Below are 54295 nucleotides of genomic sequence, written 5' to 3'. Positions count from 1 at the left end.
GGCGTCTTCACGGGGGGCAGGTCGGCGCACAACCGTCTCCAACTCCACAACGCCGCGAGCGCGGCGGGAAGGAACGGCCAGGTCCACGCCCACGTCACCGCGAGAACTCCACTGTGGGGTATCGCGAGGACGAGGGCGAGAGTCGCCAACTGGGCGATCGTCCGCCCGATCTTGTCGACCGTGACGCTGGGACGCATCCGCCCGAGCCCGCGCGTCGCCGCCAGCAGTGCCTCGACCGCGACCGCGCACGGCAGGAACACCGCGAGGACCCGCAGCGCCGAGGCGTAGGCGTCGCCGCCCTCGTCCTGCCAGTCGCCCAGCGTCGGAGCCGCCACCCACAGGGCGAAGGCGGCGACGGACGCGGCGATCATCGCGGGGACGAGCGCGACCCGCAGCACCTCGCCCAACGCGCCGGGACGCCCGGAGCGTTTCGTCAGCGCGACCCAGTACACGAGACCGGTCGGGGTGCCGAGCCTCGCCAGCGCCAGAGCGAGCAGGAACGCCGACGTCGCGGCGAAGAACTGGCCCGCCGCGTGTGGTCCGAGACCGGCCGCGACGAGCCAGGTGACGACGACGCCGCCGGCTCCCGAGAACGCCGCGCCCCCCAGGTTGAGGGCACCACCGCGCGCCGTTCGGCGCAGGATGTTCGCGGATCGTTCGACCGTCAAGTCCGCCATGAGGGCTCCGCGCCGAGCCAGCGCTCAAGCCGCGCGTCGTGTGGAGCGTAGTGGTCGGACAGTTCACGATCGAGGGCGTCGTCCCGATGCGGCGGCCGTGGCCTCGCGTTGTGCCGGGCGAAGGCGATGTCGCCGAGTTGCGGCAGGCCGAGAAACCGCAGGACCCGGTCGAAGACCACCTCCGGTTCGGTGAAGAACCGACCGCTGTCGATGACCATGATCCGGTCGGCGCCGACGGCGGCGGACACCCGGTCCAGGTGGTCGGCGTAGTGCCCGCGGTCGAGGTAGGCGTGGTGCTGGTGGCTGAACGAGTAGTACTCCGGCTCGGCGATCAGCCGGTCGTTCTCCCCGGCGAGCCGCTCCGGTTCGGCGGCGAGCGCGTCGGAGAAGTCCGCTATGGACTCGAAACCGCGAGCGCGCTCGTGCGCGTGTTGGGAGCGGGCGCGTTCGACGGGGTCCCGCACGAGCACCAGCAGTCGGGCGTCCGGGAGGTCGCGGGCGATGCGTTCGGCGGCGAGCGGGTGGTACAGGTAGTACGGGCTCGACTCGAACGCCAAGGGTGTCACCCCGGAGTGCTCGGCGATGCGGTCCGCCGTGCTCCGCGCCGCGAAGTGCGCCCGGTACCAGGCCAGGCCCCGGTGGTAGTCCGTGTCGAAGAAGTGTATTCCTTTGTGGAATATCGGCTTCAGGATCGCCGGGTGTTGGGCCAGCGCCCGATACATCGACGTCGTGCCGCAGCGCTGCCCCCCGGAGACGAGGAAACCCGGCAGCACACGACGGTTCGACGTCAGACGGCCGAACGTGCGCGTCCCCGCGTGGACGACGCGTTTGAGCGGGACCGGAACGTCCCTCGAACGAAGCTTCACGGCGCGGGCTCCCCTTCCACGACGATGTGATCCAGCAATGTGGGCAACAGCCAGCGCCCCAACGCGCCCAGCGCCGCACCCGCCTCGGCCTGCCCGTCGGCGAGGTAACGGGTCGCCAGGTCGACGAGGTACAGCAGCGTCGTCAACCGCGCCCGCTGCGGATCGATGCCGAACGTCGACAACACCGCGGGGGCGCGCGTCAGCAGCGACGCGACGGCGATCGCCGGGTCGATCCGGCGCGTCACGATGTCGTCCTGGAGCGCGTAGTGCAGCGGGTCGAAACCGACCGGCACGTCGGTGGCGAACCGTTCCAGATCCCACAGCAGCAACCTCGTCGGCAGCATCGCCATGTTCCACGGCGCCCAGTCGCCGTGCCACGATCCGAAGGTCAGGTAGTGCCGCCCGTTCCGATCGAGGAGGCTCCGGCCCGCGTGGACGAGCGCGCGACCGTCCTCACTGTCGCCCAGCGCGTCCAGCCGCCGCCGCAGTCGACGCGCGTAGCGGCTGTCGGCGAGGCCCGTCGTCGTCGTTCCCGTGCAATGCGCCAACTCGCGCATCGCCGCGTGAAGGCGGTCCCGGTCCAGCCCGGCGGGGCGCTCCCAGCCGGGTAGCGCCTGCTGGACCAGCAGTTCGTGCCCGCGCCAGCGCCCGGTGTGGATCACCCCGGGCACCTCCACCCTGGACAGTCCTAGGCCGGCGAGTGTGCGCAACGCCCGCGACTCGTCGCGGACGAGGCCGCGAGTCAGGTCGTTGACACCGATCTTGACGAAGCCGACCGAACTCGCGGACTCGGTCAACAGCTGCAGGATCGGCTTGCGATTCGCCCGCGCCGGACCGATGTGGATGCAGAGGTGGACGGGATGCCCCATCACCTCGGTCAGATGCCGCGCTATGTCGACGTCGCTCGAAGGCAGCGCCAGGCGGTCGCGCAGCAACAGCCGGTCCGTCCGGGTGACGAGGGCCGCGACGGCCGCGTCCCGTTTCAGCCGGGCGGATCGGGCGGCGGGCCGGGCGTACTGCCGCAGCGCCGCCGCCGCGACCCGGCGCGAACTCTCCGGTACCAGCACCCGCGCGTGACGCAGGTTCGGTACCGCGATGAAACGCCGAGCCGTGTCGCCGTCCCCCGAGGGAAACAGCATGGACGTCACCTCGGCGAGGTAGTCCGCACGGCGGGTCGTCTCATCGCCCGTGGCGATTCGCGCTGTCACGGTGCCATCCCCTCCACGGCACCGTCACGTTCGTTTCTCCACAGGAGGACATAGCAGAGCATCGTCAACACCAACGGTGGCAACAGCGCGTTGTAGTAGAACATCGACGTCAACGACAAGACCATCACAACCCAACCAACGATTCCGACCGGTGAATGGTCGCGGCGAAACCTCCACAGGACCGCGAGGAAAAAGCCGAGATAGCACGCCACCCCGGCGAGCCCGTGCGCGAAGACGACCTGCCACAGCTGGCCGTTGCCGCCCAGCGTCCGACTGCCGCAGTTGGGGCACGCCTCGGTCGGCCCGATCGCGATCGAGTCCGCCGAACCGACCGTGTTGCGGGTGGAGCCGAAGCCGAGCACCGGTGAGTGCGGGACCGCCGCGAGCGCCTGCTCCGTGGAGTAGCCGCGACCGTCGTCGGAATGCCCGTTGTCGATGCGCGCGGAGACGACGTCCCCCAGCGGCGTCACCGCGATCGCCAGCAACGCGACGAGGCCGGCGCCGACGAGGACTCCGATCATCCACAGTCGGCCGACGATGAACATTCGGACGGCGACGACGACGGCTATGACACCGAGGTTCAGCCACAGGCCGCGATTCATCGAGTGCACGATCGGGACGACCGCGATCGCCAGCAGCGCGACGGCGGCGACCCTGTGCCGCGTCGACGTGCGGAAACAGAACGCTGCGACGGCGATCCAGCCCGCGCAGATCGCCATGATGTTGCCCCACGTGTTGGTGTACCCCCATGGAGCGGCGGGACGGGGCGTCTCGTAACCGAGGAAGTCCATCACCTGGGAGGCCTGCGGATGCACGAGCGACTTCACGAAGCCGTTCGAGCGGATCCCGTGCGGCAGAACCGCCTCCACGGGGGACGTGAACTCGAAGGTGCCCGCGAAGGTCCCCAGCAGGCCACCGACGACCGTCACCAGGCCCAGGTACGACAGCAGGCCGATGAGGCGTCGACGTGGGAACTCCCGTTCGGACAGGTTGACCGCGTACAACGCGATGATCGTGACGCTGATATAGCCGCCGAACCGATACAGCGCGCCCGGCAGTCGACCGAGCCAGCCGCCGGCGACGGTTCCGGGCGGGTTCACGTCGAGCATGAGCAGGCTCGCGGCCACCACCAGGCAGAAGCACAGCCAGATCCCGAACGCCGGTGGCAGTTCGACGTGCCGCCGCCGCGTCAGCGAGATCGCCATCGGCACGGCCAGCATGGGGAAGATCAGTGCCTGAAGACCCAGAACCCACCATAGTGGATATAGGGCGAGCAGCCACACCAGCAGGCTCCCGGGACCCCGCCACAAGCCGGGCGTCGGCTGGTCGACGGCGCGGTCGACCACTCCCAGCCGCCCGGAAGAGGGCGCGACCACGGTCAGGGCGTGTCCTGGAGCCCACTTGCGTGGCAGGTCCGAGACACGCCCCGGTTCAGCGCTCATCGCGCCGGTCGCCGATGGCCTCGAGCGGATCGTCGTCCTCGACCACCGGGATCATGTCGGTCGGTCGGTCGTCCCCGGTCGGCATGCCCCCACCACTACCGCCGCCTCGGCGCCGCGGGGTCGGTGGCCGCCCGCGCCGAACACGTTCGTCCCGCACCGTCGTGACCGTGCGCCGCGACGACTCCGACGTGATGCCGCGCCTGGTCGGAGCCTCCGGCTCGTCGGTCGGGGCCGGCATGCGCGGCAGCGCGACCGCGCCGAGCAGTGGGGCGTCGATGCGGTGCATCGCCTGGACGGCCTCGGCGACGTCCTCCACCTTGTCCTTGCCGCATTCCACGGCGATGAGCACCGCGTCCGCGTCGGCGGCGAGCAGCTGAGCGTCCGCCGACACCGTCATCGGCGGGGCGTCCACCACTACATAAGAGGCCCGGTCGCGCAGTTGTGAGTAGACCTTCGCGATCGTGTCCCGGGAGGGACCCGTCGCGGTGCCACAGCCTCCGGGCCCGACGACGTCGAGCAGCGGGTGCCGTGCCGCCCGGTGCGTGGCCCGCGCCAGGTCCGAGCGGTCGGCAAACACATCGGACAGTCCCGGAACGGCCGGTGCGTCGAGCAGCGACGTGACCGTGAACGGCCCACTCGGATGCGCCGCCACCGCGACCGACGGACTGCCCGCCCGGGCGAGCGCCGCCGCCAGGTTGGCCGCGCACACGCTCGACGCCGACCCGGACGACACCCCGGCGACGACGATGACGCGGTGCGGGGCCGGGCCGAGCGCCGCGACGACCTCGTTGCGGAGCCGCCCGAAGACCCGCCCGCCCGGGGAGAACGCCGCGAAGACGTCATTCGTCTTGATCTCGATGTCACGATGGACCACCGCGATGACGTCCACATCGCAGCGTCGCGACACGTCCGAGGCATGCCACACGCGCGCCGCGAACCGCTGCCGGACACTCGCCACGGAGACGCCGGCGAGCGCCCCCAGCAAGGTTCCGCCGGCGACCGCGACGAGCGGCTTCGGAGAGCTCGCCGACTGCGGCAGGCGCGGTTCGCTGATGACGCGGCCCGCGCTCACGGCGGACGAGGCCGACGTCAGTTGCGCCTTCAACGACGTCCACTCGGTGATCTCGCTGTCGACCGCTCCCCGGCTGTTCTTGACGACGACGTAGTCGAAGTCGGATTCATCGAGTTTGGACAGCTCCTGGGTGAGCCTGCCGCGCTCCGCCTCCAACCCGGCGAGTTCGCCGTCGACGACGTCCATCTGCTCGGCGAGGCGGTTCTTGGCCGTTTCCACGCGGTTGACCAGGTACGCGTCGGCGAAGGCCTCGGCGCCGTCGCGGGCGCCGGCGGGGCTGTCGGCGGTGAAGGCGATCGTCAGGATCGACGTGTTCGGGGGCACCGACACCTCGACCTCTCCGGCGAGCGTCGCCGCGTCACGGGACTTGACGCCGAGGGTCTTCGCGGCGAGCTTGGCGACGGCCGTCGACGTCACCAGTTGGGCCTCAGTGTCCAGATTGATCTCGGTCTTGGAGCGGGACTGCGCGACGACCGAGGTCTCCGCTCCGGTCGGGGCGACGAGGACTTGGGTCTGCGACTGGTACTCGCGCGGTGCCAGTCCCGTGTAGATGCCGCCGACCGCCATCCCGGCGACGGTGGCGCCGATGAGCAGCAGGCGGTGACGTGTGGCCATGTCGAGGTAGTCGCTGAGGGTACGGCTGGGGGATGCAGGGGCTGTCAACGGTCCGCGAACCTTTCGCATCGGAAGGTAGTCGTCTAAGGAAACGAGCCGCGCAACTGATGGACACGGGCAAGCGTCAGACCCCGCCCACAAGGGTGGTGAGAATACGCGACATGTTCATCGATCTATACATTCTGTCGCGAAGACGACACGCTCCTATGGGTTATTAGTGCACCATGGAGGCGGATGAAACCTAGGGGGCGACATGCGGCGGATGCGAAGTAGGAATACGTTCCTCGCCTGGACGGCGACGGTCGTGAGTGTCTTTCTGGCGATGACGATCGGCTCGACGTACGGGCTGATCACCGCGTCCGGCGCTGATCTCGACTCCGAGGAGGCGGCCGGGGGAGTGTTCACTTCGGACGCGGACGGCTACACGCTGTCCGGAAGGTCCGATCTAAACATTCCAGACACGACACGGCTCCTCGTCGGCGCCGGGCCCGAGGGAGTCTCGGTCGCCTACGTCCAATTCGACATGGGAGTCGCGCACAGTGCCGAGGGCGCGACGGTGACCGTCGCCATCGCGAAGACCCGAGTCGAGGACCTCGTCGAGATCGCGCAGGTGTCGAGCGAGTGGGCGGAGACCTCACTGACGGCGGAGTCGGCGCCCCTGTTCGGGCCGGTCCTGGACTCGCAACAGGTCACCGGCGACACCGGCACGGTCACCTTCGACGTGTCCGCCGCGGACCTCACGGGACCGTCCGCCGCGTTCGCCCTGACAACACCGTCCACCGAGGGCCAGATCCACCTCGTCGCCCGGGAATCGCGGGAATCCGTTCCGGCTCTTCGAGTCCCGGCCGCGACGATTCCCTCGGCGGCGCCGTCGCCATCTGTGGTGACGCCGTCGCAGTCCTCTGTGGCGTCGCAGCCGTCGGACGTCCCGACCGCGGTGCCGCCCCCTCCGTCCACCGCGCCGTCGACCGTGCCGCCCTCGTCCGGCGTGTCGCAACCGTCGGACGCGCCCTCGTCCGCCCAACCGCAGACGGCACCCGACCCGGCGTCCGTACCCGGCGCGACGCGGCCGACACCGCTGCCGCCCCCGGGCGTCGGCGAGTTCGGCGCCCCGACGACCGAGCCCGGCGTGCACGTTCCGACGCCGCGCGTCCCCAGCCCGGTGGGCCCGCAGGACCCGCCCGGGCCGCACTACCCGATCGGGCCGCCTCCCGCGCCGAGCGACTGCGCCGTCGGGGACGATCTCGTCCCGACGTGCGGGGCGCTCCAGGGCATCGCCCCCGCCGGTAAGACCCCGGTGTCCAAGACGGCGGCGCTGCTCGATTACGAGACCAAGGTGGACAAACGACAGCACGTGTACCACTCGTACCACCGTGGGACGTCCAAGATGTTCCCGACGGACGACGAGATCGAGGTCGCCCGTGATCCGCTCGGCAAGCGGCTGCTGTTCATCAACTGGAAGCCACAGAACGTGACCTGGGCGGAGATCGCCGCGGGCGACGCGGAGACTGACGCCTATCTCGATCGGCTCGCTCAGCACATCAAGAGTCGCTTCAACGAGCCGTTCTTTTTCACCGTCCATCATGAACCCGAGAACGACGTGCGCGAGTCGCCCGGCTCGGGTTACACCGCCGACGACTACGCGGCGATGTTCCGCCACGTCGTCGAGCGGCTGCGCGGAGGCGGCGCGGATCAACTGGTGTCCGTCATCGTCTACATGGCCTATCTGAAGTGGACGACGCAGCCCTGGCACGAGAGGCTGTATCCCGGCGACGACGTGGTCGACTGGGTCGCCTGGGACAGCTACGGCTACTCCGATCCCGGCTACGGCCACGGCGACTTCGCCGAACTCGTCAACCGGACCGCCGACAGCAAGCCCGATTGGCCGGGCACGTACCGGTGGGCCGCGCGAACGTTCCCGAACAAGCCGCTCATGATCGGCGAGTGGGGCGTCTGGTACTCGCGTGATAACGCCGGTCATCAGGCCGAGGTCTTCGAGTCCGCGGGCGCTCAAATGGGGCATTTCCCGCGACTCAAGGCGGTGCTGTACTTCGAGTCGCCGAACGCCGAGGGGCGAAGCTCGCAAGTGGATTCGACGCCGCACGGCCTGGTGGCGTTCCAGCGCTGGTGTGATTCTCGGCAGTTCGACGTCGCCCTGTGAGGCGACTGCCGTCGCGGCCGACGCGGGGGACCGCGTCGGCCGCGACACGTCTCCGGAGCGGACACAATGAACAATTCGCGCATCGTGTGCCACGACGGGAACGACGCGTTCGCGTCGTCGTCCGCCACGGTTCCGGGCGACGCCCTGCCACGCCACAGTGTACTGTCGGTCGCGGAAGCCCGATGAACTACCCCGAAAGTCGATAGTGGATGTGTCGCCGGGGTCCAATGTGATGAACGCCAGAACGCCCGAACGCGCCGTGTTCGGGCGTTCGGGCGTTCGTGGGGACCTCCGCCACCGGCGAGCCCCAGCCCGCCAGAGGCAGAACACCCGGCCGAGCCGAGCCGAACCGAGCCGACGCCGGAGCGGGGCCGGAACCGAACCGGGCCCGAACCGGGCCCGAACCAGGTCCCGGAGTCGGAGCCGAACCAGGTCCCGGAGTCGGAGCCGAACCAGGTTCCGGCGCCGAATCAGGTCCCGGACGGAACCCTCGCCCCTGGCCCGCCTTCCCTGGCCCTCTCGCCGCCCCGTCCGTCTACTCCGCTTGGTTGGTTAAACGCTCCGCTTGGTTGGGCAAATGTTCGAAACAGGCGTGTTTTCGCAATTTGCCCAACCAAGCGGGACTTTTGCCCAACCAAGCGGAGATGGTGGTGGGTGGGCTCAGCCGAGGCGTTCGATCACCATCGCCATGCCCTGGCCGCCGCCGACGCACATCGTCTCCAGGCCGTACCGTCCGCCGGTGCGCTGGAGTCCGTGCAGCAGTGTGCCCGTGATGCGGGCGCCCGTCATGCCGAACGGGTGGCCGACCGCGATCGCGCCACCATGGACGTTCAACTTCTCGATCGGCACGCCGAGGTCCTGATAGGAGGGAATCACCTGGGCGGCGAAGGCCTCGTTGATCTCCACGAGATCCATGTCGTCGATCGTCAGCTCCGCGCGAGCCAACGCCTGGCGGGACGCCTCGACCGGGCCGATGCCCATGATCTCCGGCGAGATCGCGCTGACCCCGGTCGACACGATCCGGGCGAGCGGCGTGATGCCGAGCTCGGCGGCCTTCGTGTCGCTCATGATGACGACCGCCGCGGCGCCGTCGTTGAGGGGACAGCAGTTCCCCGCGGTGACGCGGCCGTCCGGCCGGAACACCGGCTTCAGCCCGGAGACTCCCTCGTAGGTCACGCCCGCGCGCGGACCGTCGTCAGTGGAGACGACCGTTCCGTCGGGGAGGGTGACCGGCGTGATCTCCTCGGCCCAGAATCCGGCCGCGATCGCCTGCTCCGCGAGATTCTGCGAGCGCACGCCGAAGTCGTCCATCTCGCGCCGCGTCACGTTCCGCAGAAGCGCCAGGTTCTCGGCGGTCTGCCCCATGGCCAGGTACACATCGGGCAGTTCGCCGCCGTCGCGCGGGTCCGTCCAGTCGATCGTGCCCGACTGGGCGCGTTCCTCGGACCGCGCCAACGCGCCCGCGAAAGCGGGGTTCTGCCAACTACCGCCGACGAGCGCGGCGGCCTCGGGCGGAAGCGCGTCGGAGTTGCCTCGCGCGTAGCGCGACACCGCCTCGACGCCGGCGGAGATGAACACGTCGCCTTCGCCGGCCTTGATCGCGTGCATCGCCATCCGGGTCGTCTGCAACGACGAGGCGCAGTACCGGGTGAGCGTCGCGGCGGGCAGGTGGTCGTAGCCCAACAGGACGGCGACGACGCGCGCCATGTTGAAGCCGGCCTCACCGCCGGGGAGCCCGCAACCGAGATACAGGTCGTCGATGAGGGTCGGGTCGAGGTCGGGGACCTTGTCGAGAGCGGAGCGGATAGCGGTGACAGCGAGGTCGTCGGGCCGCAGATCCTTGAGGGAACCCTTGAAAGCGCGACCGATCGGGGTGCGAGCGGTGGCGACGATGACTGCTTCAGGCATGACGGCAGCATACTCGCCGGTAACACAACGGGAGGTGTGGTGGCGACAGCGCCGGGTGACCCACTGGCGGATCGCTCTCCGCCCATGCCCACTCGGACTTCTTCCCGTGCGTCATCGGCGGGACCCGCGAACCGGACTGCGGAGCCGCGCCGACGCCCGCGGGGGCCACGACTCGTCGGGATCGCGACGGTCGCGACGCCAGGCGGAACCCGCCGACGCGGTCCGGCGGCACGCTCAGCGCGGTCGAGGCCCCGAAACCGCGCCGGAGACGGTACCCCCACCCGTTCCCCCGAAACACGACGTCGTCGCGGGACTTCCGCCGACGTGTGGTCGACGTCTTGAGCTCTCGCCTCGCTCGATCTCGGGTCGTGGGGCAACCTCTATGCTCTTCCGCATGCGTTATGTCAATTCAGTTATCGACCTGATCGGTGACACCCCGTTGGTGAAGCTGAACGCGGTCACCGAGGGCATCGAGGCCCTCGTGTTGGCCAAGGTCGAATATGTCAACCCCGGTGGCAGCGTCAAGGACCGCATCGCCACCCGCATGATCGAGGACGCGGAGAAGGCGGGCCTGCTCAAGCCGGGGGGCACCATCGTCGAACCGACGTCCGGCAACACCGGCGTCGGCCTGGCGATGGCCGCGCAGCAGAAGGGCTACCACTGCGTCTTCGTGTGCCCTGACAAGGTGTCTGAGGACAAACGCAACGTGCTCAAGGCCTATGGGGCCCGCGTCGAGGTCTGCCCGACCGCCGTCGCACCCGAGGACCCGCGCTCGTACTACAGCGTCTCGGACCGGTTGACCCGTGAGATTCCCGGAGCCTGGAAGCCCGACCAGTACTCCAACCCTGCCAACCCCCGCTCGCACTACGAGACCACCGGCCCCGAGATCTGGTCTCAGACCAAGGGCCGCATCACCCACTTCGTCGCGGGCGTCGGCACCGGCGGCACCATCTCCGGCACCGGACGGTACCTGAAGGACCAGGGCCCCGTTCGCGTCATCGGCGCCGACCCGGAAGGTTCCGTCTACTCGGGCGGGACGGGGCGGCCGTACCTGGTGGAAGGCGTCGGCGAGGACTTCTGGCCCTCCAACTACGACAAGACCGTGTGCGATGAGATCGTCGAGGTCACCGACGCCGACTCCTTCGCCATGACGCGTCGTCTCGCCCGCGAGGAGGGCCTCCTCGTCGGAGGATCCTGCGGCATGGCCGTCGTCGCCGCGCTGGACGTCGCCCGTCGCGCCAACCCCGACGACGTCATCGTCGTCCTGCTTCCGGACGGCGGACGCGGTTACCTGTCGAAGATCTTCAACGACGACTGGCTCACCGAGTACGGCTTCCTCTCCGCCGGAAACGTCGACACCACCGTCGCGGACGTTCTGTCCCGTAAGGACAGTTCGCTTCCGGAGCTCGTTCACGTGCACCCCAACGACACCGTGCGCGACGCCATCGGCATCCTGCGCGAGTTCGGCGTCTCCCAGATGCCGGTCCTCAAGGCCGAGCCGCCCGTCGTCACCGGTGAGATCGCCGGTGCCGTCGCCGAACGCGACCTGCTCGACGCCCTGTTCACCGGCGCCGCCGCGCTCCACGACCCGGTGGAGCGGCACATCGGTACGCCGCTGCCGATGATCGGTGGTGGGGAGCCCGTGTCCCGCGCGGTCGATCTGCTGGCGAAGGACGACGCGGCCGTCGTCCTCGTCGAAGGCAAGCCTCGCGGCATCGTGACCCGTCAGGATCTCCTGACCTACTTGCAGAGCCGCTGACCCGCGTCGTNNNNGGNGCCGACCTCGTTCGGCGCCNACGGCACCTCGGCAGTCAGCCCACCCTCGTCAGCCAATCACCCTCGCCGATCTCGGCGAGCGCCGCGATGAGCCGAGCGCGTTCCTCGGCCGTTCCGTCGGCGCCCAGCGCGTGGTGCAGGCCGAAGAACAACAGGGTCGCCGCCGCCTCGCGGTCGCGTGGTTCGATTCCCGGGCCGGGCATCGCCGCCGCCACTGGGCGGCGGGGCAGGAGGCTTCGTACCCGTGCGGCGAGCCCGCCTCGCGCGGCGCGACGCGCGAGTATCGCCTTGCGCATCAACAGTCGGGCGTCGTCGTGGACGCCGGCGATGGCCGCCGAGCGCGCGACCGTCAGCACCACGGCCTGCGACCGATGGCACCGGCGCGGGCTGTCCCACCACAGTGAGCGCAGCACCGGGTAGTCGCCGGTGTCGTGCGGTAGCGCCGTGAACTCCAGCCACACCGCGTCCACGTCCCACAGTCCGGATCGCAGCGATCCATCCAATATGGAGACGGCGCCTGGTCGATCGCCCCCGGACATGGCGTCGCGCGCCCGCCTCAGACTGTCGTCAGCACTCGTGTGCCGAGCCGAAGCGGACGCGCGGACCATGCGGACTCCATTCTGATGAGCCGGAACCCCCGACTCGGACCGCCCAGCGTCGTTCCCCCGCGCTGGGACGGCCCTTGCTCATGCCCTTGGCGATCCGTGGGTCGACGCCGCGTCACAGCATCGCCATGCCGTGTTCGGCAATGGGATTGAGGTGACGCGCGTACCAGCGGACCGGCCGTCATCATATGCCATGGCGGTGATCCGCGGTTGCCCTAGCGTCCGATGAGGACTTCCTCTCGGTCGGCCTGGGCGACGCGCTCGTTCGGCTCGCCGCCCGTCGGGCGCGTCGCGATCAATGTGGTGTTGGTGCGGCGGTGCCGCCCGACGTACTTGGCCATGCCATCCTCCCTGATGTCCGGTCGATGTGGTCGACTCTAGCCACGGGGTACGACACTTTCGCCGCGTCGTGGATTCCCCGCTCAGCCCCATCGTGGGGCACGTCACGTCCGCTGATTATGGAGGGTCACGGACTCGTGATTCTCCGTCTGGCGACCTCACCGTCGGACGTTGGTCGACATGCTCGACTGTAGATCCGGGGGTTCCGGCGGGCAACTCGATTTACGTCGTGGGTCGGTGCTTGTCGAAGTTGCCGAGGAAGATCGCGTCCGGTTCCGTCGGGTCGGGGAACGGCCCCGGCTCGACGTCGCACTCGTAGTTGAACAGCAGGAAGCACTCCTTCGCCTCGGTGATGCCGAGCTCCTTCGCGGCCGCGAGCGCCGCGTCCAACCAGCTGTTCCGGTACGAACCCTGGAGGATCTCCTCGATCGGCTTCATGCCGTGCCCGCCGACCTCGGCGTAGTCATGGTCGAACCATCCGATGACGGTGTTGTCCTCGTCGTAGGAGGTGTTCAACCAGATGGCGACACGTCCGGGCGTCTCCTCGATCAGTCCTGATCTGTACATGTCCGTCCTCTCACGGTGGGAATGGTTGCGAGGCAACGGAAGCAGCCCCTGTTCGCCTCGCGAAAGAACTGTAGACGTGCGGTGCGACAGCCCTGTGTCCGGAATTCCCGCCCGGGCGGGACGCCGGGCCCATGTGCCCGGGACGCCGGGACGGTCAATATTCAGATGGAACCGTCACCCGCCGCTTCTGGCCCCGCCTAAAGTGGCGACGAACGTGGGAAGTCCCATACCGACTTCCCCATGGACACCTCGGAAGGAGGGACGACATGTCGAAGATCCTCAAGCTCCAGAAGCTGGCCGCGCAGCCCACGCACGTCGAGCCGGCGCTCAGCATCAGCTCCTGCGACTCGCACAGCTGCTAATGCACTGAAAGCGGCGGGGACGGTTCCACCTCCGCTCCGAGACGTTCGTGAAGGACCTGCCGTGTATTCCTGGGAAACGCTGTACATCTACTGCCAACAGGGTTCACGGTGGTTCGAACCGTTGGCTCGGTACCTGCCCACCTCCGAGCACCTCTCGGCCTTCCGCGATCTCGCCCCTTCCAACTGGACGGTATGGCGTCGTGGGCTCTGGTTCATCGCCGACCCACCGGGCAAGTCGATGCCGAAACAGGGCTGGAAGATCCACGTCAGCGCCCAGACCGCCGACAGCGTCGACGTTCTCCGGCTCGCGATGCCCAGGCTGCTTGCCGCGGGCGTCCCGTTCAAGTTCCTGCTCGACCCGCGTTCCGTCGCCCTCACCAGTGGAAAGCTGTGGCCACGCGGTTCCAGCGGTAAGTTCATCACCGTCTATCCACCGGATGAGAAGTCCTTCGTCGCCGTCGCGACCGATCTCGCGGCGACTCTCGGGGACTACAGCGGCCCGTACATTCTCTCTGATCGGCGGGTCCCGAACTCCCGCAACGTCTTCTACCGGTACGGCGGCTTTACCGGAATTCGCCGCGTCCGCTCCGACGGCGCCGCCGACCTCATGATCGCCGCGCCCGACGGTGAACTCGTCGTCGACGTACGTCAGCCGTACTGGTCGGCTCCCCCCTGGGTCCAGCAGGACCCGTTCGGTCGACCCGCGCAGGAGGACATCGACGAGGACGACGAAGGCGACGGCACCCTCGACGGACGGTTCACCGTCACCGAGGCGATCCAGTTCTCCAACCGAGGCGGTGTCTACCTCGCCGACGACTCCCGTACCGGCCGTGACGTGATCTTGAAAGAGGTACGACCGCACATCGGACTCGGCGAACTCCGGTACACACAGGACTATGTTCAGGTCTTGACGAAGGAACACCGACTACTCGCGGCCCTCGCCGACTCGCCGCACTTCGTCAACCCCGTCGCGCTGTTCGACGAATGGGAGCACACGTTCCTCGCCGAAGAACGCGTCAACGGTCCCCAGCTCAGTCAGCTGTCCATCGAGGGCAACCCCGTCTATACGCGCGATCTCACGGCCGCCGCGCTCGCCGAGTACCACGGGCGGATGCGCGGTTACTTCACGGATCTCGCCCACGCCGTCGGTGACGCCCACGATCGAGGCATCGTCCTCGGCGACCTGTCCTGGACGAACGTGCTCGTCGACGAGGACCGGGACCGGATCACAATCATCGACTTGGAGGCCGCTCGCGAGGTCGACGTCGACCCGCCGATGCGGATGCACACCAAGGGCATCTCGAGTCCCCGCTACATCCGCACTGGCGACGCCGAGCCCCGCGATGACCTGTACTCCATCGGGTCCATGCTGTTCGGCTCGATCATGCTCGCCAACACCTTCCTCGGGTACCGTCCCGGCGCGCTGCCACGCTTTCTCGATGCGCTGCGCGCCGACCTCGGACTGCCGAACGGCCTCGTCTCGCTCATTCGCGACCTCACCGACGACCCCGACGGCCATGGCCAGCCGACACCGGCGGAGATCGCCCAGCGGCTCACCGATCTGTCCATCGACGATCCGAACGCGTGGCCCACCCCGATTCCGCTGGCACGGCCCGCCGCCGACATCCTGACCGGCGACCGTCTCGACGCCGTGCGCGCCGCAGCCGTCGACGCTCGCGGCGGAATCGTCCGGTATCTGCAGGGCACCGCCACTCCGGACCGTGACGACCGGCTCTTCCCCGGGGACGTCGCCACCTTCGAAACGAACCCGCACCACGTCGCCCATGGCGCCGCCGGTGTACTGCACGCGCTGACGCTCCTTCCCGGTGACATGCCCAGGGCACTCGACTCGTGGCTGCTGAAGTCGACCATCACCGATGCCACCCACCCGGCCGGCCTCTATTTCGGTCAGACCGGTATCGCTTGGGTGCTCGATGAACTCGGCCACAGCGGCTACGCCGCGAGCCTCACTCGGCAGGCCGCCGCACACCCGTCGCGCGACCGCAGCCCCGGAATCCTGCGCGGCGCGGCCGGCGTCGGCCTCGGCTGCCTGCGCATGTGGCACACCACGGGAGACGACGCCCACCTCCGCGACGCGATCGACATCGGACGTTCCATCTCCGAGTCCGCCGTTCGTGACGAGAACGGAGCACATTGGACCGACACGGACCCCTTCGGTGAGACTCACGTGCCCCTTGGGTACGGCAACGGCCCCGCCGGCGTCGCGCTGTTCCTGCTGTACCTGCACCTGGCCACTGGCGACCCTGAGGCGTTGACCCTCGGCAGGGCCGCGCTCGACTTCGAACTCGCCAACGCGGTTGAGCACTCCGACTCGCTGACCACGTTCCGCGCCGACCTCGACGAGGAGCGATCCCCGAAGCTGCGGGCCTATTTCGACGAGGGCACCGCCGGCCTTCTGACCACATTGGTGCGATACATCGTCGTCACCGAGGATCCCGTTCTGGAGAAGTGGGTCGACCGGCTGCTGCCGGACGTCAGCCGCAAGTACGCCGTGATGCCGCAGCTGTTCCACGGCCTCGCGGGCCTCGGCAACGCGCTGCTCGACGTCGCCGAACTCCTCGGACGCCAGGACGCGCTCGCCGAGGCGTGGCGGACCGCCGAAGGCGTTCTGCTGTACCGCATCGACGCGCCCGAAGGCGTCGCCTTCCCCGGCGAACAGTCCCTTCGGGAATCGGCCGATCTCGCGTCGGGCGCCGCCGGAGTCGGGCTCTTCCTCGACCGGTTGATCCGCCTCGACGCGGGTGAACGCCCCGGCAACCACAACTTCGTCGTGGACGAACTGCTGCCCGGCGCGGGTGGCGACTCGTCGCTCGATGGCGGTACCCGGGACTCGGGCGGGGCCGAGGCGTGACCGCGCGCGAGGCGACCGACCACACCGAAGCATCCACTCAGGACGACGGGTCGGTGAAGGCCGCCCCGTCGAAGGGCCGATCCCGCTTCGCCGCGCTGTCCACGAACCGCGACTTCCGCCTCCTGTGGCTCGGTCAGGCGAGCTCCGAGTTCGGCGGCTCGTTGACGACCCTGTCGGTCCCGTTGCTGGCCGTGGCCCTGTCCGGGTCACCCGTCGCGGCGGGCCTGCTCGGCTCCGTCGGCTTCGTCGCGATGTGGCTGGCGCAACTGCCCGCCGGATACCTCGCCGACCTGGCGGATCGCCGCCTCGTCATGCTGTGGGCGGACGCGATCCGGCTCGTCCTCATGGGGCTCTTCGCGGTCCTACTGGTCCTCGACGCGGGCGCGCTGTGGCAGCTGCTCGTGCTCACCGTCGTCGGCAGCGGTCTCGGCGTCGTCTTCAACGCCGCCCAGTCCCAGGCGATGCGCATCATCGTCGCGCGTGACCAGATCCCCGAAGCCGTGAGCATCACGCAGGCCCGGGGCTTCGCGATCTCGATGGCGGGGCCGCCGACCGGCGGCGTGCTGTTCGCGATCGGCAGGGCCATCCCGTTCGTCGCCGACACGATCTCTTACGGCGTGTCGATGCTGTTCGTGTGGCGGATTCGAACCCCGCTACGGCCCGAACAGCGGCCGGAGGCGCGTCGGCTGCTTCCCGACCTCGGTCGGGGCTGGTCGGAACTGGCCGGCAACGCCTTCCTGCGAGGAAAGACCATCTACGCGGCCGTCACCAATCTCGCGGTGTCGGCCCTCTTGTACACGGTGATCATCGGCTACGCCGAGGACAGCATCGTCCTCGGCGTAGCGCTGAGCGCGGCCGCGGGCGCCGGCCTGCTCGGATCGCTCGTGGCCCCACTCATCATGCGGCGCTTCCCATTGCGAGCCCTGCTCGTCGGTGTCGCGGTGCTGCGCGGGACGACGGTCGCGCTCGCCGCGTGGACCGGCAACGAGATCCTGTTCGCGGCGACGCTCGCCGTCGTCATGCTCGCGGGGCCGGTCGTGAACGCCGCCTTGGCGACCGCGACCGTCCTCTATGTCGACGCGGAGGTGATGGGTCGGGCGTCGAGCTCGTCGGCCTTCGTCAGTAGCGTGCTTCAACCGGTGGCGCCACTGCTCGCAGGTCTGATGCTGCACGCGTGGTCGCCGACTCTCGCGCAGTGGACGCTTGCGGGAGGCTTCGCGCTGGTGGCGGTGTGCGCGTTGGCGCTACCCGGTCTAGGCCTACGGCTGGACGTTGAGGAGACGTGACCGTGTCGCCGAGCCCCGAACGTCGGGCCAGGTCGATCGCGTCGGCACGCCCCGCGACGCGCAGTTTCACGAGGATGTTCGACATGTGATTGCGGACCGTCTTCGCGGCGACGTGCAGCCGCCGCGCGATATCCATATTCGCCAATCCGTTGGCGGCGAGACCGAGCACCTCGTGCTCTCGTTCAGTGAGTGCCGGGAAGACTGAACGCGTGCCGCGGTCGGCGAGCCGGGAACACACGGTGCGGCTGACACCCGCGCCGAACACCATCGATCCACACGCGACGGACCTGATGGCCGACAGGATCTCCTGGGGTGGTGATGATTTCGGCAGGTACCCGTAGGTCGTCCGGGGAAGGGTCGGGAACGCCGCGAGCTCGTCTCCCGTGTCGGCCATGAGCAGCAGTCGGACTCCGGCGGCGTGCTCGGCGAGGCTCCGGACCAGGTCGACGCCGCGACCGGACGAGGGGGCGAAGTCGACGACCACGACGTCGGGCAGGTGGGCGTCGATGTGGTTGACCGCGTCCGCGAGATCGTGTCCTGATGCCGCCACCCGCATGTCGTCGGCTCCGGTGAGCAGCCAGGCGAAGCCGGCGTTGAACATCGGATGACCATTGAGGACGACCGTGTGCTCGTTCTCGGCGGGGAATGTGGAATTCACCAAGAAGTCCCTTCGGTTGCGGATATGTGAACGCGCTTCACGATGAGCGCGGTCGTCCTCGCGGCGGTCTCGCCCGATCCTCGCTCCGCGACCAGTCCATCACGCTGCGGCAATGGGCCCAAACCGCACTCAATTGTCCGAAATGGCGCATTAGTCGCCATTGGGGCGGGATCGACGACGACTCGACACAGACCGGTTCAACTAGACGCGGGGCACAACTGGCGCGCCGATGAGAAGGTGCTTCGCGTGTCGCAGGTCGGCGGCGTTCGGCAGCCCGGGGCGCGCCGCAGTGGAGTTACTCGTACCGTTGCGGGGCAGGCGAAGCCCCTCGGCGTCCCGCGCTCCCGGCCGTGTCGACGGGGGTGGGATGCGGGTGCGTCCGGCGTGGACAGCTCGCCCTCGTCCTATTTCTGAAGTCGCGACCGCGTCACGATCGGCTCGATGCGCCGTCTCCCCGTATGGGTATCGGCACCGCTCGCGTTCCAATGGCGCACACCCAGGCAGCGTGGTCGAGAGTAGGAGGAGTCTCAAGCTCGGCCCACTACGAGGAATCACTTGACCCCTGACCACGTTCGTCCTGGTCATGGTGGTGCCGTACTCCCGGTCGCCGCGCCGACGCCGCGACGTCCAGCGTCTACTGGAGATCATTACCGGCGACGCTCCGTCCGGTGAATGACAAAGGCGCTATCCTCCGTCGGGGCGCGATCCACAGGGGTGGTCTTTCGAGGTCATCCGAGGGTCGCCGTCCTCGGTACTTTCCTGAGCCCTCGTCGCGCGGTGATATGAGGCCTTCGATCACGGCGGAGTCGGCTCCTGCGACGCTTTCAGGGTGTATTCGCTGCGGGGTCGTCGATTCCGTTCGGCGATGCGCGTTCCCATATTGGGCGTTTTATGGTGTCGCTGGATATCTTGCGCGCGAACGGTCGTGGTAATGACGATCTCGCGAATCATAGGAGTCACAGTGAACATGAGAAGAATCGCCCGGATTGCGACCAGTGTGATCGGAGCATTGGGCGTCGTCCTCGCGATCGGGCTCTTCGCGCCCGCCGCGAGCGCTCACGCTTCCGGGGACACCGTCAACGTCTACCCGCCGATTGTCGGATCATCCACATGGGATCGTTTCGGGGCGTCGCCGCCGTCGTCGCACCATCGCGTGTTCTCGAACTGGGGGTACCTCAACGACTGGTCGGTCGACATCTACCGGTTGCCCGGCGCCACGGTCGTTTCACCGTTCGGCAGCAAGACCGCTGCCGGGCACGCGGTGGCGGTCAAAGTCGTCACGGTCCGACCGGGTTGCGCCACGGGCAATCTCGCGGACGGCGGATACCGGATCGGCGTCGAAGCCCGCGACACCGTCACCGGAGACATCCTCGCCCGGGCCGACGTCATGCACGTCGCCAACAAGCCGAGCAACATCGTCGTCGGGGCGACCGTCGGTCCGTGGACGAAGCTCGGCGAGACGGGCCGGTTCCGGTGGTCGACGTGCTATCAGGTCAATGGGGACACCGGCGCGCACATCCATCTCGAGGTGATCAACCAGCACCGATACTCCTGTTACATCTATCGTGGACCGAACACCGCGATGAACGACCTCACCGTCGTCGGGCGAGGCGGATCGCACAACAGCGGCCCCGTCCAGACCTGCTGAGCGGCTTCCCGTTCGGTCCTGCCGACATCGGCGCGTGTGGCCGAACGCGGATCGGCGAGTGGTGGCCGTCGGGCATAATCTGCTCTCGTGCGTCATTCGATCACTCATCCGGTCAGGCTGGTACCGCTCGCGTTCCTCATCGCGGCGCTCATCGGCACCGGGTTGTTGATGTTGCCCATCTCCCGCGCCGGCGACGGCGCGGCGCCGCCCCTCGTGGCGTTGTTCACGGCGGTGTCCGCCGTCTGCGTCACGGGCCTGGTCATTGTGGATACGGTCAGCTACTGGTCGACCTTCGGAGAGGTCGTGCTCGTCGTCCTGATCCAGATCGGCGGCTTCGGCATCATGACGCTGGCGTCGATGCTGGGTCTGCTCGCCATGGGCAAACTCGGACTCCGGCATCGATTGACCGCCCAACTCGAGACCAAGACCCTGGGGCTGGGCGACGTCGGCGCGGTTCTGAAGAGGGTCGCGATATTGACCTTCGTGGTCGAAGCGACCGTGGGTTCTATCATGACCCTTCGATTTCTCCTCTACTATGGATACGATTTCGGGGACGCGTTGTGGCATGGTCTGTTCCACGCAGTATCGGCGTTCAACAACGCCGGTTTCGCGCTTTATTCGGATAGTGTGGAGGGTTTTGTCACCGATCCCTTGATCATGCTTCCGCTGGCCTTCGCGGTCATCATCGGCGGGATCGGATTTCCGGTGCTTCTCGAAGTCGGACGTCGAATGTGGAGACCTGTAGGCTGGTCCGTCCACACGAAGTTGACCCTCGCGGGTACGGCGATCCTCCTCGTCCTCGGATTCATCGCCTACCTATGGCTCGAATGGTCGAACGCCGGAACCATCGGGAATCTCAGCACCGGTGAGAAGATTCTGGCGTCGTTCTTCAACGCGGTCATGCCGCGAACGGCCGGATTCAACGCCGTTCCAGTCGGTGAACTCAATACCCAAACCCTCGCCGTCACGGACATTCTCATGTTCATCGGTGGCGGTTCGGCGGGAACGGCAGGCGGAATCAAGGTCACGACGTTCTTCCTACTCGCGTTCGTCATCTGGGCGGAGGTCCGAGGAGAGGAGGACGTGACCGTCGGTGGTCGCCGGATCGACACCAGCGTTCAACGTCAGGCGCTCAGCGTCGCCCTGCTCGGTGTCGCCGCCGTCGCGGTGGGAACGCTCATCCTGCTCATCAACACGGAGATTCCCCTCGACGACCTGGTCTTCGAGGCCATCTCCGCGTTCGCGACGGTCGGACTGTCCACCGGCATCACCCCGGAACTGCCGCTCATCGGGCATCTCACGCTGATCGTGCTGATGTTCGCCGGGCGTGTCGGCACCTTCACGGTGGCGGCGGCCCTGGCGATGCGCTCGCGGCGACGCTACTACCGCTACCCGACGGAGCGCCCGATCGTCGGCTAGGGACCAGAGAGCTCGCTGACCGCCGGAGAGCTCGCGTACCGCACTGAGAGTTCGCGTACCACCGGAGAGCTCGCGTACCGCCCCGAGCGCCAAGGTCGGCGACGCCCGCCGTATTCCGCTTGGTTGGGCAAAAGTTCCGCTTGGTTGGGCAAAAGTTCCGCTTGGTTGGGCAAATTGCGAAATCACGCCTGTTTCCGACATTTGCCCAACCAAGCGGGATGGGGACGGGTGTCGCTTCCACAATCCGATACGTTCTCGCCGTTCGCCGTTCGCCGTTCGCCGTTCGGATTTGACGACGCCCATTTCGGATCGACCGCAGTCTCTCGCCCGCGCCGAGCCCGGCGACCTTCGCCAGGCGCGGTCGGGGCACGATCGCCGCGTCAACGTCCGGCCTGCGGTCGCGCCGATGGATGACGCCGTATCGTCTGGTGATCCGGCAGATCGACAAGGGAGACGCACACGATGCCAGCCAACCGCCGCAAACCGATATCCCGTGACAGCGTCGCGGTCATCGGCCTCGGCCGTTTCGGCGGAGCCGTCGCCGAATCGCTCGTCCGTCTCGGCCACGAGGTCCTCGCCATCGACGAGCGCGCCGATGTGGTGCAGCGCTGGGGCGACGTCCTCACCCACGTCGTCCAGGCCGACTCCACCGACAACGCCGTCCTCCAGCAGCTCGGCATCGGAGACTTCCGCCGCGTCGTCGTCGCCATCGGCACCGACATCGAAGCCAGCGTCCTCACCGTTCTCGCCGTCGAGGAGGCCGGCGTCCCCGAGATCTGGGCGAAGGCCATAACCGCCAAACACGGCCGCATCCTGCACCGCGTCGGCGCGCACCACGTCGTCTACCCCGAAGCCGCGATGGGCGAACGCGTCGCGCACCTCGTCACCGGCAAGATGATCGACTTCATGGAGTTCGACGACGGGTTCGCCATCGTCAAGACCCGGGCGCCCGGCGAGGCCATCGGCAAGACCCTCGCCGAAGCCGCGCTGCGAACCCGATACGGCGTCACCGTCGTCGGCGTGAAACGCCCCGACCAGGACTTCACCTACGCCAGACCCGAGACGGCCATCCATCAAGGTGACCTGCTGATCGTGTCCGGTCCGACGCTGAAAGTCGAGAGCTTCGCGGCGATCACATGAGACTGTCATCATTGGAGATTCGGGATCGATTCGCGCGACACCCGATCCGGCTGCTGCCGATCGCGTTCGCGTTCACGATCACGATCGGCACGATCCTGCTCATGCTTCCCATCTCGCGCCGGGGCAACGGATCCGCCACCATCGTCGACGCGCTGTTCACCGCCACCTCGGCGGTGTGCGTCACCGGCCTCGCCTCAGTGGACACCGCCGGACACTGGACCGCGTTCGGCCAAGTCGTCATCCTCGTCCTGATCCAGATCGGCGGCCTCGGCATCATGACGTCGGCGGCGCTCCTCGGGCTGATCGTGTCGCGGCGCATCGGCCTCCAGAGCAAGATGGTCGCCCAAGCCGAGATCAAGACACTCGCGCTCGGCGACGTCCGAGCCATCCTGGTGCGGGCATCGATCATCGTCGTGTGCGTTGAGGCCGTCGTCGCGGCGATCCTCACGGTGCGTTTCGCCGCCACCTACGGATACGACACGGCCGAGGCGATCTGGTTCGGCGTGTTCCACTCCGTGTCGTCGTTCAACAGCGCCGGCTTCGCGCTGTTCACCGACGGATTCATCGGCTTCTCCAGCGACGTCGTCATCTGTGTTCCCATCATGGCGGCGGCGATCATCGGCGGCCTCGGTGTCCCGGTCCTCTTCGAGTTCACCCGACGCCGACACGGGTGGACACAATGGTCACCGCATACGAAGCTCACCGTCACCGGTTCGGGGACCCTGCTCCTTCTCGGCTTCGTCATCATCCTCGTCTTCGAATGGTCGAACCCCGCCACGCTCGGCCCGATGGGCGTCGCCGACAAGCTGACGCCCGCCATGTTCCAAGCGATCATGCCCCGATCCGCCGGGCTCAACAGCCTCGACATCGGCGCGATGCTCCCGCAGACCGAACTCGTGATCATCATCCTCATGTTCATCGGCGCCGGCTCCGCGTCCACCGGCGGCGGCATCAAGGTGACGACGTTCTTCCTCCTCGGCGCCGTCATCTGGGCCGAGGTGCGCGGTGAGCGCGACGTCGTCGTGTTCCGCCGCCGCGTGCCCACGACCGTTGTCCGACAGGCGATCTCGGTGGCACTACTGGCGGTGGGGCTGGTCTCCGGTGGCACGATCCTCGTGCTGATCATCTCGGAACTGCCGTTCGACGACGTCCTCTTCGAGGTCGTCTCGGCGGTCGGGACAGTCGGTCTGTCGACCGGCATCACCACGGAGCTGCCGGGAATCGCGAAGGTGGTCCTCTGTGTACTGATGTTCCTCGGTCGCGTCGGACCCGTCGTCGCCGCGTCGGCGCTCGCACTGCGACACCGCCACCGGCTCTACCGATACCCGACCGGTCAACCCATCGTCGGCTGACGCCCCGACTCGCTTCGGCGACGCAACGGCGACTACCTGCGGTTAGTGTTCCATCGCTTAGTGAAGTAGATCCCACCCGGCCGTGGCGCATTCGAATGGGACACGCCAGGATGTTTTAAGCCGCCTCTCCGCCGACGTTACCGGTGAGTCGGTCGCCCCTTACGGCGGTGCCGCGCGCCGCCGCGCATTGACGTACGGAAAGGCACCACGCATGGCCAAGAGCGAGGTACCGCGCCGCCGCACCCGATCGGTGCGAGCACGGCTGATGTTGCCCGTCGCCGCCGCGATCACCGGCGTCCTCATCCTCGGTGCGATCGGTGTCCAGTCCTCACTGGAGTCCAACGACGACGCCGGGCGGGCTCGGCTGCTAGCCCAGCTCGCCAACGCCACCGCCGAAGTGCTGCACGTCGGGCAGGACGAGGTCGGCGAAACAGCGATCAGCCACGAAAAAGACGGCAAGCCGTTCAAGAACTCCTACCAAGCCGCGATCCAGGCGACGGACCAAGCCGTCGCCGACTACAACGAGGTCTCCGACCGCGTCAAAGAGCAAGTGCCGGAACTGTCGTCCGTCCTCACCACCGCAGGCGGCGCCCTCGACCAACTCATCGACGCCCGCGACGCGCTCAGCGAGTACGCCTCCGACGCCGACCTGCCCCTGTCCGACCCCGACACCAAGAGCGGCTTCGAGGTGTACCGGTCGATCGCCGCTCGACTCCTCGACGTCGCCGACGCCCTCCACGTCCACATCGAAGACCGCGACCTCGCCGAACAGGCCCGCGCGGTCGCCGCGCTCGCCGGCGCCAAACAGGCGACCGCCGAACAGCGATACCTCGTCCAGAACGAACTCGGCGTCGAAGCCGCCGGGGGAGACGCGTTCACCCTGTCCCGCTTGACGGAACTCGCGTTGTACGTCGGTGTCGAACAACAGCGACTCGGCGAGTTCTATCGCGCGACGACACCACGAGGCAAGAGCCTCTACATCGACGCCACCTCGGGACGCGACTCCCAGACGTCCGAGAAGATCCTCGACGCGCTCCTCAACGGCAAGGGGCTCTCCGACGACGACGCCCGCTCGTGGGACGCCGTCCAAAGCGAACGCACCGACCGACTCCGCGAGGTCGAGTCGGCCATCACGAAGGACCTCGACGATTCCGCCGTCCGCGAGGAGAGCGAATCGCAGCAGATGGCCGTCTTCACCGCCGCCGCGGTTCTCGCGATCGCGCTCTTCGCGTTCGGCGCGGCGACCCTGTTCGCGTTCCGTGTCGGCAAGCGTCTGCAGAGCCTCCGCAACGAGGCGTTGACCGCCGCCGAGGAGACGCTGCCCGACGCCGTCAGTCAGATGACGAGAGCCCGCAACGGCAGGCAGATCGACGAGGCCGTCGAAGCCGCCGAGGAGGTCTCCCGGTCGGCGCCGCGCGGACCGTACGACGAGATCGGAGCCGTCGCCCAGGCGTTCCGGGTCGTGCACCAGCAGGCCGTCCGGATGGCCGCGGACCAGGCGAACCTGCGCCTCGACGTCGCCGCGATGATGATCTCCCTGGCCCGACGCGGTCAGTCGCTCGTCCAGCGACAGTTGCAGGTCCTCACCGAGTTCGGACGGGCCGCCGCGCACCCCGACACGGTGCGTCGCATCGACAGCCTCAACCACCTCGCGGCCCGCATGCGCCGAAACGAGGAGAACCTGCTGCTGCTCGCCGGTGGCGACCCCGGCCGTCGACACTCCCAGGCGACGTCCGTGGCCCGAATCGTCGCCGAAGCCGCGGCGGAGATCGAGGACTCGGACCGCGTCATCGTCGAAGGCATCGCCGACACGGCCATCGTGGCGAACGCCGTCGGTGACGTCGTCCACCTGCTCGCCGAGCTGCTCGAGAACGCCGCGCAGTTCTCCGCACCGCACACGAAGGTCCGCGTGACGACCCGGCACACCGTGCACGAGCTCGTCATCAGCGTCTCCGACGAGGGCATCGGTCTGACCGACGAGGACGTCACCGAGATCAACGCCCGACTGGCGTCACCGGCGGGCCTCACCGCGAAACTCGCGGGGACGCTCGGTCTCCTCGTCGTCGGGCGACTCGCCACCGGGCACGAGATCGACGTGCAACTGCACTCCTCGTCCGGCAAGGGAACCCTCGCGATGGTCCGCATCCCCGACGCGCTCGTGTCCCGGGATCGGGCGCCCGAGCAGCAACTGCCCCCGACCCGTCCCCAGGCGCCGTTGGCGTTGGCCTCGGAACCTGCCGCCGCGCCGATCGCTGGCGCGGGTCGACCCGTCGCCACCGATGCGATCGTGCCGACACAGCGCACGGCCAGCAGTTCCCGACCGGGTACCGCGGCACGACCGCCCGCCAACAGCGCGTGGTTCATGCCGCACACCGGTTCCGGTGACAGTCCGTCGACGAAGCAGGGAACGCTCGGTTGGCGGGAGACCGCCGCCGACGTCGCCTACGACAAGGCGCGTCGCGTCATCGCCGAGCAGGCGGCGGCGCAGACGACCTTGACCGACGGGCTTCCCCGCCGTTCGCCTGGCGCCCAATTGCTACCCGGATCCGTTAGTGTTCCAGCCGCACCGTCCCGTAGCTCCGACCGCAGCCGTATCGACGGCATCGACCCCGAGGAGATCCGCAATCGCCTGTCCGGTTTCGCCGGTGGAATCGCGGCGGCCCGCCAATCGTCATCTATTGTAGATAATCGTCCGCAGCCAGGCGACCGCTGAACCGGCCACCTGCGAAGTAGAAGGAACGAAACACCGATGACCGCATACGACAAAGCTGACCACATCGGGGAACTCGACTGGCTGCTGACATCGTTCGTCCAAAAGGTTCCCGATGTTGCGCACGCCTTGACCGTTTCTGTGGACGGACTCGCGTTGGCCGCTTCGGCGGGATTGCCGTCCGACCGAGCCGACCAGCTCGCGGCGATCACGAGTGGCTTGGCGAGTTTGACGACCGGTGCCGCGAAGGTGCTGACCGCCGGGAACGTCCGGCAGTCCGTGGTCGACATGGACGAGGGTGTTCTGCTGCTGATGTCGGTCGGCGACCGCGCCCAGGTCGCGGTGTTGGCTCAGGCGGGCTGTGACCTCGGCCAGGTGGGCTATGAGACGGCGATGCTCGTGAAGCGCGTCGCCACCGCGTTGGAACCGGCCGCTCGACGGGGTTTGTAGGCCCGTACTCGACGTTCTGCCCCGAGGGGGAGGAGCCCGCTCCGCCTCCTCGGGTTGCCCGTCCTTTCGACGGATGAATCGCGATGGGCGCTTGTAGTTGGCGGACAGTACAAAGCGCCCTTCTGAATCCATTGTGTCCTATCTCGGGGGCCTCCGGCCTCCTCCCCAAGGTCGACGCTACTCGGGTTTGCTGAACCCACCCTTAAGCCGGCTGAACTCTCTTCAGGCGTGATCTTCGACCATGTCGACCCGAAGGCGTCGGATCGTCGCAAAATGATCCATAATGGTCGTTCTGGGTGTCGGTCTCGTCATGTTCGCGATCCCGTCGGTGTGGGATCGCGCACGCTCCGGTGCGTCGACCGGGCGTCGCCCTCTCGGGGATCGAGGGGGCTTGACGGAGGGTCGTCCCGTCGTCCGGGAGTCGTTCCGGTGTGACCTGCGCGTCCGCCGTCGGTCGTCATCGCGCTACTCCGCTTGTGGCCTTGGAAGTCCACCGGCCGTTACGGTCCGTGTCGGCGCCACGCCGATCCCCCTCCCAACCCCGACGTTACGTAGAACGTCTGGGAGGCTATTCTGCGAGCGCCAGGCATGACATGGCCGCTTCTGTGGTGTCCATGAATCGTCCACAAAGGTGACTGGCTAGTGAGAAGGCAGGAGGCCCGCAGGTGACAACGGTTTCGCCGAAGCCGATCGTCGCGCGTCCGTGGCCGGTGCGCCGAGAGCCCAAAGGCTCCTGGTTGGCCCGGTCGCTGCGCACGACAGACGCGAAGCAGATCGGGTTGATGTACCTGGTCACGTCGTTCGTGTTCTTCGCGATCGGTGGTGTGCTGGCGTTGCTGATGCGCGCCGAGCTGGCCCGCCCGGGATTGCAATTCCTGTCGGTGGAGCAGTTCAACCAGCTGTTCACCATGCACGGCACGATCATGCTGTTGCTGTTCGCGACGCCGGTGGTGTTCGCGTTCGGCAACTATGTCGTTCCGTTGCAGATCGGCGCGCCCGACGTGTCGTTCCCGAGATTGAACGCGTTCGCGTACTGGCTGTATCTGTTCGGCGGCATCATGGTGATCTCCGGCTTCGCGACGCCCGGTGGCGCCGCGAGCTTCGGATGGTTCGCCTACCAGCCGCTGTCCGATGTGACCAACTCGCCGGGTGTCGGCGCGGACCTGTGGTACATCGGTCTCGTCGTGTCCGGTCTGGGCACGATCCTCGGCGCCGTCAACCTGATCACGACGATCCTGACGTTGCGCGCGCCCGGCATGACGATGTTCCGCATGCCGATCTTCACGTGGAACATGCTCATCACGAGCCTGCTCGTCCTGATGGTGTTCCCGATCCTGGCGGCGGCGCTGCTCGCCGTCATGGCGGACCGATTGTTGGGGGCACACGTCTTCGACGTCGAGACCGGCGGGGCGATGCTGTGGCAGCACCTGTTCTGGTTCTTCGGCCACCCCGAGGTGTACATTGTGGCGCTGCCGTTCTTCGGCATCGTCTCGGAGATCATCCCGGTGTTCAGCCGGAAGCCGATCTTCGGTTACAAGACCCTGATCGCGGCGACGCTGGGTGTGGCGGCGCTGTCGATGTCGGTGTGGGCTCACCACATGTTCGCGACCGGCCAGGTGCTCCTGCCGTTCTTCTCGTTCATGTCGTTCCTGATCGCCGTGCCGACGGGTATGAAGTTCTTCAACTGGATCGGCACGATGTGGCGCGGCCAGTTGACGTTCGAGGCGCCGATGCTGTTCTCGATCGGCTTCCTGACGACGTTCCTCTTCGGCGGCCTGTCCGGCGTGCTCCTGGCGAGCCCGCCGATCGACTTCCATGTCACCGACTCGTACTTCGTCGTCGCGCACTTCCACTACGTCCTCTTCGGAACGATCGTGTTCGCCGTGTACGGGGGCGTCTACTTCTGGTTCCCGAAGGTGACGGGCCGCATGTATGACGAGCGGCTCGCGAAAGTGCACTTCTGGTTGACGTTCATCGGCTTCCACGCGACGTTCCTCGTGCAGCACTGGCTCGGCAACGAGGGCATGCCGCGTCGATTCGCCGACTACCAGGAAGCCGACGGTCTGACGACGCTCAACACCATCTCGACGGTGGGCGCGTTCATCCTCGGGGCGTCGACACTGCCGTTCCTGTGGAACATGTACAAGTCGTACAAGGCGGGCCGCAGGGTGGAGGCCGACGACCCGTGGGGCTTCGGCCAGTCGCTGGAGTGGGCGACGTCTTCGCCGCCGCCGCTGCGCAACTTCGACCGGATGCCGCGCATCCGCTCCGAGCGTCCCGCGTTCGACCTGAAGTTCGCCCACGTCCTCGCCGAGCGCGAGCAGGTCGGCGTGGTCGAGGAGAAGGCGACGATCCCCGACGTGGAGCATGCCGCTGAGCACGAAGAGGACGGCGCCTTCGACGGCGAGACCGCCGAAGTCTCGAAGACGGAAGTGGACCTGCCGGAGGAGCCCACGGGCACCGGTGAATCGGAGCCCGGCGACAAGCCGGAAACCCGGTAACGACGACAACCGACGACGCCCGGACTCCCTTGGTGGGAATCCGGGCGTCGTTCGTTGTCGGTGGCGGGTGTCGTCATCCGTTGGGGCGGGCGATCCCCAACGCGTCGTGAGTGCCGTCGACGTCGAAACCGAGCTCGTCGGCGAGGGAGAAGAAGGCGGACGCGCGCTGTTCGTCCACGGGCAGCCCGCCGTCGCCCGTCAGACACATGACTCCGGCCGTGAACGCGGCCCTCATGTGGCCAAGATCGGCGGCCTTGGCGTACCAGTCGAGCGCGACTCGCGCGTCCAGAGCGACGCCTCGCCCGGTCGCGTACATGCCGCCGAGGTTCGCCATGGCTCGGGGACTGCCGAGTTCGGCGGCGCGACGCGTCCAACGGTCGCTCTCGGCGGCGTCCTCTCCCACACCGTCCCCGGCCGCGTAGAGGACGCTCAGTTCGAATGCGGCGTCGGCGTCGCCCGCTTCGGCGGCCTGGTGGTGCCATCGCGCTGCGGCGGCCGCGTCCTGGGGGACACCGAAACCCTGGTGCGCGAAGTACCCGCGCAGCAGGAGCAGGCCGCCGTCGCCGGGCGATTCGGCGAGCAGTTCGTCGACGCGGGCGGAGGCGGCGGTCGCGTGTTCGAGGCTGCGGGCGAAGTAGGCCGCTCGAATCCATCCGAGCGCGGAGGACCGGTCTCCGAGGGCGTCACCGCGCTGGTACGCCCGGATCGCCGCGGCCACGTCGGGCGTCGGGTACGGCGCCCACGGGGCCGCGCCGTACTGGTACACCATGCCGAGGTTCTCCCAGGCCTGCACCTCTCCGGCGTTCGCGGCGCGTTCGAAGCCCGCGACCATCACCTGGGGGGCGTCGCCCGGGAGCAGTCCGATGAGGTGTTCGCTGCGGACGAAGCTCTCTCGCAGTTCCCGCGCGGCGGCCAGGAGGTCGGGGCCGGAGCTGTCGGGGTTGGCGAGCAGTTTGGTCAAGTGGGTGTAGGACGTCGCGGTCATGCCGGCACTGTATGCGGCCGTGCCCCGGGTCGGCCCCGGTCACTTTGGTCGACTCCGATCGTCCGATCGTCCGTCTGTTGGGGGGCGTCGGTTCGGTGACTCGCCGGATCGCCAGGTCGAAGGCCTTGACGCCCTGACACGACTTAGTCTTGACGACATGGCACGAGCGTTGATCATCGTTGATGTTCAGAATGATTTCTGCGAGGGCGGATCGCTGGCGGTGACCGGCGGCGTCGCCGTCGCGTCTAGCATCAGCCAGCTTGTCGCGTCCGAACCCGACCGGTGGGATCACGTGGTCGCCACGCGCGATCACCACATCGACCCGGGGGCGCACTTCTCAGACAATCCAGACTATGTAGACAGTTGGCCACGGCACTGCGTTGTCGGCACCGAGGGCGTCGAACTGCACCCGAACCTGACCGTGGAACCGGCGGCCGTGTTCGACAAGGGAGAGTACGAGGCCGCCTATTCCGGCTTCGAGGGTGACGCCGACGGGGTGGACCTCGCGTCGTGGCTCGCCGAACACGACGTCGACTCGGCGGACGTCGTCGGCATCGCCACGGACCACTGCGTCAAGGCGACCGCGCTGGACGCCGTTCGCGCGGGTATCGACACGACGGTCCTGTTGGACCTGACCGCAGGTGTCTCACGCGACACCGTCGATAAGGCGCTCGGGCAGCTCGCCGACGCGGGCGTCACCCTCGTGGGGCGCCCTAAAGTCGGTTAGGCGTATGCCCTGACGGTTTTCGCTTGGTTGGGCAAACTCTCCGCTTGGTTGGGCAAATGTCGGAATCACGCCTGATTCCGCAATTTGCCCAACCAAGCGAGCCATTTGCCCAACCAAGCGAGCCATTTGCCCAACCAAGCGGAGAGGCCCGGCGCCAACTGTCGCGGATCGCCGCGCTCAGTTCATGGCTCAGTTCATGATCGTGACGGGGACGGCCGGGTCGCCGGGCGACAGTTTGAGGCCCTCCCATGGGATCGCGATGAGCGCGTCCCGGAGATGCGCCCGCGATTCGTCCAGTGTGGGCAGGTCTTCGACGGGGTCGCCGCCGCGGACCAACGCCCGTTGTAGCCGGCGATCGTGCGCCCCGAGTTCGGGTGTCGTCTGGAGGGCGATGACCTCCTCGATGACGGTGCCCGTCGGCTTGTGACGGCGGACCGCGGTCTTACGTCCGCCGACGGTCGCCTTGTTCTCGGAGCGTTTCACGACCGGCCGTCCCTCCACCTCGACCAGTTTGAAGACGAGGCCCGCAGTGGGCGCGCCCGAGCCCGTCACGACCGCGGTTCCCGCCCCGTACAGGTCGACCGGTGCCGCGGCCAACGCGGCGATCGAGTACTCGTCGAGGTCGCCGGAGACGACGATCGCGGTGTCGAGCGCGCCGAGGGAGTCGAGGAGCTCGCGTGACTGTTGCGCCATGACGTGCAGGTCACCGGAGTCGATGCGGATCGCGCGCAGGGAGGGACCCGCGACCTCGATCGCGTTGCGGATGCCCTGCGAGATGTCGTACGTGTCGACGAGCAGGGTCGTGTTCGTTCCGAGGCGCGCGACCTGCGACGCGAACGCGGCCTTCTCGTCGCTGTGCAGCAGCGTGAACGCGTGTGCGGCGGTGCCCGCCGTCGGGATGTCGTAGCGCTGACCCGCCGCGAGGTTCGACGTCGTGGAGAACCCGGCCAGGTACGAGGCTCGGGACGCGGCCACCGCCGCGTCCTCGTGGGTGCGACGCGAACCCATCTCGATGATGGGGCGTCCCCGGGCGGCCGTGACCATGCGCGCCGCCGCCGCCGCGATCGCGCTGTCGTGGTTGAGGATCGACAGGACGAGGGTCTCCAGTAGGACGCATTCGGCGAACGTGCCGGTCACGGTGAGGATCGGCGAGCCCGGGAAGAAGAGTTCGCCCTCGGGGTACCCGTCGATGTCGCCCGTGAACCGGTACGACTCGAGCCACCGCGCCATGTTGTCGTCGACGGTTCCCGAGTTGCGGAGGTACTCGATGTCGTCACTGTCGAAACCGAAGTCCGCGAGTCGTTCGATGAGGCGTCCGACGCCGGCGACGACGCCGTAGCGTCGGCCGCTCGGCAGCCTCCGCGCGAACACCTCGAAGACGCACTGTCGGCTCGCGGTCCCGTCGGCGAGCGCCGCTTCGACCATCGTGTACTCGTATCGGTCGGTCAGCAGGGGCACTGACGACGCGGCACTGTTACGCATTCCGAGAGCCTACGATCCCGATTCCATCGGACGGGCGTTGCCCGTTGATCATGGTCGGTTCATGACCTGCCGTCCGGTTCGGTCGCGGTGCGCACGGTGAACGTCGTCCGGTTCGCGTCTCGCAACCGGGAACCGTGATGGCCGCGCACACTCTAGATTCAGGGGGCAGCACGACGGGGAGGTGTGGCGATGGGCAGGCACAGCGAGAGTCACGGCGCGGCGGGCGAGCCAACGGAGCCCGGCGGATCCGGCGAGCGTCCCACGTCCTCCCACGCCGAGGGGGCGCCTCAGGAATCCACGCCGAACGAGCATAGTGGACACTCTGCGTCCGGCGGTTCCAGCCGGTCCGACGGTCACACCGACTCGACCACAAACGGCGGCCACGCCGGCCACCCCGGATCAGGCGGCCACACCGAGCACGCCGGTCGCGGCGGTCATTCCGGGCACGGCGGCCACTCCGGACACGACAAGCACGCCGGGCACGACCCGGAGGTGTTCCGTCGCAAGTTCTGGCTCAGCCTCGCCCTGACGATTCCCATCATCGTCACGAGCGCCATGGTCATGGACTGGTTCGGGTACGAACTGGACTTCACCGGCATCACCCTCGTCGGCCCGGTCCTCGGCACGATCGTGTTCTTCTACGGCGGCTGGCCGTTCATCGCAGGAGCCCGAGCCGAACTCGCCGATCGCGCGCCCGGCATGATGCTCCTCATCGCCATGGCGATCACCGTCGCCTACGTCGCGTCGATCGCGACCAGCGTCGGAGCGTTCGACCTCGACTTCTGGTGGGAGCTCGCCGCGCTGGTCACGATCATGTTGCTCGGGCATTGGCAGGAGATGAAGGCGATCGGGCAGGCCCAGGGAGCGCTCGCGGCGCTCGCGGCCCTGCTCCCCGACGACGCCGACCGCGTGATCGACGGGGGAATCGAGACCGTGCCGGTCGACGCGCTCGTCGTCGGAGACGTGGTCCTCGTCCGGCCAGGAGGACGCGTCCCCGCGGATGGCACCATCGTGGACGGGCGGGCGGAACTGGACGAGTCGATGATCACCGGCGAATCACGGCCCGTCGCCCGCCGCACCGGCGACCGGGTCGTCGCCGGAACCGTCGCCACCGACACCGCGATCCGTGTCCGCGTCGACGCGATCGGCGCCGACACCGCCCTCGCCGGGATCCAACGGCTCGTCGAACAGGCCCAAGCCTCCCGGGGACGCGCCCAGGTCCTCGCCGACCGCTTCGCGGCGCTCCTGTTCTACATCGCGACCGCCGCCGCGCTCGTCACCTTCGCCGTCTGGACGCTCCTCGGGGACGTCGACGAGGCCGTCGTCCGCACCGTTACCGTCCTCGTCATCGCCTGCCCGCACGCGCTCGGTCTCGCCATACCCCTCGTCATCGCCCTGTCGACCGCGCTCGCCGCGAAAGCCGGAATCCTCATCAAGGACCGGCTCGCCCTCGAACGCATGCGCGTCGTCGACACCGTCCTCTTCGACAAGACCGGGACCTTGACGAAAGGCGAACACGTCGTCACCGGCGTCGCGGGCACCCCCGACGCCGACGAACGCCGAGTCGCCGCGCTCGCGGCGGCCGTCGAGGCCGACAGCGAACACCCGCTCGCCCGCGCGATCGTCGCCGCGGGCGGACCCGGCGCGCCCACCGCGACCGACTTCACATCGATACCGGGACGGGGCGTCACCGCCACCGTCGACGGCGCCCGTTACGGTGTCGGCGGCCCCGCCCTCCTCCGGCACCTCGACGCGACCGTCCCCGACGACCTCGCCGACCACACCCGCGACTGGTCGGCCCGTGGCGCCGCCATCCTGCACCTCGTCCGCATCGAACCCGCCCCCGCCGTCCTCGGGGCGCTCTCCCTCGAAGACCAGGTGCGGCCCGAAGCCCGGCGCGCGGTCGCCTCGCTGCGCGACCAGGGCGTCGCCACGATCGTCATGATCACCGGCGACGCCCGACCCGTCGCCGAGGCCGTCTCCGCCGAACTCGGCTTCGGCGATCGCGACGAGGTGTACGCGGAAGTCCTGCCCACCGACAAGGACCAAGCCGTCGTCGAACTGCGCGAACGGGGCCGCACCGTCGCGATGGTCGGCGACGGCGTGAACGACGCTCCCGCGCTCGCCCGTGCCGACGTCGGCATCGCCATCGGCGCGGGGACCGACGTCGCCATCGAATCCGCCGGAGTCGTACTCGCGTCGTCCGATCCGCGCGGCGTCACGGCCGTCATTCGCCTGTCGCACGCGTCCTATCGCAAGATGCGCCAGAACCTCGCGTGGGCCGCCGGATACAACATCGTCGCGATTCCCGCCGCCTCCGGAGCGTTCGCGTGGGCGGGCATCACCCTCAGCCCCGCGCTCGGCGCGATTCTCATGTCCGTCTCCACGATCGTCGTCGCGCTCAACGCGCAACTCCTGAGGTTCGTCCGACTGCAACCCGATCGGCAGTGATCGCGCGTCGAGAGGCCCGTGGGGCGCCCTCACCGATGCCCGGTGTTACGGTCCGATGGTCCTAGCATCGAGCGCGGCGCGAGACCGCGCGATGAACAACAACAAGGAGTATCGACAGTGGCGCTTGAACGTCCCACCATCACGCCCGAAGGCAACCCGCCCGCCGACCTGGTGATCGAGGACATCGTCACCGGTGACGGCGCCGAGGCGACGCCCGGTAAAACGGTGGAGGTGCACTACGTCGGCGTGTCGCACTCCACCGGCACCGAGTTCGACGCCAGCTGGAACGGTGGCAGGACGTTCTCCTTCCCGCTCGGCGGCGGCCGCGTCATCGCGGGCTGGGACAAGGGCGTCGCCGGGATGAAGGTCGGCGGACGCCGCAAACTCACCATCCCGCCGCACCTGGGTTACGGCAACCAGTCGCCGACCCCCGCGATCAAGGCCGGCGAGACGCTGATCTTCGTCGTCGACCTCGTGTCGGTCTCCTAGGAGGCTTTTCGTCACCTCAGGTCGTGAGCCGCGGGTCGGGCCGTCATTCGGCGAGGCGGAGAAGCTCCCGCATACCGGTGTCGGCCATGCCTTCTGGCGTGCTGGAGCACGGTGAGGGCTTCGCCAACGCGGCCGGTGGCCGTCGAACCGTGTCAGCGGTTCGACCATGAACACCGCGACGCCGCCGGAGCCGATCTGCCGGTAATGAGACAGCCTCAGAGACCACCGGCGGCCGCCTGGCGCGTCACGGACCGCCACCGCCGCCCACCACGGCGACAATGCACCAACAGGCGCCCCGGCATCACCGCCNGGNCGCCACTCACGGAGGGGGAAGACGTGAACTGGGACAGCGACGCCATCATCCGCAAGGCCGCCGAATGGGTGTGGATACCCAACGGCAGCGAGACCATCGTCGGCGCGGGCGTGACCATGCTGCATGACTTCCGCGGACTGTCCATACTGACCGCCGAACCGGACGGCGAGGCGGACGGCTGGGTCGGTCGCGTCATCGGGCTCGCCGCGACGGTCGGCGCGGACACCCTCACCTGGCCCGTGCACCCCCTGACGCGCCCCGCCGACCTCGACCGGCACCTGCGGGCGCACGGCGCGACCGTCGCCGAGGAACTCGACATCAGCGCCTTCCCCCTCGACGAGGGTCTCCCGGACCTCGATCCGCCGATGGACGTAGACGTCTCACGCATCGACAGCGCCGACGGTCTCACCGCCGCGTGGCAGGTCGACGCCGAGGTCTTCGGGGGCGCCACGCCCGACCCGGGCGCGAAGGTCGCCGACATCGAGGACCTCCAGCGTCAGGTCGCGGCCGGGCCCGAGCGGACCGTCCTCCGCTACCTCGCCCACATCGACGGCGAACTCGCCGCCACCGCCGGATCTACGATGGACGGCGGCGCGGTGAAACTGTGGGGTGGCGCCGTCCTGCCACGATTCCGGGGCCGGGGCGCCTACCGGGCGCTCGTCGCCGCGCGCGTCGCCGAAGGCATCGGGCTCGGCGCCGGGCTCGCGCTCGTCAAGGCCAGGACCGGCACGTCCGGTCCGATCCTGCGCCGCGCGGGCTTCACGGCGTACGGCACCGAGACGGTCTACCGCATAGATCTGCGCACCGAATCCGGCGACCCGGTGCCCGCCTGACCCGCGGCGCCCCCACGCCGGGCGTGACACGAAAGACCGGTCGCGGACGTCGTGGTCGAATCGACAGTCGCGAGTCTGGTGCACGTCCTCACCGCGCGTGTAATCTTGGCCGCGTGTTGCGGATTGATCATGTGTTGGTGGCGGCGATGGTCGCCCATGCCCGCGCGGATCATCCCGACGAGGCGTGCGGCGTCATCGCCGGTCCCGAAGCGACCGCCGAACCGACGCGGCACATTCCGATGCTCAACGCCGAACGCAGCCCGACGTTCTACCGGTTCGATTCCGGCGAACACCTGCGCGTCTGGAACGAGATGGACGACCGGGACGAGATCCCCGTCGTGATCTACCACTCGCACACCGCGACGGAGGCCTATCCGTCGCGCACCGACGTCAACTACGCCGGTGAACCAGACGCCCACTATGTCCTGATCTCGACGCGCGACGACAACGTCGCCGAGGTCCGGTCGTTCCGCATTGTGGACGGTGAGATCAGCGAAGAGGCGATCGAACCGCTCGGCGAGCCCGTTCCCACCGGCTCGGACGTCGTGCAGTCGTACAAGTTCGGCAACAGCCCGGACGTGCTCGTCTACGACTGTTAGTCGTCGGCGCCATCGCGCCCTCTCGGTCCCCTATGGTCCGTTCGCTCAAATCATCGAAGGATTTCCCATGTCTGTAGAAGTGCGTATCCCCACCATCCTGCGTCAGCACACCGGCGGCGCGAAGGTCGTCAGCGCCGACGGCACCGACCTCGACCAGCTGTTCACCAACCTGGACGCCGCCCACACCGGGCTGCGCGGACGCATCATCACCGACGACGGCGCGCTGCACCGCTTCGTCAACGTCTACGTCAACGACGAGGACGTCCGCTTCACCGGCGGACTGAAGACGGCGCTGTCCGACGGCGACTCGGTGACGATCCTGCCCGCCGTGGCCGGGGGCTGACCCCGCCCTCGACCGCGAAAGGTGCGGACCGATGGCACGTTACGACAGCATCGCCGACACCGTGGGCGGCACACCCCTGGTGGGCCTCCCACACCTGGCGCCCGGACCGGACGTCCGGCTGTGGGCGAAACTCGAGGACCGGAACCCGTCCGGCAGCGTCAAGGACCGCGCCGTCTCGTTCATGATCGCCGACGCGATGCGAGACGGACGACTCTCGGCAGGCACGACCGTCATCGAGGCGACCAGCGGCAACACCGGTATCGCCCTCGCGATGGCGGCGCGCCAGCACGGCTTCCGGCTCGTCTGCGTCATGCCCGAGAACACCTCCGCGGAGCGCCGCCAACTGTTGGGGGCGCTCGGGGTCGCCGTCGAACTGTCGCCCGCGGCCGGCGGATCCAACGCGGCCGTCGCCAAGGCGCGGCGGCTCGCTGCGGCGAACCCCGAGTGGATCGCGCTCGACCAATACGCGAACGCCGCCAACGCTCGCGCCCACTACGAGACGACGGGCCCCGAGATCCTGGCGGACCTGCCCGAGGTGTCGCACTTCGTCGCGGGCCTCGGCACGACCGGAACGCTCATGGGAACGGGCCGGTACCTGCGCGAGCGGAAGCCGGACATCGAGATCGTCGCCGCCGAACCGCGATACGGCGAACTCGTGTACGGCCTCCGCAACCTCGACGAGGGCTTCGTTCCCGAGCTGTACGACGAGTCCGTCCTGACCCGCCGATTCTCGGTGGGTACGAGTGACGCGTTGCGTCGGACGAGACAACTCCTCCTCGCGGAGGGACTGTTCGTCGGCCTGTCGACCGGCGCGGCGGCGCACGCGGCCCTGTCGATCGCCGAACAGGCCCACCGGGCCGGCGGCACCGCCGACATCGTCCTGCTCGTCGCCGACGCCGGGTGGAAGTACCTGTCGACCGGCGCCTACACCGACGACATCGACGAGATCACCGAAACCCTCGACGGCCAGATCTGGGCGTGACGCGCCGATCGCGGGCCACGACGGGCGAATCACTCCCCGTCGTGGCTCCGCGCCACCGATCCGTCCCCCTGTTTCGGGCATCCGCCATACCGTCGGGATGTTGGTAGAGTCGGTCAACGTGGGTAACGCGCAGACATCGCAGCAGTCGTATCCGGCACCGCCTCCGACCGGCGGCGTCACCGCCGTCGTTCCGCCACAAGCGGTCCCGACGGACCCGGTTGTCCACGGTGGTCCACCACAGGGCCACGGCCCCCTGCTGGCCGCGACCTCCGGCGCCGTCGCCGGGTTGAGACCCGTCCAGGATCTGCGGATGCGCCGCCTCATGGGGGTCAGCGCGTGGGCGTTGGCGCTCGCGTCGTGCGGCCTTCTCCTCGGCACGATCGCGCTCCTGCGGATGATGGCCGAAGTCCCGGCGTGGTTCCAGCCCGCGTTCATCGGCACCGGCATCTTCGGTCTGGTGCTGGCGATCGCGGCGTTCCTGACCGTCCAGTTTCAGCGGGTTCCGTTCCTCCTGCTCGGCGCGAGCACGGTGACACTCGTCATCGGGATAATCCTGCTCGGTCAGCTGTAACGGAACGGCCCGGTCGCGNGGCGACCGAGCGCCGCTTCACCGAGTTGCCAAAGGATCCCGCCTACCACCCGGCACAAGGGACTCTTCGGGGCGCTCGCCTGCGCCGATACCCGAGACGGACCGTGTCGACGGGCGTTCCCGCTCCAAATCTTGACATGCATATCCGTCAATGTGCTCAAGGGCACTGTCGCATTCCCGACAAATTGGCGCTGTTCCCGCTGGCAAACCCGTCGCCGCCGCGTAATCTGACCTGTCATGACGGAAGCCCCCATTGGCGTATTCGATTCGGGAGTCGGCGGCTTGACGGTGGCTCGGGCCATCGCCGATCTACTCCCCAACGAGGAACTGCTGTACCTCGCCGACAACGCCAATGTGCCATACGGTCCCAAGCCGATCGCCCAGGTTCGTCGCCACACCATTGAGGCGTGCGACTACCTGGTGAGCCAGGGCATCAAGGTCCTGGTCATCGCGTGCAACACCGGGAGCGCCGCGAGTCTCGCCGACGTCCGTGAACGGGTGTCCATCCCCATCGTCGAGGTGATCCGTCCCGCGGTCCGCCGCGCGGTCTCCGTCACCCGAAACGGAAGGGTGGGCGTGATCGGCACCACTGCGACCATCACCAGTGGCGCCTATGCTGATGCCTTCCATGCCGCACTGTCGGTGACCGCGTTCAGCGTCGCTTGCCCGGCGTTCGCTGAATTCGCCGAGCGCGGAGTGACAACAGGACGACAGCTGTTGAGTCTGGCTCAGGACTACCTTGAGCCGTTGCAGCGTAGCCAGGTGGACACTCTGGTGCTGGGTTGTACGCATTACCCGCTGCTTGCCGGGCTCATCGGTCTGGTGATGGGAGACGAAGTGACCCTGGTGTCGAGTGCCGAGGAAACCGCGCGAGACGTGTACCGGTTGCTGTCCGAGCGCGGTCTGCTGCGCGATGTCGGTGCCGTGCCCGTGTCTCCCCGTTTCCTCGTCACCGGTGACGCCGAGGTCTTCGCCCGGCAAGCCGCCCGTTTTCTCGGCCCGCAACCGACCCGGCTGCGGGCCGACTCCGTCTCGGTGACGGGACGGCCAGGATTGGTGGAGGTGGCCACACCATGACGATGACATTGACCGTCGTCGGATGTTCGGGGAGTTTTCCCGGCCCCGACTCACCCTGCTCCGCGTATCTGATCCGGGCGGACGGATTCACGCTGCTGCTCGACTTCGGCTCCGGCTCGCTCGGGGCGCTGCAGAAGTACGTCGATCCGTACGGCATCGACGCGATCGTCCTCACTCACATGCACGCGGACCACTTCATGGACGCGTGCCCGTATGTCGTCATGAGACGGTACTCGCCGGACGCGCCCTATCCACCGGTTCCGCTGTACGGCCCGGCCGGAGTGGAGGAGCGGGTCAGCGCGGCGTACGGAGGCCTGGGCGAGCACGGCTGCTCCAGACTGTCCGATGTGTATGATTTCCGGACGTTGACGCCCGGAAGCTTCGAGCTGGGGCCGTTGACGATGACCGTCGATCACGTGGCGCATCCCGTGGAGACCTTCGGGGTCCGGCTCGAACACGGCGGCCGGTCCCTGGTGTACTCCTCCGACACCGGGCCGTGCGAAGCCGTGGAACGGCTGGCCGACCACTGCGACGTGTTCCTCTGTGAGGCCTCCTACTTGGAGGACCGTGAGAACCCGTCGGGAGTGCACCTCACGGGCCGTCAGGCGGGGGAGGCCGCGACCAAGGCCGGCGCTCGACGACTGCTCCTGACCCACCTGGTCCGCGCGTGGGGGAGCGAGCCGCAGACCCTCGCCGAGGCGACGGCCGCCTACACGGGCCGGATCGACGTCGTTCACTCCGGAGACGTCTTCGAGATCTGATCCGCCGTGGCGACCGGCGCCCTCGGTGGATCAGAGCAGCTCGGCGATCTTTCGGAAAGCCTTGCCCCGGTGGCTGATCGCGTCCTTCTCGGCGGCGCTCATCTGGGCGGTCGTCACGTCGAAACCGTCCGGTCGGAAGATGGGGTCGTACCCGAAACCGCCGTCGCCGTGCGGTTCGCGCAGGATCGTCCCGCGCACCTCACCGTGGACGATCTGCTCCGTCCCGTTCGGCAGGACGAGGGCGGCCGCGCACACGAACGCCGCCGCGCGATCCTCGTCCGGCACGTCGCCGAGTTGCCCGAGGAGCAGGTTCAGGTTCGCGGTGTCGTCGCCGTGGCGGCCCGACCAGCGCGCGGAGAACACGCCGGGCATGCCGTTCAGCGCCTGGACGGCGAGACCGGAGTCGTCGGCGACGCAGGCGAGCCCGGTGTGCCGGGCGCCGTCGTGGGCCTTGGCGAGGGCGTTGCCGGCGAAGGTCAGGGCCGTCTCGGGGGCTTCGGGGTACGGCGGCACGTCATCGAGACCAACGAGCTCCACGGTGGAGTGTTCGGCGAGGATGCGGCGGAGCTCGGTGAGCTTCTTCGCGTTGCGGGTCGCGAGCAGCAGCTTCATGGAAGTCCCTTACTTCGTCAGGAGCGCGCGGACCTGAAGGCCCGTGAGTTCCTTGCAGCCCTTGGCGGCCAGGTCCAGCATCGCGTCGAGGGTGGCGCGGTCGAAGACGGTCTGCTCGCCGGTGCCCTGTACTTCGACGAAATCACCGTCGCCGGTGCACACGACGTTCATGTCGACGTCTGCCTTCGAGTCCTCCTCGTAGCAGAGGTCGAGCAGCGGCTGGCCCTTGACGACGCCGACGCTGACGGCCGAGACCGACCGCGTGAGGATCTTGTCGGGCTTGCGGGCGAGCTTCTTGTCGGTCAACCACGTCACGGCGTCCTGCAGCGCGATGTAGCCGCCGGTGATGGCGGCGGTGCGGGTGCCGCCGTCGGCTTGCAGGACGTCGCAGTCGATCGTGATGGTGTTCTCGCCGAGGGCCTTGAAGTCGACGCAGCTGCGCAGAGCGCGCCCGATCAGCCGCGAGATCTCGTGGGTCCGGCCGCCGATCTTGCCGCGGACGGCCTCACGGTCGCCTCGCGTGTTGGTCGCGCGCGGAAGCATCGAGTACTCGGCCGTCACCCAGCCTTCGCCGGAGCCGCGCCGCCACCGGGGGACTCCCGTGACCACGGAGGCGGTGCACATGACCCGCGTGTTGCCGTATTCGACGAGCACGGAACCCTCCGGGTGCATCGTCCAGTTGCGACGGAAGGTGACGGGGCGGAGCGCATCGGCTGCGCGGTTATCGGATCGGCTCACACGGGCCAGGTTATACGGAGGGGGCGACACGGCCGAAACGCGCCGTGCACCGGGGCGGGCGTCTCGCACGTTCGGGTGAGTTTCTGCGCCGAACCTGAAGTTCGGTGTGCGCGCGCCTTCAGACTCACCGACGACATCGATCCTTATCGTGTTGACGGCTTCCGGTGCGCCTTAGGAGGATGGGCGTGGCCAGGTGGGTGGCTTGTCCCCCGGATTGGGGCGGGGCGTGCGAGGGTGTCGGACGGAGTTGTCCCGGTCGGTGCCCCCGGTCGTGGTACGCGCCCACCGAGTCGCGTCGACGGCCAGAACCCGGCGTCGGGCGGGTGGAGGAACGACGACGCTCGCGCGGACGAGAGGCCGAGACTCGCACCGATCGTGGGGGCACGGCGGATCGCTCTCATGCCACCGCGGTCCGACGACGATGCCGTCACGGCCCGTCGTCCTCGACCATCGATGACGGCCGACCCGGCCAGGCACGGGCGGGTCGGTTACCGGTGCGGAGGTGCGGAGGGAACCCGGGGCGCTCGACCCCGCACCGGCGATCCCGCTCAGTCGTGCCAGGGCTCCGGCGGCGGCCGACGTCAGTGCGCGCAGTCACTCCACATGCGACGCCGACCGTGCCGCGTTCACTCTCTCAGGCGTCCGCCTTCCACGTCAGGTAGCCCTCGTCGAAACGGAGGTCCTGGAGGTCGTCGAAGTCCGGGTGGTGAGTGAGGATCTGATCGACGATCAGGTAGGCCTCGTGGGTGCGTCCCAACTCCAGGAGAACGCGAACCTTCGTGTCATAGATGAAGCCGTGTTCGCTCATGTCGGCGAGGGCGAGACCCCGTTCGAGTGCCTTCAGCGACTCCTCATGACGGCCGTCCTTCATCGCGTACCAACCGATCGCGTTCGCGGCGTGCCGGGTGACCTCTTCGGCGAAGGCGCCCTCATCGGTGAAGTGGAGGATCAGGCCGGGCTGGGGGACGAGCTCGAGCGCGGCCTTGGCGTGCTCGACGCAGCGCGCCTCGACGGCCGCGAGTTTCTCGCCCGTGCAGTACTCGGCGAGCCGCCCGAGGGCGTTGATGAGACCGTACCGCGCGTACAACTCGTCGTATTCGGAGTAGGAGGCCGTGTCCGTGCACAGGGCCAACGCCTGTTCGAGGAGGTCGACGGCGCGGTCGTCGTTGCGGACGAGGTGCTCGGCGCCGTCCTTGACGAGGCGGTGCACCTCCTGCCAGTTCTCATCGTCCTGGTCGAAGCGAGTGGTGACGTGTCGGAGGTTCAGTCGAACCCCGGACAGTTCTGCCCCCAGCCGTTCCACCGTCGGTCGGTCCAGTTCGGTGTATTCGAGGTTGACGTACTCCAGGCCGGGCAGCCGATACAGCGATTCGGGGAGGTCGCGCAGTTCGTTGAACGACAGGTCGAGTCGGCGCAGCCGTGTGAGGGCGTCGAAGACCTCGTCGGGGAGTTTCGTCAACGCGGGCCGGGCTTCGACGTGCTTGCGCCGCTTCTCCTGGTAGACCGTCTCTCGGCCGAACCTGTCGACGCCGAGTTCCTCCAGCCGCGACATTTCCCACAATGGAGCGAGAAGGTCGAAGGAGGGGTACCTGTCTCCGGAGGGGCATCGGCCGTCGACGAATAGGCGGGTGAGCTTCGGCAGGCTGGTCAGTGGCGTCAGGTCGGACAGGTACGGCAGCGCTCCGTCGAGCCGCAGCTCCTCCAACTCGGCGAGGTTCTCCAATGTGTCCGGCAGCGTCGTGAACTTCGTGGACGACAGGTCGAGAGTGATGAGGCCGGTCAACCGGGTGATCACGTCCGGGAACGGCATCGGCCCCGCCTTGCTGAGCCACGAATGCAGACTCAGGTGCGCGAGCCTGCTGAGCCGGCTCAGGCCGTCCGGTAGCGGGCAGGGGAGCAGCCTCGCGGTGAGGTTCGTCAGGTTCGTGAGGTTGCCGAGCGCGTCGGGCAGGCTCGTCAAGTCCGCGTTGTAGCTGAGATCGAGGCTCTTCAACGCCGCCAGTCGACCGATGTGGTCGGGCAGCGCGGTGAGGGAGTTGCCCGCCAGGTTCAGTTCCTCGAGGTCGGTCAGATTGGTGATGATCGCGGGTATCGCTTCGATGCGGTTGTCGGCGAGGTTCAGTCGTTTCAGGCGCGGGAGTAGGAACACCTGTTCCGGGATCGCCTTAAGTCTCCGGTCGGACAGGTCGAGTTCGACGGCGTTGTCGGGGTCCGCGAGGAGCGCGTCGAGCAGCTCCGTCGTCATCGCCGCGAGGGTCTTCACTCCGTTCCGAAGGAACGGACGGCCCTCTCTGATCGCGTCGGCGACGTCGTGGCATTGGAGCGAGCCGTCGTCGAGGAACTCGGGTCGGACGAGTCGCCCCAGCTCGTCATCGCCGAAGTCGACCTCGCAGTCGATGCGGTGTTCGTCGGCGATGACGAGCGCGTCCGGTTCTCTCGCGAACCACATGCAGAAGTAGTACGTGCTCAGCAGCACCTTTGCGGTGGTGTTCCCCTTGACGACCAGGCTCCCGCCGTCCTCGCCGTAGAACGCGAGGATCGTGTCGTCGACGGTGACGTCGCCTTGGATGACGAGGTCGGGGCAGCCCTGGAGGATCACGTTATGGGCGCGCAGGGACCCGGTGACGAAGAGGAGGTTGCCGCCGCTCTGGTCGTGCCATTCGAGGTTGCCGTTGACGGTCAGGTTGCCGTCCACGATGGTGTTGTAGGGCACCCAGTCGACGTTCGGATCCGCCTCGAAGTCACCGTCGACGACGAGATCGCCTTCGTAGAGCCGGATCTCCTGCTCGTTCGCGAATTCCTGGTACGGGTATGTCGCCGTGGCCGACACGGCGTACTTTTCCTCGGCCTCGTCGGCGCTGATGACGCGGTAGTTGAGGAGGGGGTTCTCTGCCACGCGCGCACGGTATCGCCACCGTCTGACATTCCACCCGATGGCGCTCGGGTCTTCGAGTCGAGCGGAATGCGTGTCGCTGTAGGCCTTCCGGGTTGTGACGTGCTATGCGGCCGGTGCGCACGCGCGCCCACGCGAGGGAAACGGGTGGACCGTCCGGTAATGTCGGTTCCGTAAGCTCTTCGGCTGCGCGGGGCCGTAGCCCAATGGCAGAGGCACACGGTTTAGGTCCGTGCCAGTGTGAGTTCGAATCTCACCGGCCCTACTTTGTTGACGCCGCCCGTTCGCGGGCGGCGTCATCCACGTCAGGAGTCGAGGTTCAGGTCGCGGCGGAGCTTCGCGACGTGCCCGGTGGCGCGGACGTTGTACTGCGCGAGCTCGACCACGCCCTTCTCGTCGATGACGAAGGTGGATCGGATGACGCCCTGCACGATCCTCCCGTAGTTCTTCTTCTCCCCGAAGGCGCCGTACTCCATCAGCACCTTCTTGTCTACATCAGACACGAGGGGGAAGGTGAGCTCGTCGCGCTCGACGAACTTCGCGAGCTTCTCGGGCTTGTCCGGTGAGATGCCGACGACCTCGTAACCCGCGGCCTGCAACGACGCGAGGCTGTCCCGGAAGTCGCACGCCTGCTTGGTGCAGCCCGGCGTCATCGCGGCCGGGTACGCGTACAGGATGACCTTCTTCCCACGCAGGCTCGACAGCTTGAGTTCCTTGCCGTCGGCGGTGGGCAGCGTGAAGTCGGGCGCGGTGGTGCCGGGTGCCAATCGTGTCGTCATGGCAGCCGAGCTTAAAGCGCGTCCGGTGGACCGGCAACTCGGCCACGGCGGTGTCGGGAGTCCATCGACGGCGCTCGTCCGCACGCTCCGGCTGGCGTGAACGTGCCCGCCCCTGGTGTGGGGCGGGCACGAGGTGGATCCGGTTACGGCGTCGTCAAGCCGAAGCTGTAGGAGCCGGAGCCGCTGTACGAGGAGACGACCCAGACGTAGGAGCCCGCGGTGCCGTTGTACGTCACGGACTCGTTGGAACTGGACGTCTCGCCTTGGGCGACGGTCTGCCACGAGCTGCCGTTCCACTTCTGGAGGTACAGGTCGTAGTCGGTGCCGGACGGTCCGGCGAGGCAGCCGACGTGAGTGCCCGCCGCCGCGTCGTAGTAGTTGCCGTTCGGCTGGTAGTCGTAATCGTTCGTGCCGGTCAGCGAACCCGCGAAGTTCTCCTCGGCCGACTCGCAACCGCCCGGGTTCGGGCCTCCTTCGCCGCTGGTCTTCAACGTCAGGCCGGGGTAGGCGGCCATGATGTCGGTCAACGGGAAGAAGTACGTGGTGCCGCCGCTGGTGCAGTTGCCGGAGCCGCCGCTGGTGACGCCCTGGGCGGAGCCGCCGGAGATCCACGAGCCGCCCGAGTCGCCAGGCTCGGCGCACACGTTGGTGCGCGTCATGCCGTAGACCGTGCCCTGCGGGTAGCTGACCGTCTGGTCCTTCGCGCCGATGGTTCCGCAGTGGACGCCCGTGGTCGAGCCGGAACGGCACACGGAGGCGCCGGTCGGCTTCTCCGAGCCGTCGGTGACGGTGAAGTCGGCCTGGCCGTAGCCGTTGACCTTGTTCGTGGAGGTCCAGTTGCTGTTCGACGAGACCCAGGCGTAGTCGTTGCCGGGGAAGCTCGAACCGCGGAACTGGCCCAGCGCGACCTGGTTGTAACCGCTGACAGCGGTACCGGTCGTTCCACAGTGTCCGGCGGTCACGAAGCCGCTGCCGCCGGAGTGGGTGACGGCGAAGCCGACGGAGCAGCGTCCGCCCATGTAGTAGGCGTCGCCGCCGCGGATGTTGTAGAGCGGTTCGGGCTGCTCCGTCGAGTGCCGGACATCGACGATGCTCGCGTCGACTTCCGCGTCGGCGATGAAGTCGGCCGCCGCGTCCTCATCCGAGGCCGCCACGACGACGCGGTTGGTGGTGATGTCGACGAACCAGGAGTGCACGCCGTCGGGCACCGAGTCGCCGATCTTGTCGAGGTCGGCCTTGACGGAGTCCAGCTCGAGCGAGTTGTGGTCGACGATGGTCGGTGTCGCGCCGAGGTCGGTGACGTCGTCGGCGCGGTCCGGGTCGGTGATCGCGACGACGGTCCCGGTCCCCTTCTCGTTGACCCAGGTGCCGGCATAATCGCCGAACAGTTCGATGGCGGCGATCGCCTCGATGTCGGTGGCGACCCTGTCGACGGCGAGCCGGTCGTAGGCGGCGCCCTCGGACAGATCGAGGTCGCGCATCATCGCGGTGAGGACCTCGGCGTCCACAGTGCTGGTGACTTCGGCGCGGGCTTGCTGGAACGAGCGTGGCTCGACGTCGACGCTGGGCTCGGCGTTGGCGGGAGTCGCCGCCCAGATCAGGGCGGTGCTGGATAGCGCGGCCGCGGATGCGACCGCAAGATACTTGCGGTTTCTCACGGGTGGGCCTTTCACGTGAAGCGCCGTCGGCGCGGCGCGGTGGCGTCAGCCTAACGATGATATCTATGTATTGATAGGTCTGGATGAATCAGTGAATGTGTGCTAAAGGCCCTGCGCTGCGTGAGCATCTGTCGCGATCGGTGGTCATCTACTCACTGTCGTCGACTGTCGACGCTATGGGTGGCGATATCGCGAAGTGCGCACAGTGGATGAGGTGGCACGGCCGGGAGAGGCTTCTCGCGCTCGACCCGCTGGTGACGGGGCCGTGGCGATGGATCAGTGGTCGGCGAGGCGATACCGCCGCGGTCCGGCGTCGACGTCCCGGCGAGAGTGCGGGGCTCCAGTTCAGACCGTGGTGGTCCCGGCCGTCGCCCGCGCAACCTTAAGCGACGCGTATGCGATCACCGCATGGAGCCGAGTTGCCGGGCGAGGCGGACGACGTCGCGGCGGCGTTTCTCGAAGGTCGCGCCGACGACGAGGAGAAGGATTCCGGCGACGGCCAACGGAGCCCAGAACGGGACCGACCGCCACAGCAGGATGATCTCCCACAGCGCCAACAGAATGAGGACCGCTCCACTGCTGACGACGGGTGCCTGAAGTCGCCGCCACACGCCGAGCAGGAGTACGACCAGCGTCGCCGCTCCCAGCAGGATCCGCCGGGTCGGATCGTCGGCCTCACCAAGGGCGATCGCGAGTGTCGGTAGGAGTCCGAGCGCGAGCGCGGGGCCGTACGCGACCCAGCTGCGCATCCGCGGGTGGCGACGGAACTCGAGCCATCCGGCGAGAACGGTGAGCAGCGCGAACGGAACGGTGTAGTACTCGACTGTGGATATGCCGGCGTCGTTGACGAGCAGCCAGTACGCGACGAGCGCGCACAAACCTCCGGTCCACGCGTACAGGCGGCCCGGCGCCAGCAGTTTCTCCGCGCCGGAGGCGAAGGCGCGGAGGGCGAACAGCGCCGCGCACGCTCCGACGACGACGAACGCGATCGCCAGGTGCGGTTTGGTCTCGCCCGCCAGGGTGAGCCCGATGACGGCGGCTCCCCAGCCGCCGATCTCGGCGGCCCAACCCGCGCCGGCGAGGAAGCTCGCTCGGGTCGCGGCGACGGCGAGGAGCGCGACCGCGACGGCGAGCACGCCGAACGCGACGGAACGCGCGGGCAGCCCGGCGTGGACGCCCGCCGCAATGGCGAAGCCCGTGAGGCTCGCTGCGGTGAGCAGCCATCCGGCGGCTCGGGCCGAGGTCGCGACGCCGACGAGCGCGGCGACGATCGTCGCGATTCCGGTGGCGCCGAGGACGACCAGCGTCGGGACGGGCGCGGCGAGGGCGCCCGCGAGGCCGGAGCCGCCGACGAGGATCGCGACGGCCACGGGCAGCGCGATCTGGTTGGACGGGAGCCGTACACAGGACACGACGAGGTAGGCGGCGATCCCGAGAGCGGTCGCGGTCATCGGGAGTACCGGCCAGGGAGCGTCGGTGACGAGCGGGATGGTCGGCAGGACGAGCGCGCTCGTCGCGACCGTCACCGGTATCCACCAGCGGCGTCGGGACAGTCCGAGGGCGGCGAGGACGACGGCGACGGCGGCCATCGTCAACGCGCCGACGTCCCACACCGTGCCGAGGAGCGGCACCGGTTCCGGGGTGAGACCGTCGATGGTGGAGTTCGGGGTGCGCGACCAGACGGCGCCGAGCCAGCCGTACGGGAGGGCGATCGCCTGCACCGCGACGGGAAGCGACAGCGTCGCGGTGATGACGATCGGGATCGCGGCGAGCCCGGTGCGGATCGCGGCCTTCGTCCGGTCGGGCAGCATCAACATGGCGGCCCCGACCCCGATGAGGCCGGCGGTCGCGGAGTAGACGCCGGACGCGGCCAAGCCCAGGCCGGTGAGGGCGGCGCCGGTCGCGGTGACGGGGACGACGGCCGTCGCCCACCGCACGTAGTCCGACTGTCGTATATGGAGGATTCCGGCGACGAGCAGACCGACGGCGGCGGCCCCGATCGTGATCGGGGTGGCCAGCGAGCGCGACCATTCGGCGGCGACGCCGACGACGGCGATGGACGTCGGCAGCGCCGTGAGCGCGACGGCGACCCCGAGACCGCCGAAGCGACGATCCCGGTTGCGGGCGAGCAGCGCCAGCACGGTCGAGGCGAGTGTGAGCCCGCCGAGGACCGCGGCGGCTCCGAATCGGTCCGCCACTGTGGATGGTGATTCGCCGAGGGCGGCGAGCACGCCGTAGCCGAAGAGCGCGAGACCGACCCCGAAGCGCGTTCCCGACGTGGTCGGGTTGGGGCCGTAGGCGGTCCACGCCAGTAGCGCGGCGCCGGACAGCGCGGCGATCAGGGGCGCGCTCCACCACAGGTGGGGCAACCACACGGCCGGGACGCTGCCGAGCGCGAGGACGGCGGTCAACGCGGCGGCGTCGAACCGGATTCGCCACGCGGGCAGGATCGTCAGCGCCGCGGCGACGACCAGTAGGACGATCGGTGTTCGCCAGGTCGCCAGGTGCGGCGCCTCCGCCAAGACGGCGACGGTCCACGCCTCGATGGCGGCGATCGCGGCGATGCCCGCGCACACGCCGCCGACCACCAGCGCCGACCACATGAGTCCGTCGCGGAGCACGGTGACGGTCGTGCGTCGCCACTTCAGGTACGCGGCGACGAGCGCGACGAGTCCGGTGTGAATGAGCAGGTGTTCTCCACCGACGGCGATCGCGAGGGCGAAGCCCGTCGCCGTTATCGTCGCGACGCCGGAACCGGCGACGGCGAGGCGGTTGGTCATGGCGCTCGGCGATAGCGCCAGTGCTGCGATGGTGACCGCCGCGAGCAGGAGCGCCGACGGCGGAACGAACTCCGCTCCACTGTCGCCGGCCAGCAGGTTGACGGAGGTGAGGCTGGTGATGAGCGCCGCGATCGCCACCCCTGCGGCGATGACGCGGCGGTTCTTCCAGTCGCCGCCGTCGGTGGCGGCCGCGACGGCGATCCACGCCGCGATGAGCAGTGTCCCGCCCGCGATCGTCAGACACGAGACGGCGGCGATCGTCCCCACCGGCAGGTCGACGGCCCACAGGGCGGCGGGTTGCGCGATCGCCGCGAGTCCGATCGCGGTGGCCGCGAACGGTCCGGTCATCGACGGGTGTGCGCGATGGGCCGCGATCGAGATGCCCCCCGCGACGAGCGCGAGCCCGCCGGTGACGCCGGCGAACACGGTGACTCCACCGCTTGCCAGGAGGATCGCGTACGCCGCGATCAGCGCGGCCGCGCCGGACACCCAGGGCCGTTCGGTCGTCGGGATCGCGTTCGCCAGTGTCGCGATCGCGGTGGCGGCGCCGATGACCGCCAGTGCGACCGAGCCGACCGTCCAGGACAGGCCGGTGACGGCGGGCAGCGCGAGGAGGGCGATCGCGGGCGCGAGGTAACGCGTCGCTCCGACGACTTGGCGGGGAACGTACGCGGACGCGAGGACGCCGAGACCCGCGAGAACGACGAGGTGTTGCCACCAGTCGGATTCCGGGGACGCCGCGGTCCCACCGGACCATGTCGACGGTATGTGGGCGATGGCGAGCCACAGGCAGATGGCGAACGCGCCGATCATCGCGATGCCGACGCCGACCCAGCTCGCGACGGCCGGTCCGATCCGCCACGGGGCCGGGAGACGGTGCGCGACGACCAGTGCGGCGCCAACGGTGACGGCGAACGCGAGGAGTCTGTATCCGAGGGAGCTCGTCGCGGCGGTCGCGGCCAGGGCGAGGACACCGACGGCGAAACCGCCGGTCAACCCCGTCGCGAGCCGCGCCAGCAGGTCGTGTGCCCGGCCGGGGTGCGCGCCGAGCCAGTACGACGCTCCGGCGAGCAGCAGCGCGAGAGCGACGAGCCCCACCACTCCGACCGGCCTCGACGACTGGATCAGGGCGACGATCGCGACGGGTACGGCGAACACGGGGACCGCGAATCCGGCGGTGAGCATTCCCGAGGCGACCCGGTAGCCGAACGCGACGGCGACGACGGCCGTCAGGAGCACGAGGATGGCCGGTTGATCGGAGCCGCCGGATCTTCCGGGCAGCAGGTCCAGGTAGTACAGCGCGATCGCGTCGCAGAACGTCAGCAGCAGCCCGAGCGCCGCGATCGTCTCCGCCGTCGCGGTCAGTTTCCGTCTCATGAGGATGAACGGGGCGGCGAGCGCGACGACGGTGATGACGGTGAGGATGACCGCGCGACCAGCCAAGCCGAACGTCGCCCACGCGACGGCGGTGAAGATGATGGCGGCGGCGGCGGAGAGGATTCCACCGAGGGTCAGCAGGATCGTCTGGATCGACCGGGCCGACTGTTCGGGAGGCGGGGGACCCGGCACGACCGAGGGCTGGTAGACACCGGCCGGTATGTGGCCATAGGGGAGCTTCGGGGGCGCTACCGGCGGGGCGATCGGTGCGGCCGGGACGGGCGGCATCATCGCGGGCATTCCGACGGGGGCCGCGCCGGGTGGGACGGCGGGCGGCGGAACCGGGAGCCCGCTCGGGACGATCGGCGGCGCCACGGGAGCCGTGCGCTGTGCGGCGGCCCGTCCTCGCAGGGCCGCGGCGTGCGCGGCGAGGCGTCGTAGAAGAGAGGTCCGGTTTCGTTCCAGACCGGAGATCTCGGTTCGAAGCACGTCGAGGCGCCGCTTCAACTGGGTCTCTTCGGTTCGGCGTGTCGCCAGGTCGCCGTCGAGCACGGCCAAGTCGACGAGCAGGGGTTCCGTCCCCCGCCCGCACGACGGGCAGTGCTCGGGCGACGAGGGTGCGTCGCAGTGGGGACACGCGTAAACCGGCATGCTCTCACAATGGCCCCGGCACGCAACACTTTCCAGTGTTCGACGCGACCGTTTTGGCCACGACCGCCCGGTCACGGGGGCGGGAACAGGGTGTCTGCCCGTCCGTCGGCATGGAACGGCCGACCGGACGCGATCGGTTGGCCGAACAGGCGCGACCGAGACCACTGCCTTTCGCGCCAAACCGAGGCTTGGTCGTCGCGCGCCCGATCCGTCGTCCTGAGTCTTGGTTAAGGAGTGGCGACCGCCGCATGACTACCAGCGAGTATTCTCGCGGTCGAGGCTCGGCGCGCCGGGCCCGTGGTCCGACCGTCGCGAGAGAAATGGCCCTTCATGTCTGCGAACCCGCAATTCGACGTTTACCGGCTGCCGGAAGAGCACGAGGAGATCAAGGCCGCCACCAGGGAGGTCTGCGACGCGGAGGTCGCCCCCCGTGCCGCCGAGACCGACGCCAACGCTGAGTTCCCGCGCAAGTCCTATGACGCGCTGCGCGCCGCCGACCTGCACGCGCCCCACATCCCCGTCGAATACGGTGGGGCGGGCATCGACGCCCTCGGTACCGCGATCGTCATCGAGGAGGTCGCCCGCGCGTGCGCGTCCTCGTCGCTGATCCCCGCCGTCAACAAGCTCGGGACGATGCCGCTGCTGCTCGCCGGGTCCGACGACCTGAAGCGCCGTTACCTGCCGCAGGTCGCGTCGGGCGAGGCGATGTTCTCGTACTGTCTGTCGGAGCCGGAGGCCGGATCCGATGTCGCCGGCATGACGACGAAGGCCGTCCGCGACGGCGACCACTTCGTCATCAACGGCGCGAAGCGGTGGATCACCAACGCCGGCGAATCCGAGTACTACACGGTGTTCGCGTCGACGACGCCCGGTTCGAAGTCGAAGGGCATCAGCGCGTTCGTCGTCGAGAAGGGCGACGAGGGCGTCAGTTTCGGCGCCCCGGAGCACAAGCTCGGCATCAAGGGCTCGCCGACGCGCGAGGTCTTCTTCGACAACGTCCGCATCCCGGCCGACCGGTTGATCGGCGAAGTCGACGAGGGCTTCAAGATCGCGATGCGCACCCTCGACCACACCCGCGTCACGATTGCCGCCCAGGCGGTCGGCATCGCCCAGGGCGCGCTCGACTACGCGACCGGCTATGTGCAGGAGCGCAAGCAGTTCGGTCAGGCGGTCTCGCAGTTCCAGGGCATTCAGTTCATGCTCGCGGACGCGGCGATGAAACTGACCGCCGCTCGGCAGATGACCTACGTGGCGGCTGGAAAGTCCGAAAGGGAGGATCACGACCTGACCTTCTACGGTGCCGCCGCCAAGTGCTTCGCCTCCGACGCCGCGATGGACATCACGACCGACGCCGTCCAGCTGCTGGGCGGGTACGGATACACCACGGACTACCCGGTCGAGCGCATGATGCGCGACGCGAAGATCACGCAGATCTACGAGGGCACCAACCAGGTGCAGCGCCTCGTGATCGGCCGTCAGGTCCTCAAGGGAATCATGGGCTGACGCTCAGCTCCCCGTTCTTCGGGCCGCCCCGTCGCCGAC

Annotated in this window: 39 protein-coding genes, 1 tRNA gene and 1 pseudogene; 23 read left to right on the top strand and 18 right to left on the bottom strand. The window is 68.4% G+C overall.

Annotated elements, in window-relative coordinates; genetic code table 11:
* The 5 genes from ACM9NP_RS17030 to ACM9NP_RS17010 all read right to left on the bottom strand — a co-directional run.
* The coding region (locus ACM9NP_RS17030) for a lipopolysaccharide biosynthesis protein (RefSeq protein WP_415647705.1) at positions 1–677 on the bottom strand (677 nt) is incomplete at its 3' end.
* The gene (locus ACM9NP_RS17025) at positions 665–1543 is read right to left on the bottom strand and encodes a sulfotransferase domain-containing protein (RefSeq protein WP_415647704.1); all 879 of its coding nucleotides are present in this window, start codon (positions 1541–1543) and stop codon (positions 665–667) included. The genes ACM9NP_RS17030 and ACM9NP_RS17025, both read right to left, overlap by 13 nt.
* Positions 1540–2751 (bottom strand): hypothetical protein, encoded by a 1212-nt coding sequence (locus ACM9NP_RS17020; protein ID WP_415647703.1) that lies wholly within the window; start codon positions 2749–2751, stop codon positions 1540–1542. The genes ACM9NP_RS17025 and ACM9NP_RS17020 overlap by 4 nt, the downstream gene beginning before the upstream one ends.
* A complete protein-coding gene (locus ACM9NP_RS17015) occupies positions 2748–4193 on the bottom strand; it encodes an O-antigen ligase family protein (protein WP_415647702.1) in 1446 nt (481 codons plus the stop codon). Before ACM9NP_RS17015 ends, ACM9NP_RS17020 begins: the two co-directional genes overlap by 4 nt.
* Positions 4183–5949 (bottom strand): Wzz/FepE/Etk N-terminal domain-containing protein, encoded by a 1767-nt coding sequence (locus ACM9NP_RS17010; protein WP_415647701.1) that lies wholly within the window; start codon positions 5947–5949, stop codon positions 4183–4185. Before ACM9NP_RS17010 ends, ACM9NP_RS17015 begins: the two co-directional genes overlap by 11 nt.
* A 235-nt stretch (positions 5950–6184) precedes the next feature.
* On the opposite strand from ACM9NP_RS17010, the gene ACM9NP_RS17005 reads away from it, so the two are divergent.
* Complete coding sequence (locus ACM9NP_RS17005; protein ID WP_415647700.1) at positions 6185–8041, top strand: glycoside hydrolase family 26 protein; 1857 nt, start codon at positions 6185–6187, stop codon at positions 8039–8041.
* Between the two features lie 660 nt (positions 8042–8701).
* On the opposite strand, the gene ACM9NP_RS17000 is transcribed toward ACM9NP_RS17005, so the two are convergent.
* Entirely contained in the window at positions 8702–9949 is a 1248-nt protein-coding gene (locus tag ACM9NP_RS17000) for an acetyl-CoA C-acetyltransferase (RefSeq protein ID WP_415647699.1), read from the bottom strand.
* 394 nt (positions 9950–10343) lie between these two features.
* Between ACM9NP_RS17000 and ACM9NP_RS16995 the strand changes: the two genes are divergently transcribed.
* Complete coding sequence (locus ACM9NP_RS16995) at positions 10344–11708, top strand: cystathionine beta-synthase (RefSeq protein WP_415647698.1); 1365 nt, start codon at positions 10344–10346, stop codon at positions 11706–11708.
* Positions 11709–11760: 52 nt separating this feature from the next.
* Here ACM9NP_RS16995 and ACM9NP_RS16990 read toward each other — a convergent pair whose 3' ends face one another.
* From ACM9NP_RS16990 to ACM9NP_RS16980, 3 genes are all read right to left on the bottom strand, one after another.
* A complete protein-coding gene (locus ACM9NP_RS16990; RefSeq protein WP_415647697.1) occupies positions 11761–12333 on the bottom strand; it encodes a hypothetical protein in 573 nt (190 codons plus the stop codon).
* A 212-nt stretch (positions 12334–12545) separates the two neighbouring features.
* Entirely contained in the window at positions 12546–12671 is a 126-nt protein-coding gene (locus tag ACM9NP_RS16985; RefSeq protein WP_415647696.1) for a hypothetical protein, read from the bottom strand.
* Between the two features lie 220 nt (positions 12672–12891).
* Positions 12892–13236 carry a hypothetical protein gene (locus ACM9NP_RS16980; protein WP_415647695.1) on the bottom strand — a complete coding sequence of 115 codons (345 nt, stop codon included), beginning with the start codon at positions 13234–13236 and terminating at the stop codon, positions 12892–12894.
* Between the two features lie 266 nt (positions 13237–13502).
* Between ACM9NP_RS16980 and ACM9NP_RS16975 the strand changes: the two genes are divergently transcribed.
* The 3 genes from ACM9NP_RS16975 to ACM9NP_RS16965 all read left to right on the top strand — a co-directional run bounded on the left by ACM9NP_RS16975 (position 13503) and on the right by ACM9NP_RS16965 (position 17756).
* The gene (locus ACM9NP_RS16975; RefSeq protein WP_415647694.1) at positions 13503–13598 is read left to right on the top strand and encodes a class III lanthipeptide; all 96 of its coding nucleotides are present in this window, start codon (positions 13503–13505) and stop codon (positions 13596–13598) included.
* A gap of 61 nt (positions 13599–13659) precedes the next feature.
* The gene (gene lanKC, locus ACM9NP_RS16970; protein ID WP_415647693.1) at positions 13660–16470 is read left to right on the top strand and encodes a class III lanthionine synthetase LanKC; all 2811 of its coding nucleotides are present in this window, start codon (positions 13660–13662) and stop codon (positions 16468–16470) included.
* The gene (locus ACM9NP_RS16965; protein WP_415647692.1) at positions 16467–17756 is read left to right on the top strand and encodes an MFS transporter; all 1290 of its coding nucleotides are present in this window, start codon (positions 16467–16469) and stop codon (positions 17754–17756) included. The genes lanKC and ACM9NP_RS16965 overlap by 4 nt, the downstream gene beginning before the upstream one ends.
* 37 nt (positions 17757–17793) lie before the next feature.
* Here ACM9NP_RS16965 and ACM9NP_RS16960 read toward each other — a convergent pair.
* Positions 17794–18357, bottom strand: a pseudogene (locus ACM9NP_RS16960) (LuxR C-terminal-related transcriptional regulator); the annotation flags it as partial.
* A 1024-nt stretch (positions 18358–19381) separates the two neighbouring features.
* Here ACM9NP_RS16960 and ACM9NP_RS16955 point away from each other — a divergent pair.
* The 7 genes from ACM9NP_RS16955 (at position 19382) to ctaD (ending at position 29634) form a co-directional block, all read left to right on the top strand.
* The gene (locus ACM9NP_RS16955) at positions 19382–20062 is read left to right on the top strand and encodes a hypothetical protein (RefSeq protein WP_415647691.1); all 681 of its coding nucleotides are present in this window, start codon (positions 19382–19384) and stop codon (positions 20060–20062) included.
* A gap of 87 nt (positions 20063–20149) precedes the next feature.
* On the top strand, positions 20150–21481 hold the full coding sequence (locus ACM9NP_RS16950; protein WP_415647690.1) for a TrkH family potassium uptake protein: 1332 nt from the start codon (positions 20150–20152) through the stop codon (positions 21479–21481).
* 462 nt (positions 21482–21943) lie between these two features.
* Positions 21944–22621, top strand: coding sequence for a potassium channel family protein (locus ACM9NP_RS16945; protein WP_415647689.1), 678 nt, complete (start codon positions 21944–21946; stop codon positions 22619–22621).
* Positions 22618–23973 carry a TrkH family potassium uptake protein gene (locus ACM9NP_RS16940; protein ID WP_415647688.1) on the top strand — a complete coding sequence of 452 codons (1356 nt, stop codon included), beginning with the start codon at positions 22618–22620 and terminating at the stop codon, positions 23971–23973. The genes ACM9NP_RS16945 and ACM9NP_RS16940 overlap by 4 nt, the downstream gene beginning before the upstream one ends.
* 211 nt (positions 23974–24184) lie before the next feature.
* Positions 24185–26686 carry a sensor histidine kinase gene (locus ACM9NP_RS16935; protein WP_415647687.1) on the top strand — a complete coding sequence of 834 codons (2502 nt, stop codon included), beginning with the start codon at positions 24185–24187 and terminating at the stop codon, positions 26684–26686.
* Positions 26687–26722: 36 nt separating this feature from the next.
* On the top strand, positions 26723–27133 hold the full coding sequence (locus tag ACM9NP_RS16930) for a roadblock/LC7 domain-containing protein (RefSeq protein WP_415647686.1): 411 nt from the start codon (positions 26723–26725) through the stop codon (positions 27131–27133).
* A gap of 665 nt (positions 27134–27798) precedes the next feature.
* Positions 27799–29634, top strand: coding sequence for an aa3-type cytochrome oxidase subunit I (gene ctaD, locus ACM9NP_RS16925; RefSeq protein ID WP_415647685.1), 1836 nt, complete (start codon positions 27799–27801; stop codon positions 29632–29634).
* A 73-nt stretch (positions 29635–29707) separates the two neighbouring features.
* Here the strand turns inward: ctaD and ACM9NP_RS16920 are convergent, their stop codons facing one another.
* The gene (locus ACM9NP_RS16920; protein ID WP_415647684.1) at positions 29708–30619 is read right to left on the bottom strand and encodes a tetratricopeptide repeat protein; all 912 of its coding nucleotides are present in this window, start codon (positions 30617–30619) and stop codon (positions 29708–29710) included.
* A gap of 157 nt (positions 30620–30776) precedes the next feature.
* Between ACM9NP_RS16920 and ACM9NP_RS16915 the strand changes: the two genes are divergently transcribed.
* On the top strand, positions 30777–31346 hold the full coding sequence (locus tag ACM9NP_RS16915) for an isochorismatase family protein (RefSeq protein ID WP_415647683.1): 570 nt from the start codon (positions 30777–30779) through the stop codon (positions 31344–31346).
* A 189-nt stretch (positions 31347–31535) separates the two neighbouring features.
* Here the strand turns inward: ACM9NP_RS16915 and ACM9NP_RS16910 are convergent, their stop codons facing one another.
* The gene (locus ACM9NP_RS16910; RefSeq protein ID WP_415647682.1) at positions 31536–32828 is read right to left on the bottom strand and encodes a nicotinate phosphoribosyltransferase; all 1293 of its coding nucleotides are present in this window, start codon (positions 32826–32828) and stop codon (positions 31536–31538) included.
* Between the two features lie 189 nt (positions 32829–33017).
* Between ACM9NP_RS16910 and ACM9NP_RS16905 the strand changes: the two genes are divergently transcribed.
* The 8 genes from ACM9NP_RS16905 to ACM9NP_RS16870 all read left to right on the top strand — a co-directional run bounded on the left by ACM9NP_RS16905 (position 33018) and on the right by ACM9NP_RS16870 (position 41265).
* A complete protein-coding gene (locus tag ACM9NP_RS16905) occupies positions 33018–35279 on the top strand; it encodes a heavy metal translocating P-type ATPase (RefSeq protein WP_415647681.1) in 2262 nt (753 codons plus the stop codon).
* A 117-nt stretch (positions 35280–35396) separates the two neighbouring features.
* Complete coding sequence (locus ACM9NP_RS16900) at positions 35397–35768, top strand: FKBP-type peptidyl-prolyl cis-trans isomerase (RefSeq protein WP_415647680.1); 372 nt, start codon at positions 35397–35399, stop codon at positions 35766–35768.
* Between the two features lie 1259 nt (positions 35769–37027).
* The gene (locus tag ACM9NP_RS16895) at positions 37028–37513 is read left to right on the top strand and encodes a M67 family metallopeptidase (RefSeq protein ID WP_415647679.1); all 486 of its coding nucleotides are present in this window, start codon (positions 37028–37030) and stop codon (positions 37511–37513) included.
* A 67-nt stretch (positions 37514–37580) separates the two neighbouring features.
* Complete coding sequence (locus ACM9NP_RS16890; protein WP_415647678.1) at positions 37581–37856, top strand: MoaD/ThiS family protein; 276 nt, start codon at positions 37581–37583, stop codon at positions 37854–37856.
* A gap of 31 nt (positions 37857–37887) precedes the next feature.
* Positions 37888–38838: a PLP-dependent cysteine synthase family protein gene (locus ACM9NP_RS16885; RefSeq protein ID WP_415647677.1), complete on the top strand. Its 951-nt coding sequence runs from the start codon at positions 37888–37890 to the stop codon at positions 38836–38838.
* A 118-nt stretch (positions 38839–38956) separates the two neighbouring features.
* Positions 38957–39409: a hypothetical protein gene (locus tag ACM9NP_RS16880; RefSeq protein WP_415647676.1), complete on the top strand. Its 453-nt coding sequence runs from the start codon at positions 38957–38959 to the stop codon at positions 39407–39409.
* Between the two features lie 255 nt (positions 39410–39664).
* Positions 39665–40504 carry a glutamate racemase gene (gene murI / locus ACM9NP_RS16875; RefSeq protein ID WP_415647675.1) on the top strand — a complete coding sequence of 280 codons (840 nt, stop codon included), beginning with the start codon at positions 39665–39667 and terminating at the stop codon, positions 40502–40504.
* 2 nt (positions 40505–40506) lie between these two features.
* Entirely contained in the window at positions 40507–41265 is a 759-nt protein-coding gene (locus tag ACM9NP_RS16870; RefSeq protein ID WP_415647706.1) for an MBL fold metallo-hydrolase, read from the top strand.
* Between the two features lie 30 nt (positions 41266–41295).
* On the opposite strand, the gene rdgB is transcribed toward ACM9NP_RS16870, so the two are convergent.
* The 3 genes from rdgB to ACM9NP_RS16855 all read right to left on the bottom strand — a co-directional run bounded on the left by rdgB (position 41296) and on the right by ACM9NP_RS16855 (position 45511).
* Positions 41296–41877, bottom strand: a complete 582-nt coding sequence (gene rdgB, locus ACM9NP_RS16865) for an RdgB/HAM1 family non-canonical purine NTP pyrophosphatase (protein WP_415647674.1) — start codon at positions 41875–41877, stop codon at positions 41296–41298.
* Between the two features lie 9 nt (positions 41878–41886).
* Positions 41887–42615 (bottom strand): ribonuclease PH, encoded by a 729-nt coding sequence (gene rph, locus ACM9NP_RS16860; protein ID WP_415647673.1) that lies wholly within the window; start codon positions 42613–42615, stop codon positions 41887–41889.
* A gap of 634 nt (positions 42616–43249) precedes the next feature.
* Positions 43250–45511, bottom strand: coding sequence for a leucine-rich repeat domain-containing protein (locus tag ACM9NP_RS16855; protein ID WP_415647672.1), 2262 nt, complete (start codon positions 45509–45511; stop codon positions 43250–43252).
* Positions 45512–45700: 189 nt separating this feature from the next.
* Here ACM9NP_RS16855 and ACM9NP_RS16850 point away from each other — a divergent pair.
* Positions 45701–45773, top strand: a tRNA-Leu gene (locus ACM9NP_RS16850).
* A gap of 40 nt (positions 45774–45813) precedes the next feature.
* Here ACM9NP_RS16850 and bcp read toward each other — a convergent pair.
* From bcp to ACM9NP_RS16835, 3 genes are all read right to left on the bottom strand, one after another.
* Positions 45814–46287: a thioredoxin-dependent thiol peroxidase gene (bcp, locus tag ACM9NP_RS16845; RefSeq protein WP_415647671.1), complete on the bottom strand. Its 474-nt coding sequence runs from the start codon at positions 46285–46287 to the stop codon at positions 45814–45816.
* Positions 46288–46430: 143 nt separating this feature from the next.
* Positions 46431–47945, bottom strand: a complete 1515-nt coding sequence (locus ACM9NP_RS16840) for a S1 family peptidase (protein WP_415647670.1) — start codon at positions 47943–47945, stop codon at positions 46431–46433.
* 401 nt (positions 47946–48346) lie between these two features.
* Positions 48347–52753, bottom strand: a complete 4407-nt coding sequence (locus ACM9NP_RS16835; RefSeq protein ID WP_415647669.1) for an SCO7613 C-terminal domain-containing membrane protein — start codon at positions 52751–52753, stop codon at positions 48347–48349.
* Positions 52754–53083: 330 nt separating this feature from the next.
* Between ACM9NP_RS16835 and ACM9NP_RS16830 the strand changes: the two genes are divergently transcribed.
* Complete coding sequence (locus ACM9NP_RS16830) at positions 53084–54256, top strand: acyl-CoA dehydrogenase family protein (protein ID WP_415647668.1); 1173 nt, start codon at positions 53084–53086, stop codon at positions 54254–54256.
* The last annotated feature ends 39 nt before the right edge of the window (positions 54257–54295 follow it).

This window comes from Stackebrandtia soli (genome assembly GCF_965137155.1).
Taxonomy (GTDB): Bacteria; Actinomycetota; Actinomycetes; order Mycobacteriales; family Micromonosporaceae; genus Stackebrandtia; species Stackebrandtia soli.
Note: the sequence above shows the minus strand (reverse complement) of the source record. Positions and strands in the feature narration are given on the sequence as shown.

Bases quoted from the DNA above. Each gene is read 5' to 3' on its own strand.
- ACM9NP_RS17015 (WP_415647702.1), bottom strand. From the start codon at position 4,193: ATGAGCGCTGAACCGGGGCGTGTCTCGGACCTGCCACGCAAGTGGGCT.
- ACM9NP_RS16945 (WP_415647689.1), top strand. From the start codon at position 21,944: ATGCCAGCCAACCGCCGCAAACCGATATCCCGTGACAGCGTCGCGGTC.
- ACM9NP_RS16910 (WP_415647682.1), bottom strand. From the start codon at position 32,828: ATGCGTAACAGTGCCGCGTCGTCAGTGCCCCTGCTGACCGACCGATAC.
- ACM9NP_RS16930 (WP_415647686.1), top strand. From the start codon at position 26,723: ATGACCGCATACGACAAAGCTGACCACATCGGGGAACTCGACTGGCTG.
- ACM9NP_RS16955 (WP_415647691.1), top strand. From the start codon at position 19,382: ATGAGAAGAATCGCCCGGATTGCGACCAGTGTGATCGGAGCATTGGGC.
- bcp (WP_415647671.1), bottom strand. From the start codon at position 46,287: ATGACGACACGATTGGCACCCGGCACCACCGCGCCCGACTTCACGCTG.
- ACM9NP_RS16830 (WP_415647668.1), top strand. From the start codon at position 53,084: ATGTCTGCGAACCCGCAATTCGACGTTTACCGGCTGCCGGAAGAGCAC.
- rdgB (WP_415647674.1), bottom strand. From the start codon at position 41,877: ATGAAGCTGCTGCTCGCGACCCGCAACGCGAAGAAGCTCACCGAGCTC.
- ACM9NP_RS17010 (WP_415647701.1), bottom strand. From the start codon at position 5,949: ATGCGAAAGGTTCGCGGACCGTTGACAGCCCCTGCATCCCCCAGCCGT.
- ACM9NP_RS16905 (WP_415647681.1), top strand. From the start codon at position 33,018: ATGGGCAGGCACAGCGAGAGTCACGGCGCGGCGGGCGAGCCAACGGAG.
- ACM9NP_RS16980 (WP_415647695.1), bottom strand. From the start codon at position 13,236: ATGTACAGATCAGGACTGATCGAGGAGACGCCCGGACGTGTCGCCATC.
- ACM9NP_RS16985 (WP_415647696.1), bottom strand. From the start codon at position 12,671: ATGGCCAAGTACGTCGGGCGGCACCGCCGCACCAACACCACATTGATC.
- ACM9NP_RS16975 (WP_415647694.1), top strand. From the start codon at position 13,503: ATGTCGAAGATCCTCAAGCTCCAGAAGCTGGCCGCGCAGCCCACGCAC.
- ACM9NP_RS16920 (WP_415647684.1), bottom strand. From the start codon at position 30,619: ATGACCGCGACGTCCTACACCCACTTGACCAAACTGCTCGCCAACCCC.
- ACM9NP_RS16935 (WP_415647687.1), top strand. From the start codon at position 24,185: ATGGCCAAGAGCGAGGTACCGCGCCGCCGCACCCGATCGGTGCGAGCA.
- ACM9NP_RS16995 (WP_415647698.1), top strand. From the start codon at position 10,344: ATGCGTTATGTCAATTCAGTTATCGACCTGATCGGTGACACCCCGTTG.
- ACM9NP_RS16885 (WP_415647677.1), top strand. From the start codon at position 37,888: ATGGCACGTTACGACAGCATCGCCGACACCGTGGGCGGCACACCCCTG.
- ACM9NP_RS16870 (WP_415647706.1), top strand. From the start codon at position 40,507: ATGACATTGACCGTCGTCGGATGTTCGGGGAGTTTTCCCGGCCCCGAC.
- ACM9NP_RS16915 (WP_415647683.1), top strand. From the start codon at position 30,777: ATGGCACGAGCGTTGATCATCGTTGATGTTCAGAATGATTTCTGCGAG.
- ACM9NP_RS16835 (WP_415647669.1), bottom strand. From the start codon at position 52,753: ATGCCGGTTTACGCGTGTCCCCACTGCGACGCACCCTCGTCGCCCGAG.
- ACM9NP_RS17000 (WP_415647699.1), bottom strand. From the start codon at position 9,949: ATGCCTGAAGCAGTCATCGTCGCCACCGCTCGCACCCCGATCGGTCGC.
- ACM9NP_RS16990 (WP_415647697.1), bottom strand. From the start codon at position 12,333: ATGGTCCGCGCGTCCGCTTCGGCTCGGCACACGAGTGCTGACGACAGT.
- murI (WP_415647675.1), top strand. From the start codon at position 39,665: ATGACGGAAGCCCCCATTGGCGTATTCGATTCGGGAGTCGGCGGCTTG.
- ACM9NP_RS16940 (WP_415647688.1), top strand. From the start codon at position 22,618: ATGAGACTGTCATCATTGGAGATTCGGGATCGATTCGCGCGACACCCG.
- ACM9NP_RS16890 (WP_415647678.1), top strand. From the start codon at position 37,581: ATGTCTGTAGAAGTGCGTATCCCCACCATCCTGCGTCAGCACACCGGC.